Genomic DNA, 57671 nt, shown 5'->3' with positions numbered 1-57671 from the left:
GCCTTCTCGAGGCGGAAGGCGCCGCAGAGTGAGAAGACCGCTGATGCTCCGCAACACTCGTCTGACGGTGGTCGTCGTGCTGGGCGTGGGAGTTGTGATGCTGAGCGCTGCCGGCCTGGGAGAGATGCTGCCGGGACGGGACGGCGCGCTGGCCAGTGCCGTGATCAAGAACGCCGACGGCCAGGCGGTCGGTTCGCTTCAGCTGGAGGACGCCGGGAACGGCAAGTCCAAAATCACCGTGGGAGTGACGAACTTGCCGGTCGGGTATCACGGCTTTCACGTTCATGCCAAAGGCGTCTGTGATCCACACTCGACAGACCCGGCCACGGGCAGCCCGTTCTTCAGCGCCGGCGGACACTTCGACCTCGGCTCACACCCCCACGACCACCACACCGGAGACCTGCCCAGCCTGCTGGTCGGCGCGGATGGCACCGGCACCGCCTCGGTGGTCACCGATCGCTTCCGGGCGTCACAGCTTTTCGACGGCGACGGCAGCGCCGTCGTGATCCACGCACTGGCCGACAATCATGCGAATATCCCAGACCGCTATCGGAACGCGGAGGGCGCGGCAGGGCCCGACGCCGAAACCCTTACAGCCGGCGACTCCGGCAGACGCATCGCCTGTGGCGTGATCAGCGGAAGCTAGCGGCCCGCTCGGGCTCCGGCCGCGGGCGGGGAAGTCACGGCGTGGAGGATCAGCCGCGGACACCACCGCCGTCAGCGGCGCCTTCCGAGGACGCCTCCACACCGGAGCAGCTTCAGCCGCTGACCACCGCCCACTCGATCGTCGGACCGTCCGTACGGCCAGCACCCTCCCCGCCCCGCACATCGGCGCGGCAGGTCACGCGAGGCCCATGAACCTGGCTCGTCGCCCTCGACCCAGCGGCAAGAAGCCAGCAGGTGATCACCGTCTGATCTTGGCCAGGCGCCAGACGGTGATCGCGGCCAGCGCGATGCCCGCTCCGGCGACTACGAGCAGATCGGGCAGCTGCACGCCTGACGCGAACTCCTGCAGCCCGGCCTCCCAACTGTTCGGAATCGCCAGGCCACGGGTCCCGTCGAAGACGAGGAAGAGCACGCCGAGGCCGATGAAGGTCACCCCGGATGCCAGCGTGGTGGTGTGCAGGTGCAACCGGCCGAGCCGTAGCCCTCTGCCGCGTAGCCATCGCCGTCGGCCGAGGTTGAAACGCTGCCACAGGACGGCCATGACCAGCAGCGGAGCGGTCATGCCGGCCGCGTAGAGCGCCAGCAGGACGCCTCCTCGCAGCGTGTTGCCGGAAGCGGCTGCGATGGTGAGCACCGCGCCGAGCACCGGCCCGGCGCAGAATCCGGCCAGCCCGCAGACGGCGCCCAGCGCCAGCACAGCGCCCGGGGAGTCGCCGCGAACCCGGCCGCGCAGCCGTTCCAGCGGTCCGATCGTCCAGCCATGCCCGGTCAGCTGCAGCGCCCCGAGCAGGATCAGCAGCAACCCAGCCAGGGTGATCAGCAGATCCTGGTGGCCGTAGAAGAAGCCGGTGGCCAGCGCCGAGCCCATGCCCAGCGGCACCAGTACCGCGCACAGGCCCAGGTAGAACAGGATCGTGCGCCCGATGAGGGCGGGACGGCCGGGGAAGGCGTAGGCGAAGAAGGCGGGCAGCAGCAGCGCGCTGCATGGGCTGACCAGGGCGAAAAGCCCGCCCAGGAAGGCGGCGGCGTATCCGACCTCACTCATCGCGGGCCTTCTCGATCTGCTCGACAAACGCCGCCAGCGGCTGGGCGCCGAAGAAGAACTTGCCGTTGATCAGGAACGCCGGGGTGCCGGGCATGCCCAGCTGGGCGCCGAAGGCGAAATCCTGCTCCACGGCCTTGCGCAGGGCCGGGTCGCGGCGGTCGGCATCGAAGGCGGCCACATCGAGGCCCACCCGAGCGGCCACCGAGCGCAGCTTCTCCTCGCCGAGGCCCCCGGACTGGTCGGCGTACAGGGCGTCGTGGAAGGGCCAGAACTTCCCCTGCCGTGCCGCGGCGCGGCCGGCGATCGCGGCCCGCTTGGACTCCCGGCCCAGAGCGGGAAAGTCCCGCCAGAACAACCGCACCACGCCGGTGTCGATGTAGCGGCGGCGCAACTCGGGCTCGATCTCGCGGGCGAACCGGCCGCAGTTCGCACACTTGAAGTCGCCGAACTCGACGATCGTGACCGGCGCCGACGCCACCCCACGTGCCAGGGCGGTGTCGATCGGCGGGACCGTCGGGCCTTCCCAGGTCGGCACCGGCCGCGCCGTCTCCACCGGCGGCTCCGCCGCTTCGGTGGTGTCGGTGACAGTGGCCTGCGGCTCGGTGACCGCCACAGACCTGGCGCCGGAACCGGAGTCCGACGGCCGATCCAGCGCGGCGACCGCCAGTGCCCCCAACACCACCGCCGCCGCTCCCGCCATGACCACCACACGACCCCGCGGGCCGAGACGGCTCTGCTTGACAGGCTCTTCCCCCACGCGTCCCATCCTTCCTCAGGTCCGCAACAGGATCTCGCAAGTCGACGACGGGCGCGGAAAGAAGTGGCAGCAGGAGTACACCCTGGACGGCTACGCGGTCGCTCCGGCCGGCCGGTAGCGGCGCCCGTACGAGGGCACCGACAACGCCCGGACGGCCAAGGAGGCGTACCTCGGGTGGGAGTGCGGGCTGGGCGAGCAACTCGAGCGGGACGGCACCCACCACTTCCGGGTGGTCCACTGAGCCGTGCACCAGGGGCCCGCACGCGCGCTCGGCTGGCAGGGCAGGCGGGGCGCATTGATCTGCGAACTCTTGGGCGATCCGTCCAGAGCTTCCCGTGTGGACGGGCCCCGGCCGATACCCAGGAAGACGCGCCACCGGGCCTCTCGCAGGTTGAGCCGGCAGGCGCCGACGGGGGACGAACAACCTGCAACCTGCCGGACGCCTGGATGGTCGGCCGGCCGGTCGCGGGTGGCGTAGGTGTTGTGGCTGGATGAGCTGTCGGTGATGCGGTGGACTATCGGTCGGTCACCAGCAGCGTGTTGCCGTCGGGATCCTGGACGGCGAAGAAGCGGCAGACCTCCGGATCCCCTTCGATCGCGCCTGGTTCGCAGCCGTGCCCCTCCAGGCGTGATCGGGCCTGGTCGAGATCGGCCACGGTGAAGTTGCAGGTCGCCCAGGGCAGTCCGGGCTTGGCCTGGATGCCGCTGGCCGGTCCCAGCAGCGTCAGGGACGTCGCGCCGGCACCGCCTCCAGGGCGGAGAACGGCGCTCCACTCGTCCACGGAGTGGATCTGGAAGCCGAGAACGCGGTTGTACCAGCGGGCGGAGGCCGCCGGGTCCGCGACCGGGATGAACGCGGTGGTGATCTGTACGGGATCCATGTCCGCACCGTATCCGCACCCACCGACAAACGCGGGCCGGTGGCGATGACGTGGGGGAACATGCAACGCTCTACGCCCGCGGAGGCAGGAACGGCACTGCCGGGGCTGCCTGACATGCTCCTGCTCGGCGACCGGTAGATGCCGAGAACTCGCACCGTCAGGAAGCCCGGGTGCGTTCCGCGTCGTCGTCGCTGGAGGAGACGGCGGAACGGCGGCGGGTGTCGACGGCCGGGGCCAGGAAGATGGCGGAGACGACGAAGACGAGCACGACGATCATGGCGGTTCGCAGTCCCCAGTGGTCGCCCAGGAAGCCGAGCCCGGGCGGGCCGACGAGGAAGGCGACGTAGCCGAGGGTGGCCACCAGGCTGACGCGGGCGGTCGAGTCGGGTCCGGTCTCGCCGGCGGCCGACAGCGCGACCGGGAAGCCCAGCGAGGCGCCGAGCCCCCAGAACAGGACGGCGGCTCCGGCCAGCACGGCATTGTCCACGACGATCACCATGAGCAGGCCGATCGCCCCTGAGATGGCGCTGGCCCGCATGACGATGGTGCGGCCGAAACGGTCGAGGAAGTAGGCGCCGCCGAAACGGCCGATGGTCATGGCGGCGGCGAATCCGGTGTAGACGAGGGAGCCGGCGGTGGCGTTCACGCCGTGCCCGTCCACCATGATCAGCGGCAGCCAGTCGTTGGCAGCCCCCTCGGCCAGCGCCATCGCCAGGACGATCGCGCCGATCAGGACGAGCTGGGTGTCCTTCCAGAGGTTCGGCTGCCGACGGTCCGGTCCGGCCTGGACGGGGGCGTGCACGCCGGTGCCCGCGGGGATGGCGCGGATGGCGAACAGGAACAGCGCGGCGGCGACCAGGGTGATCGCTGCCAGATGCCAGTACGTCGGCAGGCGCGCGGCGGTGGCGGCGATGCCCGCGCAGGCGCCGAGCACGGTGCCCAGGCTGAAGCAGCCGTGCAGGATGGGCATGGTCGTCTTGCCGGTGCTCCGCTCGACGTCGGCGGCGTCGACGTTGATCGCGACCTCGCCGCCGCCCATGCCCACGCCGAACGCGAACAGGCCCACCATGACCAGCGGCACGGACGACAGGACAAGGCCAAGGCTGATGAGGGCCATGCTGGTGACGAGCATCCCGGTGGCGACGCCCATGACGGGCCTGGTGCCGAAGCGCGAGACGAGCCGCCCGGAGCACAGGATTCCGACCATGGAGCCGAGCGACAGGCCGAACAGGATCACGCCCATCTGAGCGGTGGACGCCCCGAGCTGATCGCGGATGTCCGGGGTGCGGGTCACCCACGACGAGATGGAGATGCCCGGCAAGAGGAAGAACAGGAGCAGCGCTTGCCGGCGCCGGCGCGTGGCGAGGTCCATGGACAAGGGGGTCTCCGTGGAAGTGCGATGTCTGGCTGGCCAGGCGTCGGCGCCCACCGCGCCCATCGAGCGCGCGCAGACGTACAGATGAACACTAAGGATGAGAAACATTCCTATGCGTGGCCAAAAGGGATCATATGTCCCAGATTGATGATCGGCTACGCGTGGGTGGGTGCGAAGACGCTCGCTCAAGCACCGGCTGTCCAGTCCCCCGAGATGCCTGACGTTTCCTTGCCCTGTCCAAGACACAGCGATACGCCATGGACGATAGTGTGTGCCACACAGTATCGTGTCGTACGTGAACGAGTCCGAACTGCTCGACGCGCACCGGCAGGAACTGCGCCGCGGCTCGGTGGTCCTGGCCAGCCTGCTGGCGTTGCGGACGCCGGGATACGGCTACGGCCTGCTGGAGGCGCTGGATCGCGCCGGGGTGCCGGTCGCCGCCAACACCCTCTACCCGCTGCTGCGCCGGCTGGAGAGCCAGGGCCTGCTGACCAGCGAATGGGACACCAGCGAGACCCGGCCGCGCAAGTTCTACCGCACCAGCCAGGACGGCATCCGCCTCGCCCGCGCGCTGCTGCGCGAGTGGCAGGCCATCGACAAGGCCCTGACGCGCCTGGACATGGAAGGACCACAACGGTGACCGCCTCACTGACCGACCGCTACGTCGCCGCGACCGTGCGGCACATCCCCGACAAGCAGCGCCGCGAGATCGAGCGCGAACTGCGCGCCGCGATCGCCGACGACATCGACGCACGCGCCGCCCACGGCCAGGCGCCGCCCGACGCCGAATACGCCGCGCTGCGCGACCTCGGCGATCCCGCGCTCCTGGCCGCCCGCTACACCCGCCGCGCCATGGCTCTCATCGGACCGGACACCTACCCCGCCTATGTCCATACGCTGCGGGTGTCGTGCTGGTCGGTGTTACCGATCGTCTACGTCGTTCTGGTCCTCGTCCTGCGGGCCCACGGCGAGGACGCGTGGACGTCCATCTTCCGCCCGGTCGGGACGACGCTGACCGTGGCCATGTACCTGGCCGTCGCCGTGACCGGCCTGTTCGCCATCGCCGACCGCCGGCGCGCCGACCATCCTGACACCGCCGGACTCGCCGAACCGTGGACACCGGACCGGCTGGCCATGGCCGACGATCCACCCCCGGCGCGCTGGAGCGACCTGATCGCCGAGATCGTTCTGGTCGCCCTCCTGATCGCCGCGCTGTTCGTGCAACGGGTACTCTCGCCGGTGACCACCGCAGACGGCACCGCCGTACCGATCATCAATCCCGCGCTCTGGGCCTTCTGGGTTCCCTACTTCATCGCCGTGATCGTGCTGGCCCTCGCCGTCAAGGTGGTGGCTCTCCGGCAGCCTGCGTGGAGCCTGGCCACGTCCGTGGCCGGCACGGCGCTCACGCTCGCCCTCGCCGTACCGCTCGCCTGGCTGTTCTGGCAGGCGCAGGTGCTCAACCACGCACTGTCCCACGGCACGGGCGCCCTGCCCGCGGCGGGAAGCTGGATCGCCTGGCTGGCTATTCTCGTCCTCGCCCTCATCACCATCGCCTCCCTCCTGGGGACCTGGCGGTCACGCAACCGGAACAGGGGCGGCGACATCGACGCGGGCTCCACCTATGCGAAGGCGGAGCGATGAACGCACCCGCGACGACGGTGAAGGAAGAAGGCAAACCAACGCACCCGCGACGCGAAGCCGTCGTCAACCTCCTCGTCAACGTGGTGGCGCCGCTCGTGGTCTTCTACGGCCTGCGTGCGGCGGGCGCCGGCCAGTGGCCGGCGTTGGTTCTGGGCGCGTTGCCGCCGGGGATCCGGGCGGTGTGGACGGTGGCCACACGCAGGCGGGTCGACGGGCTCGCGCTGTTCACGCTGAGCATCCTGGCGCTCGGCGTCGGTGCGTCGTTCCTGACCGGCAGCCCGCGGTTCCTGCTGGCCAAGGACGGCTGGATGACCGCGGTCGGCGGCCTGTGGATCCTCGCGACGCTGCCGCGGACGCCGTTCTACTTCCAGGTCATCCGCACCATCACCGCCGGAGCCGGCCGGGAGCGCGTGGAGACGGAGTGGCGCCGGTCCCCGGCCTTCCGGCACATGCTGCGGGTGGCGACCGCGATCTGGGGCGTCGGGCTGGTGCTCGACGCCGGAGTGCGGGTCGTGCTGGCGTACTCGCTCCCCGTGGACAGGGTGCCGCTGATCAGCGGCCTGCAGTACGTGGCGGCGTTCCTCATCCTCGAGGTCAGCAGCCAGATCTACCTGCGCCGCGCGGGCTCCCGCATCGACAGCGAGGAGTCGTCATGACGGCCGTGGTTCTGGTCACCGGCGGGGCCGGTGGCATCGGCGCCGCGGTGGCCAGGCGCTTCGCCCGCACCGGCGCCCAGGTGGTGATCGCGGACCTGGACGAGACAGCGGGCCAGGCCCTCGCCACCGAGATCGACGCCCTGTTCGTACCGGCGGACGTCACCCAGGAGCGGGACAACCAGACAGCCGTCGAAGCCGCCCTGACCGCCTTCGGAGGGCTCGACCTCGTACACCTCAACGCGGGGACGGGCGGCTCCGGCGACGGGCTCGACCTCGACTCCTACCGGCGCATCATCGCGGTCAACCTCGACGGCACCATGTACGGCATCCGCGCGGCGCTGCCCGCCCTGGCCTCGACCGGCGGCGGTGCGATCGTGGTCACCTCCAGCCTCGCCGGTGTCTCGCCCAACCCGTTCGACCCCATCTACTCGGCCAGCAAGCACGCCGTCATCGGCCTGGTCCGGTCACTCGCGCACACCCTGTCCGCGTCCGGCGTCACCATCAACGCGATCTGCCCGGGGTTCGTCGAGACGCCGATGCTCGAAGGGATCCGCGAGCACGTCCTCAGGCACGGCTTCGCCATCGCCGACCCGGACGAAGTCGCCGCGGCCGTCCAGACCATCGTCCAGAACGGCGCGACCGGCGAAGCCTGGATCGTCCAGGCGGGCCAATCCCCGGCACCGGTGATGTTCCCGGCGATCGAGCTCAGCCGCGGTGCGTGACAGAGAATGGGTGCTGGTCCTCGAAACCAGGTCACGGCACGTGCCCGGCACGTGATGGCCCTCCCGGGTCGCCTGGGTGCCACCGTGACGGTGTGTCGCTTGCCGGGGTCCTAGAGCCTGTGAGAGATCGCATGGATGCGTGCGGAAGCAGCTTCAGGAGACGCCGAAGCTCCACGGAACCCCGTGCGGCAGGGCCGCAGAGCGAGTTGGATGTCAGCGACACATTCGGACGGCCGTATTTCGGCAAGGAGCCTCCGCGCTGGTCGTATACGGAAAACGCCGAGCCCAACGCGGACATGTGGGCCACCGCGGAAGAGTCGCGTGACCAGATCGTGGAGCTGTACCAACAGGCATGGGAACACTCCAACACCACGATCGAGACGTTCGACTGGACGCGGTCGGCCATGGGGTGCTGATCGCCGAAACCCACCGGCACGCCGGCCATGCCGATATTGTTCGCGAGCTCATCGATGGTTCCGTTGGTGAGTCGAAAGGCCAGGACAACCTGCCGCCGGGCGATGAGGCATGGATGGATGAGCACCGGCGAAGGCTGGAGCGAGTAGCGCAGGAGGCCGGCAAGGACTGACCCCGCGTGCGAGGGCTTGCGTTCGGAATCGATCACATTGCGTCGGGCGTTGCCGGCCAGCTCAGCTTTCCTTCCGTGGTCAGAAGGGCCAGCTCGCCGTCCGCGGTGTAGGCGGCCGAGGCGGTGCCCGGGTATCTGGCCGTCGTACGGCCGGCCGGGTCGACCACCTCGGCCGCACCGCCATACGTGATCAGGAACTCCGCGCCGGACGGATGGGCGCGGATCTGGGCCTCGGCGGCGATCTCGCGTGACCACGTCTGCCTGCCGGCGGAGTCGACGCCCCGGATGCCGGTGAACCGCCTGCCGTCGCCGTCGCGCCAGTAGGTGTAGACGACGAGGCCCCGCGTCCCGGCGGCGCATCCGGCGAGAACCGGGAGGGTCGTGGTGATCGGTACCGGCTTGTCCGAGCCGGTCAGCACATAGGCGCGTTCCCCCGCGACCACCGCGGTACCGTCCGATGCGCACAGCGCCCTGACCGGTTCGGCGAGCGTGTCCCTGGCCACCTCGCGCCAACCCCGCCGGTCGTGCCGGAACCACAGCGCCTGCCTGCCTGACGTCGCGACCGCGGTCGTCCTGGAGGCGTCCTCCACCCAGGAAATGCCCCCTTTCAACCGAATGCGCGTGTCCTTGCCCCCGGGCCGGATCAGCCGCAGGCTGTCCTCTTCCGCGCCGTCGCTCTCAATGATCACGGCGTCCGAGGCGTTACGTGCGGTCGGCACCCGCCTGATCCGGGCGTCGGATCGCGCGAACACGCCCCAGAGCGAGCGCGGCTCGGGGTCCGCCCCCTCCGCCGAGCCGGAGAACACCGGGTCGGGACAGCGTGCCTGGCAGATCACGTCGGCGCCCCCGGCGTACGCGGCGGGATCGCGCCAGAGCTCCCTGCCCGACCGGTCCAGCCCGTAGAACGCCCGTGCCCGGTTGTCAGCCACCACGACACCCTCCGCGGACACCGCCACGATCTCCGGCGGGCGCTCGGTCACCGGCTCCGGCTCATCGGTCGCGGTGCCGCAGCCGGTCAGGAGCGCCAGCAGGGCGAGCACGGCTCGGGTGGTCACAGATTCGGCTCCTGGAAGAGGCTCGAGAAAAGAGGAAGGGGTGTGCCGCGGCGCGCGCGGCACACCCGTCAACTGCCGTCAGGCCTTGTTAGTGGTGGCGGTGCACGTCGGGTCGTAGCCGGAGGAGTCGAACACGAACTTGGCGTCGACGTGCCACTTCTTCTTGTACGCCACCTTCCGGTAAGGGTAGTGGGTGTGCCACTTGTCCGGCGTGACGTTGTCCCCGGATTCCCAGGTGTACAGCGTCTTGTCCGGCTTGCCGGAGATGGACTCGCGGATCCGCAGTCTCACGTTGCTCTTCTTGCCGGGGCTGCTCCCCTTCGTGGCAACCAGTTCGTACTGGATCTTTTTGATCACGTCGTACGAACCGTCCGGCTCGTAGTAGGCGTTGACCCTGCCGCGGAACCAGTCGTTGGTGTTCCCGGTGCAGCTGCCCTGGAGCACCCGCTGCGCCGAGGCGGAGGTCGCCGAGGCCGAGGCACCGGCCACGGGCGTGATCGACAAAGCCACGCCCACAGCCCCGAGGATCGCGGTCTTTCGCAGGATGCCTGTCACTCGCATATTGGCCCTCTCGTTTGAGTGTTTCGGTTACGGAGATGCCAACTTAGGGATGTGCGGTATATCGGCGGTATGTCGGGCCGTCCCTCGCCTCGACCCCGGCATCCAGGACGCCGAGACCGTAGCGATGATCACCTTTACCGGATGCCTGGCCTCACCAGCGCCCTTCGCTCGAACGGCCCTCCTTGCCGGCCGGCACGTACACGAGTTCGAGGACTCCCGACGGGAAGGCCGTGCTCTTCACCAAGCGCAGGTTCACGACCTGATCCAGCTCGGGGAACAGCGGCGCGCCCTTGCCGGTGACGGCGGGCAGCACCCACAGCCGGTACTCGTCGACCACGCCGAGCCTGATCAGGGAGTGCATGAACGCGGTGCCGCCGGCGGCGACGAGGTCCTTGCCGGGCTCGGCCTTGAGCTTGGCGATCTCCTCCGCCGTGTCCCCGCCGGCGATCCGGGTCTCGGGCCAGTCGCCGGCCATGATCTCGTGCCTTCCTCTGTCCCCGTCAGCGCTCTTACCGTCGAGCGGACGTAAAAGCCCCGAATCAACTTCCGCATCAGCTGCCTCCACGTGCTTCTTCCCGCGCCGGCCCCCGGGGGGACCTTGGTCACTCACGCGCTCAGACCACCGGGTCCCGCAGAACTCATCGCGCCGCCGCTGCGCCGCCTGTGCGGCACGACCGGCGTCACAAGCGCGGCAGGCCGATGACGACCAGGAGGGTGCCCGCGTCCGGCGTCGCTTGTTTGCCGGCCCCGCCCTCGGGGAGTTCGCAGGTGAAGCAGGCTGTCAGCGGAAATGTGCGGGGGGCGCGTCATGGGACAGCAGGTGGCCGACTATGTGCTCGAGCGGTTGAGGCAGTGGGGCGTCAAGCGGGTCTTCGGCTATCCGGGCGACGGCATCAACGGCATGCTGGGCGCGTTCGACCGCGCGAAGGGCAGCCCGGAGTTCATCCAGACGCGGCACGAGGAGATGGCCGCGTTCATGGCGTGCGGGCACGCGAAGTTCACCGGTGAGGTCGGCTGCTGTACCGCCACCTCCGGGCCGGGCGCGATCCACCTGCTGAACGGCCTGTACGACGCCAAGCTCGACCACCAGCCGGTCGTGGCGATCATCGGGCAGCAGAAGCGGCTCTCGCTCGGCACCCACTACCAGCAGGAGGTGGCGCTGGAGCAGCTGTTCTCCGACGTGTCGGAGTTCGTCCAGGTCTGCATGGCCCCCGCGCAGGTGCGGCATCTCATCGACCGCGCCTTCAAGACCGCGCTGACCACCCGAGGCGTGGCCACGATCATCATCCCGGAGGACGTCCAGGAGTCGGACGCGGTCCCGTCGCCGCCCAAGGAGCACGGCTCGGTCTACTCCAGCGTCGGCTGGAGCCGGCCGCGCATGCTGCCGGACCCGGAGGAGCTGCGCAGGGCGGCCGGCATCCTCAACGAGGGCACCAGGGTGGCGATGCTCATCGGGCAGGGCGCGGCCGACGCGCGGGCGGAGGTGATCGAAGTGGCCGAGCTGCTGGGCGCGGGGATCGCCAAGGCGCTGCTGGGCCGCGAGGTGGTGCCGGACGACCTGCCGTTCGTGACCGGCCCGATCGGGCTGCTCGGCTCCAAGGCCAGCGATGAGATGATCATGAACTGCGACGTGCTGTTCATGATCGGCTCCAGCTTCCCGTACGCCGAGTGGCTGCCGGACGAGGGCAGCTGCAAGGGCGTCGAGATCGACATCGACGGCCGCATGATCGGCATCAGGTACCCGATGGACGCCCATGTCGTCGGGGACGCCAAGGAGACCCTCAGGCAGCTGATCCCCCTGCTGAAGCAGAAGAAGGACCGCTCCTGGCGCAAGCAGATCGAGGAGAACGTCCGCGCCTGGGACAAGGTGATGGACAAGCGCGCTCACCAGACCTTCAGCGGGAAGATCAACCCGCAGGCCGTCGCGCACGAGCTGTCGCCGCTGCTGCCCGCCGACTGCATCCTCACCGCCGATTCCGGTTCGAGCACCAACTGGTGGGCGCGGCACATCAAGCTCCGCGACGGCATGAAGGCCTCGCTGTCCGGGACGCTCGCGACCATGGGGCCGGGCGTGCCATATGCGATCGCGGCGCGCTTCGCCTACCCCGACCGGCCGGTGATCGCGTTCGTCGGGGACGGCGCGTTCCAGATGAACGGCATGAACGAGATGCTGACGGTCAAGCGGTACGCCGACCGGCTGGCGGGCTCCCCTCCGCTGATCTTCTGCGTCTTCAACAACCAGGACCTCAACCAGGTCACCTGGGAGCAGCGCGCGATGGGCGGCGACCCGAAGTTCCCCGGCTCGCAGCACATCCCCGACTTCCCGTACGCCAGGTACGCCGAGCTCGCGGGCCTGAAGGGCATCTACTGCGACAGGCCCAAGAAGGTCACCGACGCCTGGCGGGAGGCGCTTTCCAGCGACCGGCCCGTCGTCCTGGAGTTCGTCGTCGACGACGAGATCGCCCCCATCCCGCCGCACATCATGGAGGCGCAGGCCAAGAAGGCCGTCAAGGCCGGCTTCAAGGACCCGCAGAAGATCGGCATCGCCACGCACGCCTTCCGGCAGAAACTCACCGAGATGTACGAGAACCTCCCGGGCCGCAGGCACTGACCGCGGCGCAACGGATCCCCCCATGACGAGCGGGGAGCCGGGTGAGCACGTCGACGCCGTGGGTGCTGCGCGACTACGCCTTCCTGGGGGACGGGGAGCGTGGCGCGGTGCTGAGCCCGCGTGGCGAGGTGGTGTGGCTGTGCGCGCCCCGATGGGACAGCGACCCGGTCTTCTCCGCCCTCGTCGGGGGGCCGGGCGAGTACGTGGTGTGCCCCGAGGACGGCTGGCACGTCTGGGGCGGCTACTACGAGGACGGCACCCTGGTCCGGCTCAACCGGTGGGTGACCGCCGAGACGGTGATCGAGTGCCGGGAGGCGCTCGCCGTCCCCTCGACGCCGGACCGCCTGGTGCTGCTGCGCCGCATCCGTGCCGTCCGCGGGGACGCGCGGGTGCGGGTGCTCCTGAGACCGTGTCCCGGCTTCGGCCGTCACACCGTGGACCTGCGCCGGGCCGATGAGGTCTGGTACGGCTCGGGAGGCGGCCTCCACCTGCGCTGGACGGGCGCCGCGAAGGCGGACCACGCGCCCGGAGGCGGCCTGCGCGTCCACATCGCCGTACGCGAGGGCGATCACCACGATCTGGTCCTGGAGATCGCCACGCGCGAGCGCGGCACGGACCCGGCGGAGCCGGACGCGGAACGGCGGTGGCGGGCGACCGAACGGTGGTGGCGGGAGCGGGTGCCCGGCTGCGCCGATCTGCCGGCCGGTCGCGACGCCCGCCACGCGTACGCGGTGCTGAACGGGCTGACCAGCTCGGGCGGCGGGATGGCGGCCGCCGCCACGACCTCGCTGCCCGAGCGCGCCGACACCGGCCGCAACTACGACTACCGCTACGCCTGGGTGCGCGACCAGGCGTACGCGGGCATGGCGGTCGCCGCGCACGGCCCGCACCCGCTGCTGGACAGCGCGGTGAGCTTCACCACCGCGCGCGTCCTGGAGCACGGCGGCGACCTGCGCCCCACCTACACCGTCAGCGGCGGCCCGGTGCCGGAGCAGCGCAGGCTGCCGCTGCCCGGCTATCCGGGCGGCAGCGACCGGGTCGGCAACCGGGCGGCCGGGCAGTTCCAGCTCGACACGTTCGGCGAGGCGCTGCAGCTGTTCGCCGCCGCCGCCCGCCACGACCGGCTCGACGGCGACGCGCGCCGCGCCGTCGCGGTCGCCGTGGCAGCCGTCGAGGACAACTGGCTGCGGCCCGACGCCGGGGTGTGGGAGCTGGAGCCGCGGTGGTGGACCCATTCGCGGCTCAGCGTGGTGGCCGGGCTGCGCGCGCTGGCCGCCGAGCTGCCGGGCTCCCCCGCGCGGCGCTGGTCGGAGCTGGCCGACGGCGTCCTGGCCGAGACGCGGCGCCGCTGCCTGCGCCCCGACGGGGCCTGGGCCCGCGCGGAGGACGACCGGGGGCCGGACGCGGCGCTGCTCATCCCGCTGCACCGCGGCTGCGTGCCCCGCGCCGACCCGAGTGTCGCCCGCACGCACCGGCTCATCGAACGCGAGCTGTCCGAACAGGGATACGTCTACCGCTTCCGGCACCACGAAGAGCCGCTGGGCGCGGCGGAGGGGGCGTTCCTGCTGTGCGGGTTCATGATGTCGGCGGCCACGCGCCTGCTGGGTGACCGGGTGGCCGCCTGCCGGTGGTTCGAGCGGACCAGGGCCGCGTGCGGGCCGCCCGGCCTGTTCGCCGAGGAGTACGACGTCGCCCAGCGGCAGCTGCGCGGCAACCTGCCGCAGGCGTTCGTGCACGCGGCCCTGCTGGAGTCGGCCGTCCTCCTATCCCGTGGCTGAGCCGGGAGGGCCGGATCGCCGCCGGGCCAGCAGCAGCGCGCCGCCGACCGCCGCGGCCGCCGCCGCCAGCACGCCGGGGCGGATCAGCCGGACCCGCGCCGGCGGCCGGGGACGGGCGTCCCGGTACGCCTCCTCCGGGTGTCTTCCCTGGTAGCCGCCGGGGCCGAAGTCGCGGGCCATCTTCAGGACCTGGGCGAGGTGCAGGGCGCGGCGGCCGGTCCTGGCGTGCTCGATCTGCGTCCTGCAGGAGAACCCGTCGGCCACGATCAGCGTGCCGCGATCGGCGTCCCGCACGGCGGGCAGGAGGCCCTGCTCGCCGCAGGCCAGCGAGATGCCGTACCGGCCCCGCTCGAACCCCCACGATCCGGCCAGGCCGCAGCAGCCGCCCTGCGCCTCCCGGGCCTCGACGCCCATGCGCTCCAGCAGGTCGCTCTCCGGCTGCATGCCGCCGGTCGCCTTGTGGTGGCAGTGCCCCCACACCAGCGCCTCGCGGCCGAGGCGCGGCGGGGTGATGCCGAACGTCTCGAAGAACTCCGCGAAGTGGTACGCGTTGCGGGTCAGCCGTTCGGCGTCGTCGTCGTGCGGCAGCATCTTGGGCAGCTCGTCCTTGAAGACGGCCAGGCAGCTCGGCTCCATTCCGACCACCGGCACGCCGTCGCGGACGTACTCGCGCAGGGTGTCGATGGTGCGGCGCAGGTAGCGCGCGGCGACGTCGAGGAAACCGTAGTCGTACAGCGGGCGCCCGCAGCACACGTGACCCTCCGGCATGATCACCCGCCAGCCGGCGGCCTCGATCGCCTCCACGCAGGCCACGCCCACGTCGGTGTGGAAGTGGTTGGTGAAGGTGTCGGGGAAGAGCACGACGGGCCGGCCCAGCGGGTTCGCGGTGCCGCCGCGCTCGCGGAACCACGCCTGCAGCGTCGTCGGCGCGAAGCGCGGCACGGGCCGGCGGCGGTCCACCCCGCCGGCGAGCTTGACCAGCCACGCCAGGCCGGGCGCATGGGTGGCGACGTTGGCCAGACCCGGCGCCAGGGCCGCGAGGCGGCAGACCTGGTCGATGAAGCCCATGGCGTAGGCCGCGCGCGGGCGCCGCCGGCCCGGCGAGGCGTAGTGGTGGTACAGGAACTCCGCCTTGTAGGTCGGCATGTCCACGTTGACGGGGCAGTCGTTCGTGCAGCCCTTGCACGCCAGGCAGAGATCGAGCGCGTCGTGGACCTCCTCGGAGCGCCAGCCGTCCTCGATCACCTCGCCGCGCAGCATCTCGAACAGCAGCCGCGCCCGGCCGCGGGTGCTGTGCTTCTCCTCCCGGGTGACCTGGTAGCTGGGGCACATCACCTGCCCGTCCGCCTGCGGCACGCGGCACTTGCCGACCCCGACGCAGCGCAGCGCGGCGTGGGCGAAGTCGCCGCCGTCGGCCTGGTAGGCGAATCTGGTGGCCGGCCTGAGCGGGTTGTAGCCGGGGCCCAGCTTGAGGTTCTCGTCCAGCTTGTACGCGTCGACGACCTTGCCGGGGTTCATCTTCCAGCCGGGATCCCAGATGAGCTTGAACTCCCGCATGGCGTCGATCAGCTCGGGGCCGTACTGCCTGTCCAGCAGCTCGGCGCGCTGCTGGCCGTCGCCGTGCTCCCCCGACAGCGAGCCGCCGAAGGACACCACCAGGTCGGCGGCGTCCTGGAGGAACGCCCGGTACGTCGTGACGCCCTCGGCGTGGAGCAGGTCGAAGCTGATCCGCGAGTGCAGGCAGCCCTGGCCGAAGTGGCCGTAGATCTGGCCGGTCAGGCCGTGCCTGGCCCACAGCTTGCGCAGCTCGCGGATGTAGTCGCCGAGCCGCTCCGGAGGCACGGCGGAGTCCTCCCAGCCAGGCCAGTGGTCCTTGCCGCCCGGCGGGAACGCCGTCGCCCCGAGACCGGCCTCCCGGATGGCCCAGACGCGCTCGCTGACGCCGCCTTCCTGCTCGCTCTTGAGCAGGTCGATGCGGTCGCCGGCGTACCCCTTGCCGGCGCGCAGCCACCGCGCGAACGCCTCTGCGGTGCCGACGGACTCCTCCGCGCTGTCGCAACCGAACTGCACCAGCAGCCAGCCGCCCGCGTCGCCCGCGTGCGGGAGCCGGCCGATGGCGGCGAGGTTGCGCCGCTCGTGCCGCTGGTCCTCGATCAGGGCCCGGTCGAGCCCTTCCAGCCCGATCGGCCGCCAGCGCTCGACGATCTCCTTCACGTGCTCGGCGGCGTCGGCGATGTCGTCGTAGGAGACGACGACGGTCGTGCGCTGCTGGAGCGCCGGGGTGAGCATCAGCGTCGCCCGCAGCACGGTGACGCAGGTGCCCTCCGTGCCGGTCAGGGCGCGGGCCACGTTGAAGCCCCGCTCCGGCAGCAGCTCGTCCAGGTTGTAGCCGGAGACGCGGCGCGGCAGCTCGTCGACGGGCCGGTAACCCGCCCGGATCGCGTCGGCGTAGCGGTCGCGCAGGTCCCGCAGCCGCGCGTAGATTTCGCCCTTGCGGCCGCCGGCCGCGATGATCCGCGGCAGCCGGTCCTCCTCGCCGTTGCCGACCCAGAACCGCTCCCCGTCGTACGTCACGACCTCGAGGGCGTGCAGGTTGTCGGAGGTACGCGGGCCGGGGCCGTACAGCTGCGACTGCAGCGAGTGGATGCCGCAGGAGTTGTTGCCGACGTTGCCGCCGATCGAGCACCGGGAGTGCGAGGAGGGATCGGGCCCGAACACCAGGTCGTGCTCGCCCGTCTTCATGTTGACCTGCTCGTTGATCGCACCCGGCTCGCAGGTCACCAGCCGCCGCTCGACGTCCACCTCGCCGATGGCGTTCAGGTACTTGGTGTGGTCGATGACGACCGCGTAGTTGACGGTCTCCCCCGACAGGCTGGTGCCGCCGCCGCGGTTCAGGATCGGGGCGCCGTACCGGGCGCAGACGCGGTGCGTGGCCACGACGTCGTCGAGCGTCCTCGGGATCACCACTCCGATCGGCACCTGGCGGAAGTTGGAGGCGTCGTTGGCGTACATCGCCTTCGACCCGGCGTCGAACCGGACCTCGCCCCGCACCCGCCTGCGCAGCGCGCGCTCAAGCCCGGAAACGTCGATGACCTGGGTCGACCGCGGCGGCGCCGGGATCTTCGGAGTCGTCTTGACCGGGACCTCGATGGTGGAGTGCCGTCTGGCCATCAGGTGGCTCCTTCGGATCGCTCTGTTCCGTCCGCCGCGAACTCCCCCGGTACCGTCCCCCTCCCCCACAGATCCGCGCAACGTCGCAGGTCACCTGACCGGTGCGTACGGGGATAAACACCATCCCCAGCCACCGGTGAGGCCGCCGAACTCCGGCTTCGACGCACGCCCCTAGGCACGGACGGGTGTGAAGAAGTTGACGAGGTTGCCGTCCGGGTCGCGGAACAGCAGCGACCGGTTGCCCCAGGGCATCGTCGTGGGCCCGGCGACGAAGTCGGTGACGACGCCGGTGAGGTCCCGGTGGACGCGGTCCACGTCGTCGACGCGGAACTCGATGATCACGCTGTGGTTGTCCGCCGGACGAGCGGAGCCCGGCGCGAAGAGCGGCACGGTGCGGGTGCCGGCGATCGCGAGGGTGGCGCCGGGTGTTCTGAGCTCGGCGAAGTCCTCGGTGGCCCATGTGGCCGCGAGCCCGGTGGCCCGTTCGTAGAAGTCGACCAGGCGTGCCACGTCGCTGGTGATGACCCGGATCGAGACGAAGTTCATGGAGGTCTCCCTGGTTGTGCTGACGTCGTGCACTGGGCAGACTAGAAGAGATACTGGACAGAATCGGTCCTGTATTCGCCGCTAGGCTGTATCCATGTCCCGACCGACCGGCCGCGTGCTGACGCTCCTGGAGCTGCTGCAGTCGGGCGGCACCCGCACCATGGCCGAACTCGCCGACCGGCTCGGCGTCGAAGGGCGCACCGTGCGCCGCTACGTCGACCAGTTGATCGACCTGGACGTCCCCGTGGAATCCGTGCGCGGCCGTTACGGCGGCTACCGGCTCGCCCCCGGGTACCGGCTGCCGCCGCTCATGCTCACCGACGACGAGGCGCTGGCCGTGCTGCTCGGCCTGGTCGCCGGCCGCCGTACGGGGGTGACGACGGACCACGCGGCGAGCGAGACGGCATCGGCGAAGATCCGCCGGGTGCTGCCCGAGCGCGTCGCCCGTCGGCTCGGCACGCTCCTGGAGGCGCTCGCCTTCACCGATCAGCCCGGCGGGTTCGACACCCCGGACGCCGGGGTCCTGCTCACCGTCGCCGACGCGGTACGCCACCGCCGGCCGGTCTCGATCCGCTACACCGACCGCGACGGACGGCGTTCAGAGCGCACGTTGCACGCGTACGGGATCGTCGCCCATGCGGGCCGGTGGTACGTCACCGGACAGGACCCCCGGATCGGCGAGGACCGGACCTTCCGCCTCGACCGCATCACCGACGCGCGAGCTCTGCCCGGCTCGTTCGCACCTCCCGTGGGCCCGGAGCCGGCGCAGCGCGTTCTGTCGGGGTTCGCCACGGCTGACTACCGGCATCGGGTGACGTTGCGGATCCACGGGACGGTTGAGCAGGTCCGTGGCCGCCTTCCCGCCGCTGTCGCCGTCCTGGAGGAGTGCGAGCCGGTGGCGGGCGAGCACCCGGCGGACGAGAGCCGGGCGGGCGAGCGTTGGCTGCGGGCCGAGCTTCGGGTGGAGCGGCTCGACTGGTTGCCTCCGGTGCTCGCCTCGCTCGACCGGCCGTTCGTCATCGAGCGCCCGGCCGAGCTGCGCGAGCTCGTCGTCGCGTTCGCCGACCGTTTCGCGTCCCGCGCCCGCCGGACCTGACGAAGACGCGACCCTGATCGGATCCCGTCGCCGCAGCGCCCCGCTCGGTTCCGCTGCCGCGTCCGCGCGCCCGCCGCATCCATGCGGGTCCGCGTCCGGCTCTGCGGTGGCCGGCCACCGCAGAGCCATGCTCACGATCGCTCCCGAGGTGACGGGATCAGGTGCGGGTCCAGCGCTGGTTGGCGCCGCCGTTGCACGACCAGATGGTCAGCTTGGTGCCGTTGGCGGTGGCGTTGTTCGGCACGTCCAGGCACTTGTTCGCCCCGACCGCGGTGATGGTGCCGTCGGCGTTGAAACGCCACTGCTGATTGCTCTGGCCGTTGCAGTCCCAGATGATGACGTTGGTGCCGTCGGCGGTTCCCCGGTCGTACACGTCCAGGCACTTGCCGCCGTACACGCGCAGTTCGCCGCTCGCGGTGGGCGTCCACTGCTGGTTGGGCTGCCCGTGGCAGTCCCAGATCTGCGCCTGCGCGCCGTTGGCCTGCGAGGCGCCGGTGACGTCGAGGCACCTGCCCGAGCCCACTCCCTTGATCGCGACCGTGGTGGGCTGGACGATGCCGCCTCCGGTGACGACGTACATGGCCGCCCCGTGCCCGGGGACCGCCGCGCTGATCGCCCCTGACGAGGAGGACGTCGTGTGCGCCCACAGGTCACGCACCGAGTACGAGGACGCCGAGCCCAGGCCCAGGGCCGCGGCGGTGGTGGAGACCGTCGCGGTCGAGGTGCCCCGGTTGAGCAGGACGACCGCGACCGAGCCGTTCGACATCGGCTTGCGCCAGACCTCCAGGTTGCCGTTGTCGCTGATCTTGTGGCCCTGCCGGCCGCCCCAGTCCTGGTTGACCGCGATGACCTCGGTGTTGGTGAGGATGGTGCGCGTGTCGGCGCTCATCGTACGGAGGTCGTTACCGGCGATGAGCGGCGCGTTCAGCAGCGACCACAGGCTGAAGTGCGCGCGCCCCTCGGTGCCCGTCACCGAGCCGACGCCGACCTCCAGCATGTCCGGGTCGTTCCAGCCGCCCGGCCCCGAGTACGACTCCAGCCCGACCTGCTGGTCCAGGATGCCCATGATGGAGTTCCAGTTGGCCGCGATGTCGCCCGTGTTCCGCCAGGAGTTGCCCACCGGCATCCCCCAGGTCCACACGTTCTCCTGGCCCCAGTTGCACAGGCTGTACACGATCGGGCGGCCGGTGGCGGCCAGCGCGTCCCGCATGGCCGTGTACCGTTGCTGCCCGTTCATGCCCCGGTGGTCGCCGCAGTTGTCATACTTGAGGTAGTCGATCCCCCACGACGCCCAGAGGGCCGCGTCCTGCCGCTCGTAGCCCAGGCTGGCCGGGTAGCCCGCGCACGTGGTGGTGCCGGCCGAGGAGTAGATGCCGAGCTTGAGCCCCTTGGAGTGGACGTAGTCGGCCAGGGCCTTGATGCCGTTGGGGAACTTCTGCGGATCCGGCACCAGGTCGCCGCTCGCGTTACGGCTCCTGGTGGACCAGCAGTCGTCGATGTTGACGTAGGTGTAGCCCGCCGCCGCCATGCCGCTGGAGACCATGGCGTCAGCCGTCTGGCGGATCAGGCCGTCGTTGACGTTGCAGCCGAAGCTGTTCCAGTCGTTCCAGCCCATCTGCGGGGTACGGGCGAGGCCGTTCTCCAGTGCGACGGCCGGGGACGTCGCACCGCCGATCGCGACGAGGGAACCGGCCGCCAGTAACGCGGCCGCGGTCAAGCCGAGGATTCTGCGCATTCGTCTCTCCACCTGCCGGAGGGTTGTCATGAGCGGGTCCACCGCTGGTTGGCGGCGCCGCTGCAGGACCAGATCTGGAGCTTGACGCCGTTGGCCGTGGAGTAGTTGGGCACGTCCAGGCACTTGTTCGCCCCGACGGCGGTGATGGAGCCGTCGGCGTTGAAACGCCACTGCTGGTTGGTCTGGCCGTTGCAGTCCCAGATGATCACGCCGGCGCCGTCGGCGGTGCTCCGGTTGGACACGTCCAGGCACTTTCCTCCGTAGACGCGCAGCTCACCGGCGCCGGTCGACGTCCAGAGCTGGTTGACCTGGCCGTTGCAGTCCCAGATCTGCGCCTGCGCGCCGTTCGCTTGTGACACGCCGGTGACGTCCAGGCACCGGCCCGAGCCCACGCCCCTGATGGCCGTCCCGCCGGAGGGCTCGCCCCCCGGCTGGCCGATGCTGCCGGACACCGACTGCAACGCCGCGTACCAGGCGGCGGCCATCTTGTCGTAGCCGCCGGCGGTCGGGTGGATGCCGTCGATCAGGTCGGAGGTGGTCAGCCTGCTGTGCAGGTCGACCAGGTGGACGTGCTTGCCGCTGTTCACCTTGCTCTGGACGATGCCGGGGATCGCCGCGTTGAACGTGCGGGCGGCGGACTCCTGGCCGGAGTTGGACAGCGGGATGATGGTGGCGACGAAGACGTCCGCGTCGGGCACGGCCGCGGTGATGTGGTCGATCAGCGTGGACAGCCGTTGCGGGGCGCCGGCCACGTTGTAGTTCTGCAGGATGTCGTTGGTGCCCAGGTGGAGCAGCACCGTGCGCGGCGTGTACGTACGCAGCCAGCCGGTGATGTTCGCGTCGATCTGGTCGATCCGCCAGCCTGGGTGGCCCTCGTGATCGTGATCGCCCAGGCTGCCGGGCCCGTTGAACTGCGAACCGACGAAGTCGACCGTGTAGCGGCCCCCGATCAGGCGCTGCCACAAGCCGATCCGGTACCCGCCCGGGACCTGCGTGCCCTCGGTGATCGAGTCGCCGAGGGGCATGACCCGTACGCCGCCGTTGGACTCGGCTTCGGCGACCCCCGTCCCCGTCGCCGTGCCGACCGCCAGTAACGCCACCACCGTGAGCACGGCGGCCCGCCATCGCCTCCAGGTACGCATGCTCAACCCTTCATGACGGACGGCGCGGGATGCGGGCGGCGCATCCGTCCCTTTTCCGGTGTGGACACCAGGACCTCCCTGTGATCGCGTTCGCTGTCGCTGACATCGCCTCGGGCGGCGGCGCCACCAGGCTCAGGTTCGGGTCCGGCGTCGGCCGGCGCCGCCGTCGCAGGGCCGGATCCGGAGCTTGACGCCGTTGGGCGTGGAGGAGTCGGAGACGTCCAGGCGCTTGTTCGCACCGGCGGCGGTGATGGAGCCGTCGCCATGGCATGCGGTTCGCCTCGTCGCAATTCTTCCGCCTCTCCGTTGTTAGCGCTAACAAAGGCTCGCCCGGTCGGGCTCCTCGGAGCCGGAGGTGATGGTGAGACGGAGCAAATACGAGCCAGAAAGGTACTGTCAAGAGCGCCTTAGCTTGCGGCGCCCAGGGGCGGTGGCGACCGAGTGCGCTCACCTCGAATGATCGAGCCGGGCCACCGCCGAGCAGCGAGAGCGTCGCCATGAAAGTTTCATCCACGCCCTCATGGGCGTCAGGTCCGGCCGTAAGTTTCCGGAGGCACGGCACGCACGTTGCACGGACCTGGTCGGGAAGGCCACGAACAGGAGGCTCCGAAAGTTTTCATCACGTCGTTGACAATTTTCGGCGGCCTTCCCACACTGGTTGCCCGACGTGATCTCACCTACCGACCCGGCGGTCGTCGCCGATCCACAAGGAAGAGAAGATGACGCACAGCGACAGAGGGACGGACCCGCTGGACCCCGCATACGCCGAGGCTTCGGTCACGAGGATCAATCCTCACATTCCTCATCCAGCTCGGATATATGACTACTTGCTGGGCGGCAAGGACAACTTCGCCTCCGACCGCAAGGCCGCCGAGGCGCTCATCGAGGTGTCGCCGGGCACGCGTGAGGGCGTGCGCGCCCATCGTGCCTTCCTGGGCCGGGCCGTCCGGTATCTGGCGGCCGAGGCGGGCATCACCCAGTTCCTGGACATCGGCACCGGGATCCCCACCCAGGACCACACCCATACGATCGCCCAGGAGTCCGTGCCCGAGGCCCGCGTGGCCTACGTGGACAACGACCCGATCGTTCTGGTGCACGGTCGCGCCCTGTTGACCGGTGACCCGGCGGGCATGACCGACATGATCGAGGCGGATCTGCGGCAGCCGGAGAAGATCCTGTCCGATCCCGCGGTCCGGGCCGTAATCGACTTCACCCGGCCCGTGGCTGTCATCCTGGCCGGGGTCCTGCATTTCATCACCGACGAGGAGGACCCGTACGGGGTGGTCGAGCAGCTCAAGGCCGCGGTGCCCAGCGGCAGCCACCTGCTGCTGTCGCACATCACGCTCGACTTCGCCGACCACCTCAGCCGCGAGGAGTTCACCAAGCCCTACGACGACAGCCCCGCTCCCATGGTGCCGCGCACCCACGACGAGACGCTGCGCTTCTTCGAGGGCTGGGACCTGGTGGATCCGGGCCTCGTCGAGGTGGTGACGTGGCGGCCGGACCCGGTCGAATACCAGGAACAGATTCCCGGCGGCCACGCCTGGGCCTACGGGGGCCTCGCGATCAAGCCCTGAGTGCCGTGCGTGGGCCGGCCACGCGGCCCGGCATGTTCCGCCTCGTCCGTGAGGTCACCGCAGTATCAGGCGCAGCAGCAGGTCCTTGACCTCCGTCGCCTCGAATCGCTTCCTGCCGGCGGACGGGTCCGAGCAGAGCAGCACCGGCGCGTCCGCCGGCTCGGCGGGAAGCAGTCCATGTGAGCCGCGTACAGCGCGAGCGCCCTGGTCGAGGCCGACGACGTTCATGAGGTAGCGCAGGCCGAGCTTCTTGCGCAGCAGTGCCACGCCGGCTCTGCGCTTGGCCGCGCCGGGATGCTCCGGGTCGAAGAAGAGCTCGGCCGGGTCGTAGCCGGGCTTGCGATGGATGTCGACGAGGCGGGCGAAGTCGGGGGCGCGGGCGTCGTCGAGCCAGTAGTAATAGGTGAACCACGCCTCGCGCTCGGCGAGCAGGACCAGGTCGCCGGAGCGGGGGTGGTCCAGGCCGTGCGCCTTCTTCCCGCTTTCGCCGAGCACCTCGGCCACCCCTGGCAGGGACGCGCAGAGCTCGGCGACGGCCGCCACGTCGGCGGGGTCGGACACGTAGACGTGCGCCACCTGGTGGTCGGCGACGGCGAACGCGCGCGAGGTCCACGGGTCGAGGTACTCCATGCCGTCCTGGGTGTGGACCCGCAGGAGCCCTTCCGCGCGGAGCGTCCGGTTGACGTCGACGGGACGGTGGACATCGGTGATGCCGTACTCCGACAGGCAGACGACCGTCCTTCCCTGCGCCGCGGCGGCGTCGAGGAGCGGCGTCAGCACGGTGTCGAGCTCGGCGGCCGCCGCGGCGGCGCGCGGGTCGGACGGGCCGTACCGCTGCAGGTCGTAGTCGAGGTGGGGGACGTAGGCCAGGGTCAGGTCAGGGTTGTACGCGTCCATGACGTGCCGGGTGGCACGGCAGATCCAGGCCGACGAGGCGATGCCCGCCCCCGGCCCCCAGTAGCTGAACAGGGGGAAGGTGCCCAGCTCCGCGGTGAGCTCGTCGTGCAGCTCCGGCGGGTGGGTGTAGCAGTCGGCCTCCTTGCGCCCGTCGGCGTAGTAGATCGGCCGAGGGGTGACCGTCCAGTCGACGTCGGCGCCCATCGCGTACCACCAGCACACGTTCGCCACCGTGAGGCCGGGCCGCTCGCGCCGGGCGGCCTGCCACACCTTCTCCCCGCCGACGAGCGCGTTGTGCTGGCGCCACAGCAGGACCTCGCCGAGGTCGCGGAAGTACCAGCCGTTGCCGACGATGCCATGGCCGGCCGGCGGGACACCGGTGAGGAACGTGGACTGCACCGAGCAGGTGACGGCGGGCAGGACGGTGCCGAGTTCCGCCTGGAAGCCGCCGGCGGCGACGGCCCGGAGCCGCGGCATGTGCGCCAGCAGTCGCGGGGTCAGCCCCACCACGTTCAGGACCAGCAACGACGTCATGCCCTCACTCCCAGGTCACGCAGCTCGGTACGGGCGAACTCCAGCTCCGCGGCGATGCCCGCGGCGAGCTGTCCGGGGGTCCGCGGACGCAGGGCCGGCGGCAGCACCCCCCAGGTGTAGGTCTCCACCTCGAAGTGGTCGCAGAGCGGTCGCGGCCCGCCGACGAGCTCCGCGAGCGCCGCCCGCATCACGGGGATGGTCGTGGCCAGCGGCGCGGCCGGGGAGACGTGCAGCGGAACGTGGTAGTGGACCCGCCACGGCCCGGGCAGCGACCGCTCGAACGCCTCGTCGAGGTCGTCGGCGGCGTCGCCCTCGGGGTTGCGCGTCTGGTGCAGGAAGCGCGGCTCGGCGTACTCGCGCAGGGCGTCCGGGTCAGCGCTCTCCAGGGCGGCGGAGAGCTGGACCTTGACGACCGGCAGGCCGATCCGGCCCAGCTCCTTCAGCGCGTCGGCCGGCTCCTCCCAGGCGCAGGCCAGGTGGGCGAGATCCAGGCAGATGCCTAGCCGGTCGCGGTCGACATCGGCGAGCCGGACCACCGCCTGGGCCGTCGTCTCCACGACGCAGCCGGGTTCGGGTTCGAAACCCACCCGTACCACCCGCCCGGTGGACGACTCGACGGCGGCAAGACCGGCGGCCAGCCGATCGAGCCGTCGTGCGGCGAGGTCGGCCATCCCGATGTCCCAGGGGTCGCGCCACGCGAGCGGCAGCGTCGAGACCGATCCGCGGGCCACGTCGTCGGGGAGCAGGTCCGCGAGGACGAGCGCCAGGTCCAGGGTGTACGACAGGCGCTCGTGGGTGGTCCAGTCAGGATGGTAGACGGCGTGCTTCACGACCGGGTCCTGGAAGGAACGGTAGGGGAAGCCGTTGAGCGTGACCACCTCCAGACCCCGTGCGGACAGCTCGCGGCGGAGCCTGGCACGCAGGGCGGGGTCGGCGGCCAGGGCGGCGGCGACGGGCGCGGCCAGCCAGAGCCCGACACCCAGGACGTCCGAGCCGAGGCGCTCCCGGATCGGGACCGCGTAGACGTCGAACTGGGCGATGACACCGTCGAGATCCTCGGCCGCGTGCACGTTGGTGCAGTAGCCGAGATGCAGCGGGGTTCCTCCCCGGTGGCGCAGCCGCATCAGCTGCCGCCGCGCTTGATGGAGCTGCCGGCGAAGGTCGGCTGGTCCCCGTCCGCGCCGGCGCCGGTCAGGTCGAGGCGTCCGGACTGCCTGTAGAACTCCACGGGGTTGCGCCACAGCACCCGGTCGACGTCGTCCTCCGTGAATCCTGCGGCCAGCATGGCCCTCCCGGTCTCCAGCGTGAGCAGCGGGTCCGAGACGCCCCAGTCGGCGGCGGAGTTGACCAGCATCCGCTCCAGGCCGTACCGCCGCAGGATCTCCACCATGCGCGGCGGCGACATCTTCGTCTCGGGGTAGATGGAGAAGCCCGTCCAGCATCCGGAGTCGCGCACCATGCCGACGGTGACCTCGTTGAGGTGGTCGACGGCGACCCGCTCGGGCGCGATGCCGGAGGCGGCGACCACCTCCAGCGTGCGCCGGGTGCCGCCGGCCTTGTCGCGGTGAGGGGTGTGGACGAGCGCCGGCAGGTCGTGCTCGACGGCGAGGTCGAGCTGCCGTTCGAAGGCGTCGTCCTCCTCCGGCGTCATCGAGTCGTAGCCGATCTCGCCGACCGCGACGACCCGGTCCTTGTCCAGGTAACGCGGCAGCAGATCGAGTACGGGGCGGCAGCGCGGGTCGTTCGCCTCCTTGGGGTTGAGCGCGATCGTCGCGTGGTGGACGACGCCGAACTGCGCGGCCCGGTACGGCTCCCAGCCGATCAGCGAGTCGAAGTAGTCGGTGAAGGAGCCGGGGCCGGTGCGCGGCTGCCCCAGCCAGAAGGCCGGCTCCACGACGGCCAGGACGCCGGCGGCGGCCATCCGCGCGTAGTCGTCGGTGGTGCGGGACGTCATGTGGATGTGCGGGTCGAAGATGCGCATCAGGACTCCTCGCGGGTCAGACGGTCGAGCAGCGCGGCGGCGTCGGCGGGCATGGGGCGTCCCGCGGCCGCGCGCTCGTCGGCGAAGCCGGCCAGCATGGCCGCCAGCTCACGGTCGGCCCGCTCCTCCAGCCCGTCGACCGCGGTCAGCGGCACCCCCATGAACACGCACTTGAGCACCGCCTGCCGCCAGGCGGCCTGGTCGAGGTGGCGGGCGTACGGGCCGAGTGCGGCGGCCAGCAGGCGGGCGTCGTTCGTGCGGATCGCGTCGTGCAGCAGGGGCAGCCCGGCCGCGCTGCTCAAGGCGCCGCCGGCGGCGAGCGCCGGCAGCGCCTTGAGCACGGCCCGCTTCTCGTCGGCGTCGCCATGGCGGTAGAGGTCGCCGATCTCGGCCTCGGCCCGGTCCGCCGGCAGTGCGGCCAGCAGCAGTGCCCGGGCGGCCTCGTCCGCCGTCCAGCCGGGCACACCGGGCAGCGGCGTGCGCCCGGCCCGCCGTCCGGCCTGCGTGAAGGAGCGGCCGATGGTCTCGGGGCGTTCGGCCGCCGCGGTGAGCGCGGCGTCCACCCATTCCGCTCGCGGTGTCCCTCGCAGCGCGGCTCGTAGCCGCTCCGGTCGCGTCATGCCGTCCCTCCTTCACCATGAGAGGCCCGCTCGGCGGCACGCAGGAACTCGATCGAACGTGCCGCCACGGCGGGGGCGGCATGGCTGTGGCGGGGAAGCTCGACCGCGACCAGCCCTCGGTAGCCGGCGTCGGTGAGCGCGCGCAGCACCGGCGGGAAGTCGATCTCCCCCTCGCCGAACTCCAGATGTTCGTGCACGCCGCGTCTCATGTCGTCGATCTGCACGTTGACCAGGTGCCCGGCGACGGCCGCGACGCAGTCGGGCACCAGGCCGGGCTCGTTGCAGCGGCAGTGCCCGATGTCCAGGGTGATGCCGAAGCCGTCCGGGGACCCGAGCGCCTCGTGCAGCCTCCGCCAGCCGGCGATCGTGTCGACGAGCATCCCCGGCTCGGGCTCGAATCCCAGCGGCACGCCGGCGCGCAGCGCGGCGTCGAGAACCCGCCCGCAGCCGTCGGTCAGCCGGTCCCAGGCGGTGGCCCGGTCGGTCCCGGCGGGGCGTACGCCGGACCAGAACGACACCGCCTCGGCCCCGAGGTCGGCGCCGATGGCGACGGCGCGGCACAGGAGGTCCAGCCGCCGGTCCCGGTCGTCGTCGAGCAACGTCGGGGCGTGCTTGCGTCGCGGATCGAGCAGGTAACGCGCACCGGTCTCGACGACCACCGCCAGACCGAGGTCGCGCAGCCTGTCGGCGACCCGCGCCACGCGCCGTCCCAGCCCGTCGGCGTACGGGTCGAGACGGTGGTGGTCGAGCGTCAGGGCCACTCCCTCGTACCCGAGGCCGGCGATGACGTCGAGGGCGTCCGGCAGCCGGTGATCGGCGAAGCCGTTGGTGCCGTAGCCGAACCTCATGTCGCGGAGACCTTTCTGACCAGGCGCCGGGCCAGCGGGACCGCCGCCGCGAGGGCGAGGCCGAGGCGGGGCGCGCCGCCGCGCGCGGCGAGGGCTCCCTGGAGGGCCGGCAGGCTGACGATGCCCGCGCCGACCGCGTCACGGACGCGCCATGCGGAAGGGTCGGCGACGGCGCGCGCCTGCGGAAGACCGAACTGCGCGGCGTACCAGCCGGCGAGAGCCGGCCGCACCGGTCCCGCGCCGCCACGGGCGGTGACGGCGGCGAGGGCGGCGGTGCCCGCCAGGGTCGCCGCGGGCAGGCGCGGGTCCGCCCCTGACACCTCTTTGCGCGAGAGCGCGGTGAGCAGGTACGTGTGAGCGGCGACGGTGAGCGCGGCGGGCATGGCGGCGGAGGGTCGGGAGCCGCAGGTGGCGCCCAGCAGCACGTCGAGGCCACGGCAGAGCGCCATCGTGACGGGACCGGCGGGCGTGCCCTTGGCCGCCATGTCGTACGCCCAGACGGCGGCGGCCAAGGGGACGCCGACCGCCAGGGCGCGCCGGCCACCCGCCGATCCGGCCACGGCGAGCCCGGCCGCGGTGAGCGCCACCGCCGTGCCGAGGGCCGCGCCGGCCGGCACGCGTCCCGAGGGAATGGGGCGCTCCGGGCGCTCGACGGCGTCGAGGTGCCGGTCGGCCCAGTCGTTGGCCGCCATTCCCGCCCAGTACAGCAGGACCGAGGAGCAGGCCAGGCCGACGGTACGGCGGCCGAGCGCCCCACCGGCGGCCGCCCCGGCGACCACGTCGCCGGGTACCGACAGCGCGGCCGGTGCCCGGATCAGCTCGATCAGATCGCGGAGCGCCGTCATCGCGTCGTCACCGCCCCTCCCCCGGCGAGCCGAGCGCGTCCACGGCGGCCCGCAACGCCTGCCACTGCTCCGCCAGCCCGTGCGGCACCTTTCCGAGGGGGTCCTTGAAGAAGAAGGCCAGTTCGGTGAGCGGGCCCGTGCGTCCGGCCCGGTGAGCGGCCGCGGTCAGCCGTGCCAGATCCAGGATCAGCGGCGCGGCCAGCGCCGAGTCGCAGCCGTGCCAGGTGAACTCCATGCGCATGCGGGTTCCGAGGAAGCCCTCGAAGGAGATCAGGTCCCAGGCGGTCTTGAAGTCGTCGAGGTCCTCGACGAAGTCGATCCGGGTGTCGCCCTGCGGGACGTAGCCGAGCGTCTCACCGAGCACCCGCTGCTTGCTGGCGGACTTGGCCGCGTTGGCCGCCGGATCGGCCAGGTTCGCGCCGTCGCCGCCGCCCAGCAGGTTGGTCCCGGACCAGGTGCGCACCTTCAGGTTGCGCAGGGCGAACATCGGGGCGAGCACCGACTTGACGAGGGTCTCACCGGTCTTGCCGTCGTGCCCGCCGTACGGGAGCCCCTCCCTTTCGGCCAGGGTTTCGAGGGCGGGCAGGCGGGCGCCGGTGGAAGGCGTGAAGTCGACGTACGGGCAGCCGGCGCTCAGGGCGGCGTAGGCCGCCAGGGCGCTGGGCGGCAGGACGGGCTCCGGGCCGTCCAGAGCGGCCCGCAGCGCGTCGAGATCGGCGTGGGCGGGATGCGGTGGCGGCGCCGGTTCGGTGCTCGACACGTTGATCACGACCACGCGCTCCAGCCGGTGCCGCCGGCGGAAGCGGTGCAGGTCGGCGCCGATGGCGTCCGCGACCTCGGCCTGGGTGTCGCCGGCCGGCAGGGGCCGTACGTCCCGCTCGACCTCGGACAGCGCGTCCCGGACGGCCGCGGCCAGCGGGGCGGGCACGATTCCCGCCTCGGCCAGCGCGGCGGCCTTCTTCTCCAGGGGGATCGAGGAGATGTCGTGGCCGCCGAAGACCAGCTCCCCTATGCCGGGGAGGGCGTCGCTGCGCAGTCCGGGCGTCTCCAGCACGCATCCGGTCGGCTCGGCCAGGCCCGCCCGCACGGCCAGCGCCCCGAGCACGCTGGTGACCGCGACCGAGCCTCGTGCGCCGAGCAGCCATACTCCGGTTCTCATCTGTCTCCTCTCGTGGGGGTCGGTTCTGCCGGTGCGGCGGCCAGGTGCGGCCGCCGCACGGGCGTGATGGGTCACTCCGAGGAAAAGGCGGCGTCGAAGGCGGCGGCCGGTGGGGTGATGGCGTTGAGCGAGCGGATGTAGGCGAGGGATTCCGGCGCGCCGTGCAGCCGGTCCATGCCCGCGTCCTCCCACTCGATGGAGATCGGGCCGTCGTAGCCGATGTGGTTGAGCGCGCGGAAGCACGCCTCCCACGGCACGTCGCCCCGGCCGGTGGACACGAAGTCCCAGCCGCGCCGGGGGTCGGCCCAGGCCAGGTGGGAGGAGAGGCGGCCGCGCCGCCCGTCGCGGCCGGCCACCCGGGCGTCCTTGCAGTCCACGTGGTAGATCCGGTCGGCGAAGTCGAGGATGAAGTTCGCCGGGTCCAGGTCCTGCCACACCATGTGCGAGGGGTCCCAGTTCAGGCCGAAGGCCGGCCGGTGCCCGACGGCCTCCAGCGTCCGCACCGTGGTGTGGTAGTCGTAGGCGATCTCGCTGGGGTGCACCTCGTGGGCGAAGCGCACCCCCACCTCGTCGAAGACGTCCAGGATCGGGTTCCACCGGTCGGCGAAGTCGGCGTACCCCGCCTCGATCATCGACGGGGGCACCGGCGGGAACATCGCCACCGTGTGCCAGATCGACGAGCCGGTGAAGCCGACGACGGTCGTGACGCCGAGCGCGGCGGCGGCGCGGGCGGTGTTCTCGATCTCTTCGGCGGCGCGCCGCCGTACGCCTTCGGGTTCGCCGTCGCCCCAGATGCGGGCGGGCAGGATGCCTTTGTGGCGCTCGTCGATGGGGTGGTCGCAGACCGCCTGGCCGACCAGGTGGTTGGAGATCGTCCACACACCGAGGCCGTACCTGGCCAGGGTCTCCTTCTTGCGTTCGATGTAGGACCCGTCCGCGAGGGCCTTGTCGACCTCGAAGTGGTCGCCCCAGCAGGCGATCTCCAGGCCGTCGTAGCCCCACTCCGACGCCAGCCGGCAGACCTCCTCGAACGGCAGGTCCGCCCACTGCCCGGTGAACAACGTGACCGGCCTTGTCATGAATCCTCCACAGTGGTGAAGCGGCTGCCCTCAGCCGCGCTCTGCTCGACGGGCACGCCGGCCCCGATGACGGGCCTCACGACTCGAACCCGAGAGGCAGGTACTGGGCGGCGTTGTCCTTGGTGATGGTCTCCGAGGCCAGGGTGATCGACTGCGGCACCTGCTGCTCCAGCAGGTCGCTCATGCCCTTGCCCTGGGCGATCAGCCGGGCGATCTTGATCGCCGAGGCGGCCATGGTCGGGGGATAGGTGACGGTGGCCTTCAGCACGCCGCTGTCGGCCTGGATGTCACGCATCGCGTTGGCCGAGCCCGCGCCGCCGACCATGAAGAACTCGTCGCGACCGGCCTCCTTGATCGCTGCCAGCACGCCGATGCCCTGGTCGTCGTCGTGGTTCCAGATCGCGTCGATCTTCTTGTGCGCCTGGAGCAGGTTGGTGGCCACCTGCGTGCCGGACTCCACCGTGAACTTGGCGTCCTGCTGCGCGGTCACCGTGAACCCGTACGTCTTCAGGGCGTCGGCGAAGCCCCTGCTGCGGTCCTGGGTGAGTGGCAGCGTGGCGATGCCCTGGATCTCCAGGATGACCGGGTTGGAGACGCCCTTGTCCTTCAGCGTCTTGCCGATCTGGTGCCCGGCGGCCACGCCCATGCCGTAGTTGTCCCCGCCGATCCAGGCCCGGTACGACAGCTTGTCCGGGAAGACCCGGTCCACGTTGACCACCGGGATGCCCGCGTCCATGGCCTGCCGGGAGACCTGGTTGAGCTGCTGGCCGTCGTTCGGCAGGATCACCAGCACGTTGACCTTCGCCTGGATCAGCGACTCCACCGCCGAGATCTGCTGGTTGATGTCGTTGGTCGGCTCGACCGGCCTGAACTCGACGTCGGTGTACTGCTTGGCCGCGTCCGCCGCGTTCTTGCTGATGGCGGCGATCCAGCCGTGGTCGGCGGCCGGGGCCGAGAAGCCGATGACGACCTTCTCGCCGGGCGCGTCGTTGCCCTCCTTGGCCACCGGGGCGGCGGCGGGCGCGCTCGCCTGCTGGGTGGCGGCCGGCTCGTTGCTGGTGCAGGCGCTGATGAGGGCGCCCGCGCCGAGGGCGGCGCCGCTGACGAGGAAGCCGCGCCGGGCGACGTTGTCATCCATATGTCTTTCTCTCCTTGCTGGCGGGAAGGCTGGGGATCCGGCCCTGGTGTCAGGTGGGTGTCTTGAGGGTGCGCCGCTGCAGCAGCACGGCGGCGACGATGATCGCGCCCTTGGCGATGAGCTGGTCGGCGGTGTTCAGGCCGTTCAGGATGAACAGGTTGGTGATCACCGTGAAGATCAGCAGGCCGAGGATCGCCCCGATGATCGTGCCCCGTCCGCCGCTCAGCAGCGTCCCGCCGATGATCACCGCGGCGATCGCGTCCAGCTCGTACAGGTCGCCGTGAGTGGACGACCCGGTCGTGGTCCTGGCCATGATCAGCACCGCGGCGATCCCGCAGCACAGCCCCGACAGGGCGTACAGCATCAGGGTGTGCCTGCGTACGTCGATGCCGGCCAGGCGGGCGGCCTCGGGGTTGCCGCCCACGGCGTAGGTGCGCCGGCCGAACGTCGTGCGGTTGAGCAGCAGCCAGCCGAGCAGCACCACCAGCGCGAACACGTACACCAGCAGCGGCAGCCCGAGCACCCGCGTGGTCGACAGGCTCACGATCATCGAGTTGTCCTGCTGCACGAGCTGCGTGCGCTGGTCGGACATCCGCTGTGCCAGGCCGCGCCCGGCCACCATCATCGCCAGCGTCGCGATGAACGGCACCATCCGGCCGTAGGCGATCAGGATCCCGTTCAGCAGACCGGCGCCGGTGCCCACCAGCACCGCGCACACGATTATCACGACCGGCCCGTAGGACTGGGTCGCCAGCGTGGTCGCCCACACCGACGCCAACGCCATCAGCGCGCCCACCGACAAATCGATGCCACCACCGATGATCACGAACGTCATGCCGACGGTGATCACCCCGATGGTCGAGGCCAGCGCCAGGATGCTCACCAGGTTGGAGGCGGTGGCGAAGTTCTCCGGCCGCGTCACCAGACCCACGATCGCCAGCAGCACCAGAGCCGCGACCAGCCCCAGGTGCCGGACCTCACCCAGCCGGCCCAGCCACCCGCCAGGCCCCGCCGCCTTCACGCGCGGACGGGCGGGCGCGGCCTGATCAACCTCAGTCATGCCTTGCTCCTTCGAGGGAGGGGTTCTCCGCGGTGGAGACCATCACCAGGTCGAGCACCCGGTGCTCGTCCAGATCCCCGGCCGGCGCCTCGTGGACGATCCGGCCCTCGCGGATGACCAGGACGCGGTCGGCCAGGCCCAGCACCTCGGGCACCTCGCTGGACACCAGCAGCACCCCGATGCCGTCGTCGGCCAGCCTGCGCACCAGCGCGTACAGCTCGGTCCTGGCGCCGACGTCCACCCCGCGTGTGGGCTCGTCCAGCAGCAGCAGCTTGCGGTCCTCGGCCAGCCAGCGTCCCAGCACCGCCTTCTGCTGGTTGCCGCCCGACAGGGTCCTGATCGGGCGGCGTGGATCGGGCGGACGGATGTCCAGCGCCCGCGACAGCCGTTCGGCCTCGGCGGACTCGGCCCGGCGGTCGAGCCGGCCCAGCCACCGCGGCCTGGTGTAGCGGCTCAGGCTCGCCAGCGTGATGTTGTGCGCCACGGAGTGGTCCAGCAGCAACGCCTGCGTCTTTCGCTCCTCGGGGGCCAGGCCCATGCCCATCCGCACCGCGCGGGTCGTGCTGCCCGGCCGCACCGTCCGCCCGTCGAGCACGACCCGGCCGCCGGGCCGCCGCGCGCCGTAGATCGCCTCGATGATCTCGCTGCGGCCGGAGCCGACCAGGCCCGCCAGGCCCACGATCTCCCCGGCCCTGATGGTGAACGACACGTCCGCGAACCGGCCGGGCAGCGTCAGGTTCTCCACCCGCAGCACCTCGGGCCGCCCCTCGTGGGCGCCCCTGGCCGGCCGGGGCGGGAAGGCGTACTCGACGTCGCGGCCGGTCATCAGCGCGACGATCCGCGAGGTCGGGGTGTCCTTGGCCGCCAGCCCCACCGCGACCGTGCGCCCGTCCTTCAGCACGGTGACCCGGTCGCCGATCTCGCGGATCTCCTCCAGCCGGTGGGAGATGTAGATCACCGCCACACCTTGGGAGGTGAGGTCGCGGATCACCCGGAACAGGTTGCCGACCTCGTCGTGGTCCAGCGCGGCGGACGGCTCGTCCATGATGATCAGCCTGGCCGAGTGCGACAGCGCCCTGGCCATGCTGACGATCTGCTTGTGCGCCGGCGACAGCGAGCCCACCTCGGCGCGGGGGCGGATCTCGCCGTGCCCCAGCCGCTTGAGGAGTGCGGCCGTCGCCCGGTCGGCCTCGGCCCGGCGGGAGAACCCGAAGGTCGCCGGCTCGTGGCCGAGGAAGATGTTCTCCGTCACGCTCAACCCGTCCACCAGGTCGAGTTCCTGGTAGATGGTGGCGATCCCGTGGCCCATCGCCGCGGTCGGCGGCGCCAGCCGTACGGGGGCGCCACCGAGCAGCACCTCGCCCTCGTCGGGCTCGTGGGCGCCGGAAAGGATCTTGATGAGCGTGGACTTCCCGGCGCCGTTCTGGCCGAGCAGGCAGTGCACCTCCCCGGCTCTGACCTCAAGGTCCACGCCGTCCAGAGCGCGCACGCCGGGGAACTGCTTGACGATGTGTCGCATCACCAGCAGGGATGACGAGTCGGATGGTGGGCGCGGCACGGGGCCTCCCTCGGGTTGCGGTGTGGCCGTGCCGCCCGGGTGCCCGCCCGCCTGACGGCACCGGTTTGGCACCGCCGCGACGGCACCGAGGTCGGCGTCAACGGTGCCGGTGCGGCTCCGGATGACCGATCAGGCGGGCGGGACGTTCTGGGTGAAAGGGCACGGGGGTTTCCCGTCCGCCTGACCGCATGCCCCATGGCCGCGGGCACGCGAGAGGGGTGGGGAGGTGCCGAGGCGGTGCGGAACAGGACGTCAGGCGGACGGGAGGGTCAGGCGGGCGGGAGGGTCGGGGGGGTAGGCAACGGGTCGGACCGCGTGGCGGGACACGCCGGTCAGGGCGGGAATGGCGATCAGGCCATCGGGGTGCCCTCGATGACCCCGATGGTGGGAGACAGTCGGATCGAGATGCTTGTGGGGTCGGACAGTGCTCGTTCGATGACGGATCCGGCGGCTCCGCGTGAGGCGGCGCCGAAGCCGAGGTCGGAGGCGACGAAGCGGCTGCGCTCGGCGGCGTCGTTCATGCCGAGGCGTGTCAGTGCCTGTTGCGCCGCGGGGATGAGCAGGTCGGCGAGTCGTGCGAAGTATCCTCCCAGTACGATCACCCGCGGGTTGAGGAGGTTGATCAGCATGGCGGCCCCGATGCCGATCCATCGGCCCACCTCCGCGACGGCGGCGTCGACGCGGGGATCTCCCTCGGCTCGTCGCCGCTCGATCTCGGCCAGCCGCTCCTCCGGGTCGCGGACGACCTGCGGGCCGGTGCCGTACGCGCGGTCAGGCGTGGCCATGCGGACCAGCGCGGCCAGCCCCACCTTGGTCTCCCAGCAGCCGACCCGGCCGCAGCGGCACGACTCGCCGGACGGATCGACCATGACGTGGCCGACCTCCCCCGCGAATCCGTCCGCTCCGCTCAGCAGCCTGCCGCCGGAGATGACGCCGCCGCCGACGCCCACCTCGCCTGTGAGGCAGACCAGGTCGGAGGTGCCCGCCGCGACGCCCGAGGTGTACTCGGCCAGGGCGGCGAGGTTGGCGTCGTTGTCCACCCCGACGGGGATGTCCCCGGCGATGTTCGCGTGGGACAGCCGCTCCGCCACCGCCACCCCGCGCCAGCCGAGGTTCGGGGCGACGACGACGGTGCCGGTGGTGGTGTCGATCAGGCCGGGGACGGCCACGGTGATCCCGGCCGGTGTGATGCCGAGCCGGTCGAGGTCGGCGACGGTCCTCTCGGCCATGCGGACCAGCTCGTCCAGTGAGCGTTCCGGGCCGGAGCCCATGGCGTCGAAACCGATGCGCCGGTCGATGATCACCCGGCCGGCCAGATCGGTGGCGATCGCGGCGATGTAGTCGACGTTGACCTCCATGCCGAGGGCTCCGGTCAGGGAGCCGTCCAGGGCGAGCGCGACGCCCGGGCGGCCGACGGAACCGGCGTGCTGCGGCCCCATCTCCTTGATCAGCCCGCGCGCCTGCAGCTCGCTCACCAGGCTGGTGACGGTGGCCTTGTTCAGCCCGGTCGCGGCGGCGACGGCCGATCGGGTGCACGGGCCGCACGCGCTGACGAGTCGCAGCACGAGGGCGAGGTTGGAACGGCGCACGGTGGCCTGGTCCGCAGGAGCCCCCGCGGACCCGCCACGACTCATCGAGTCGGCAGCGTGGCCGTCGGCCCGGTTGTGGTCCACGCTCCTCCTCGATTAGCTCGGGTGGCTAGCCGAATTAAAGGCACGACTTCCTCCGGAGACAAGTATTAAATCGTTCGAACCTTGCATAACGTTTCGATAACTGGATCGGTAAACGTGGCTGACGTGCAGGGAAGGCAGCGATGCCAACTCGTTACAGACTTGAGGGGTGCGTGGTCCGACATCGCCGTGTTACAACCCTGATTAATTGATCTCGGAGACAAACAAAGGGGTGGGGGTGACGTACCGATCGTCCCGCTCCCGCGCCCCGGGTGGCGCAGCGCCGACAGGGTCCGCCGCGCTGCGCCGGGCGAACCTGTCGCTGGTGCTGCGCGAACTGCGCGACCACACTTCCCTGTCCCGTGCCCACATCGCCGAGGCGACCGGGCTGCACCGGGCCACCGTCTCCAACCTCATGGCCGAGCTCCTGGAACGGCGACTGGTGCGAGAGGTCGGCGTCGAGCACGTGGGGGCGATCGGGCGCCCCAGACGGGCGGTGGCGTTGCACGGGGCGCACGTCGGCGCCCTGGGCATGGAGATCAACGTCGACTACATCGCGGTCCACGGCACCGACCTCAGCGGCCGTGTCCTGGTCGAGCGCCGGGTGGTCTACGACGCCATGGGCAATGGCCCGGACAGCGCCGTGCGCCGGCTCGGGCTCGTGGCCAAGGAGGCCGTGGAGGCGATGCGGCGGGCCGGAGCGACCCCCGCCGGCATCGCGCTGGCCGTCCCCGGACTGGTGGACGTGGCACGCGGCGTCGTGACACTCGCACCGAACCTCTACTGGCACGACCTGCCCGTGGCCGACCGGCTGAGCTCCATCCTGGGCCCGCTGCGCGTGCCGGTGTGGGTGGACAACGACGCCAACCTCGCCGCGCTGGCCGAGTACACCTCGGGCGTCGCCGCGGGCACATCCCACCTGATCTATCTCACCGGCGAGGTCGGCGTCGGCGGCGGCATCATCCTGGGCGGCGAACTCCTGCGCGGAGCGGACGGATTCTCCGGTGAGGTCGGACACCTGCAGGTCGACCCGAACGGCGACCAGTGCGGCTGTGGCCGCATCGGGTGCTGGGAGACCAAGGTCGGCCTGGCCGCGCTTGTCCGTGCGGCCATGCCCGAGCAGGCGTACGGGTCGCCCGGCATGCCGGTGCCCGACCCCGGCGAGCGGGTGGCCGACATCGCCAGGGGCCTGGCCTCGGGCGACCGGCGGATGATGACGGCGGTGGCGCAGGTCGGCGAGTGGCTCGGGCTCGGCGGCTCGATCCTGGCCAACCTGCTCAATCCGCGAGTGATCGTCATCGGCGGCTACTTCGCCTCACTGGCCCAGTGGCTCCTTCCGCACGCGCAGGACCAGCTGCAACGGCTCGTGGTGGCCGCTCCCGCCGCCCAGTGCCGTTTCGTCGCCTCCACGCTCGGCTTCGGCGCCGCCTCCCGCGGCGCCGCGAGCATGGTGGTCAATCACATCATCGACGACCCGACAACGATCATGGACTCACTCCCCCGGCCGGCACCTTACTGACGGCCCCCACAGACCTGGAGACGGCACCCTCCAGCAACCGCACCATCCGCTACCACCAAGTGGCAACAGCGCGGCGGCGCGCGCCTTGCCTGACGTCCCCCCGGTCAGGAAGGGTTTTCCATGTCACCACGTCATCGAACGTGGGCCAGGCCGCTCAACGCGGTCCTGCCAGAAAGCGGACGGCGCCCGAGGCGTCGGACCGCGGCCATGATGGCCTTATCCCTCATCGTCCCTTTCATCACACTCCTCGCGGCGCCGGTGAGCGCCGCCGCCGCCACGGCGGCGGCGGAGCCCGCGTTCAAGGTGCTCGTCTTCTCGAAGACGACCGGCTTCCGGCACGACTCGATCCCCGAGGGCATCGCGGCCGTGCAGCAACTCGGCCAGGACAACAACTTCGCGGTCGACACCACCGAGGACAGCGCGCTGTTCACCGACGAGAACCTGGCGCAGTACCAGGCCGTGGTCTTCATGTCCACGACCGGTGACCCGCTGGGCACGCAGGAACAGAAGGACGCCTTCCAGCGCTACATCCAGGCCGGCGGCGGCTTCGTGGGCGTCCACGCCGCCGCCGACAGCGGCTACAACTGGGAGTGGTACGGCAAGCTGGTCGGGGCGTACTTCAAGCAGCACCCCGCGATCCAGCAGGCCACGGTCAAGGTCGAGGACCCGGCCCACCCGGCCACCAAGGACCTGCCGACGACCTGGACCCGTACCGACGAGTGGTACGACTACCAGACGAACCCGCGCGGCACGGTCCACGTCCTGACGTCGATGGACGAGAAGTCCTACACCGGCGCCACCATGGGCGCCGACCACCCGAACACGTGGTGCCAGGACTTCGACGGCGGCCGTTCGTGGTACACCGGGCTCGGCCACCTCAAGGAGAACTACAGCGAGCCCAACTTCCTGAAGCTGCTCCTCGGCGGCATCCAGACCGCCGCCGGCGCCGTCAAGGCCGACTGCTCGGCCTCCCAGAGCGGCAGCTTCGAGAAGGTCACCCTCGACGACAACACCTCGAACCCGATGATGGTGGACGTCGCCAAGGACGGTCGGGTCTTCTACATCGACCGGCTCGGCGAGGTAAAGATCATCAAGCCGGCCGGCGGCACGGTGACGGCGGCGACGCTGGACGTCTTCACCGCCAACGAGAGCGGCCTGCTCGGCATGGCGCTCGACCCCGGCTTCGACTCCAACCACTGGGTGTACCTCTACTACTCGCCCACCGGGACCGACGTCGACCGGCTGAGCAGGTTCACCGTCACCGGTGACACCGTGGACCTGTCGAGCGAGAAGAAACTCCTCGACGTCCCGGTGCAGCGGGCCGAGTGCTGCCATCACGGCGGCGGCATGGTGATCGACCCCAAGACCGGCGATCTGTGGCTGGGCACGGGCGACAACACCAACCCGTTCGCCTCCGACGGCTACGCGCCGCTCGACGAGCAGTCCGGCCGCGCCAGCTGGGACTCCCAGCGCACCGCGGCCAACACCAACAGCCTGAGCGGCAAGCTGCTGCGGATCCACCCCGAGACCGACGGCACCTACACCGTCCCTGAGGGCAACCTGTTCGCGCCGGGCACGGAGAAGACCAGGCCGGAGATCTACGGCATGGGCTTCCGCAACCCGTTCCGCATCGGTCTCGACCCCAAGACGGGCCACATCATGCTCGGTGAGTACGGGCCCGACGCCAACGCGGCGAGCTCCACGCGCGGCCCGCAGAACACGGTCGAGTGGAACCTCGTCTCGCAGCCGGGCAACTTCGGCTGGCCGTACTGCATCGGCAACAACACCCCGTACGTCGACTACGACTTCGCCACGAAGCAGTCGGGGTCGCCGTTCAACTGCGCCGCGCCGGTCAACGACTCACCCAACAACGACGGGCTGACCAGCCTGCCGCCGGTGACCCCGGCGACGATCTGGTACCACTACGCGGCCGACCCGCAGAACTTCCCGGAGCTGACCGGTGGCGCGCCGATGGGCGGCCCGGTCTACCGCTCCGACCCGGACCTGCAGTCGGACGTGAAGTGGCCGGCCTACTGGGACGGCAAGGCGATCTTCGGTGAGTGGAACAACAACCAGGTGTGGTCGTTGCAGCTCAACGAGACCGGCGACGAGCTCGTCGAGATGAACCGGATTCTCGGCTCCCTGTCGTTCAAGAAGCCGATGGACATGAAGTTCGGCCCCGACGGCGCGCTCTACATGATCGAGTGGGGCTCCGGCTTCGGCGGCGACAACGCCGACTCCGGCGTCTACCGCATCGTCTACACCAAGGGCACACGCCCGCCGATCGCCCGCGCCACGGCCGACAAGACGGACGGGCCGCTGCCGCTGGCCGTGACGTTCTCCAGCGAGGGCAGCCGGGACCCGGACGGCAAGCCGATCACCTACGCCTGGGACCTCGACGGCGACGGTGACACCGACTCCACCGACCCCAGCCCTTCGTTCACCTATGAGGAGGGCGGCGACTACAACGCCATCCTGACCGTCACGACCTCCGACGACAGGACCGCCACCGCCAGCGTGGCGATCAGCGCGGGCAACACCCGGCCCACGGTCTCGGTGGACGTCCCGCCGAACGGCGCCTTCTTCGAGTTCGGCGACCAGGTGAAGTTCGAGGTCACCGTCACCGACCCGGAGGACGGCACGATCGACTGCGACAAGGTGAAGATCCAGGCGATCCTCGGCCACGACAGCCACGGCCACCCGCTCGACCAGCTCAAGGGCTGTGAGGGCGTGCTGCAGACCCAGCAGGCGGGCCACGGCGAGTACGACAACCTCTTCTACGTCATCGAGGCCAGCTACACCGACGGGGGCGCCGACGGCGCAGGCCCGCTGACCGGGCGGGGCCAGGTCATCCTGGAGCCCAAGCGCAAGCAGGCCGAGCACTTCACGCAGACCGGCCGGGTGGCCGACGGCACGGGCACCGACGCCGCGGGCGTCGAGGCGGAGACCACGGGTGACGCCCAGGGCGGCAACGAGCACATCGCGTTCGTCCAGGACGGCGACTGGTGGTCGTTCGACCCGGTGAACCTGTCGAACGTCACCGCGATCCGGCTCCGGGCCTCCTCGGGCGGCGCCGGCGGCACCGTGCAGGTCCGGGCGGGCGACCCCGAGACCGGCACGCTCGTCGGCTCGGTCGACGTGGCGCCGACCGGCGGCTGGGATACGTTCACCGACGTCACCCTCGACCTGACCAGCCCCCCCACGGAGAGCGGACCGCTGTACTTCGTCGTGCGCAAGCCGGCGAGCGCGGCCGACGACGCCTACCTGCTCAACGTCAACTGGGTCGACTTCGTCGGCAAGGGCGCCACGGAGAACCAGCGTCCGGTCGTGACCGCGACGGCGACCCCGGCGACGGGCGTCGCCCCGCTGAAGGTCGACTTCGAGGCGTCGGCCACCGATCCCGAAGGCGACCCCATCACCTACGAGTGGAACTTCGGGGTGAACGGCGCGCCGGAGCCCACCACGGCCGAGGCCAGCTACACCTACACCGCGCCGGGCAACTACACCGCCGTGGTGACCGTGTCCGACGACAAGGGCGCGTCGGCCACCACACAGGTCCCGGTCAAGGTGGACGCGGAGCCCACGGTGTGCTTCACCGGCCGTTCGGACGACTTCCTGGGAGACCAGCTCGACCGTGACCGCTGGTCGGTCATCCGGGAGAACCAGGACCTCAAGGTCGCGGACGGCAACCTCGTGATCCCGACCTCGACCACCGACATCTACAGCACGGGCGGCAACACGCCGAACATCGTCGTGCAGCCGGCGCCGTCGGGTGCCTGGACCGCCACCGCCAAGCTCACGCTGGACGCGCGCGACGCGTACCAGCAGGCCGGTCTGATCATCTACGGTGACGACGACAACTACGCGAAGATGGTGCTCCAGGCGCGGTCGACCTCGGGTTCCGACCACGCCAGCCGTATCTTCCAGTTCATCCGGGAGGAGAACGGCGCCCCGAACGAGGTGTCGCAGAGCAACACGGCCAACCTCGGGGACTCCTACCCCGACACGGTGTACGTGCGGTTCATGAGCGACGGCACCAACATCACCGCCCACTATTCACCGGACGGCACCACGTACACCGCGATGCCGGAGACCAAGGCGCTCGCCGGGATCACCGACCCGAAGATCGGCCTGCTCTCGCTGGCCGGGGCCAACCACCCGGTGGTGGACGCGTCCTTCGACTGGTTCCACATCACGCCGGACGACCAGGCGACCACGCCTGACCCGGACGACGAGTTCGACGGCACCGCGCTCGACGCCTGCCGCTGGAGCGCGATCGTGCGCCCCGACGCCACGGCGGCGCGCGTCGGCGACGGCAAGCTGGAGCTCGACACCACCACGGGCGACATCTACGGGAGCGACAACAGCGGCCCGAAGAACCTCATCCTCCAGCCGGCGCCGAGCGGCGACTGGACGGTGGAGACCAAGGTGGACGCCTCCGCCCTCAACGAGCAGTACCAGCAGGGCGGCCTGATGGTCTACGCCGGGGACGACGACTACGTGAAGCTCGACTTCCTCGCCACCAACGCCGCGGGGTCGACGGTGGCGCGGGCCATCGAACTGCGCAGCGAGGTCGGCGGAACCGTGCAGAACCCGCAACCCCAGGCGAACAACCTCACCACCGGCGTGTGGTGGCTGCGCCTGAAGAAGGAGGGCGACACCTTCACCGGCTCCTACTCCCCCGACGGCGAGACCTGGACGGACCTGTCCGCCCCGGTGGAGAACAGCGCGGTGGCCTCCGGCGCGAAGGCCGGCGTGTTCACCATCGGCACCAACCAGTCGGCGTCCAAGACGGTCACGTTCGACTACTTCCACCTGACCGAGGGAGCGTCGGGCGAGGACACGACGGCGCCGGTGACGACGGCGACGACCGATCCCGAGCAGCCCGAGGGCGGCCCGTTCACCGGTCCGGTCTCGGTCACGCTGCAGGCCGCCGACGAGGACGGCGGCAGCGGGGTCGACAAGACCGAGTACCAGCTCGACGGCGGTGACTGGACCGCCTACACCGAACCGGTGAACGTCACCGGCGACGGGGAGCACGAGCTGCGTTACCGCTCGACCGACAAGGCGGGCAACGTCGAGGAGGCCAAGACGCTCACGCTGACCATCTCGTCCTCCTCGTCGCAGGTCGAGCTGGCGGTCTCCGCCTCGTCCCGCTGCATCGGCACCTCGGCGTACGTGGCGGTCACGGCCGTCAACGGCTCCGACGTGCCGGCGACGGTGACGCTGACCACCCCGTTCGGTTCGAAGACCGTGGCCGACGTGGCCCCGGGCAAGCGGGCGTACCAATCCTTCAACAGCCGGGCCGGGCAGATCGACGCGGGCACGGCGACCGTGAAGGGGACCGCGACGATCGGCGGCGAGCAGGTCACCTCGTCGTACGACGCCGCCTACCCGGCGCTCAGCTGCCGCTGAGCGCCCAGCACAACCGGGGCCGGCCGGTCGATCCGCCGGCCGGCCCCGCCCCCCATGGATGGAGCGATCACATGAGAATCAACAGGACCGCGCAGCTGCTCGCCGCGGCGGTGCTCGGTGTCGCGCTGGCCGGCGCCGGCGCCGGCGTGGCCGGTGCCGCGGTGGCGGAGGACGACCCGGACAACGGCATCGACGTGTCGGTGACGATCGAGCCCAACAGCACTCCGGGCGAGGTCTCCATGACCATCGCCGACAACGGCGGAGTGGCCCTGCAGGAGGACGGCTCCAACGCCGCCGCCCGGCAGTTCGTCGGCACCCTGCCGACGGTCACGGTGACCGACAGCCGCCGCCCCGAGGACATCCCCGACGGTGACTTCTGGGCGGTCGTCGGCCAGGCCGGCGAGTTCACCGTGACCGACGGTTCCGCGCCACCCATCGGCCCGGAGTACCTGGGCTGGAAGCCACGCCTGCTGAGCGACTCCACCACCGGGGCGGTGGCGGCCGGCGAGCCCGTCTCCAGCGTCATCTCCGACGGTTCCGGAGCGCCCACCGTCGGTCTGCAGGGCCAGGAGCTGCTGGTGTCGACGGCCGACTCCGCCGACGAGATCGGCACCTGGCAGGTCAACGCCGACCTCGCGCTGCGCACCCCCGTGGACGTCGCCGCCGGCGAGTACCACTCGACCGTGACGCTTTCGCTGTTCAACCAGTCCTGAACCGGAGGCCAGGACGCCATCGCCCGCTGTGGGCGTCCGGGACCCGTGCCGGCACGGGTCCCGGACGGCCATGATGAGACTGGAGACACCTCTGTTGACGACAAGCCGTTCGCGAGGCGCACTCGCCCGCCTCGCCGTCGCACCCGCCGCCTGCGCGGCCCTGCTGGTCGCCCTGCTGGCCGCCCTGGTGGCGTTCGCGGCCCCGTCCCACGCCGACACCACCTGGTCGGTCGTGCCGGCCAACGCCGACGGCCCCGACGGCCGCAGCGTCATCGACCTCGAAATCGCCGGTGGGCAGCAGGTGGTCGAGCACGTGGCGGTCATCAACCGCTCCACCGAGCCGGTCGACTTCGCGATCGACGCCAACGACGGCTACCTGACCTCCAAGGGCTACTTCGACATGAAGCCCTCGAACGCCGAACCGGTCGACGGCGGCGCCTGGATAGCGGTTCCCGAGCACGTGACCATCGCCGCCGGGGCCACGTCCGTCGTGCCGGTGACGGTGTCGATCCCCCCGAACGCGACGCCGGGAGATCATCCCGCGGGTGTGACCGCGTCCCTGGAGACGGTCTCCGGCCAGGTACGGGTCCAGAACCGGGTGGGCGTCCGCCTGAACATCCGCGTCACCGGCGACTACGTGGCCAAGGTCGCGGTAACCGACGTGCGGGCCGAGTACACGGCGTCGTGGAACCCCTTCGCCGCGGGCTCCGTCGCGGTGACCTACACCGTGACCAACGCCGGCAATGTCCGGCTGGTCACCGAGAACCAGGTGCTGACCTCCACGTTCGCAGGTGAGAGCAGCTGGAGCGACCCGTCCGCGGCCAGGGCCAGGGAGCTCATGCCGGGCGGCAGCCGCACGTTCGTCGCGCGGGTGCCCGGCGCCTGGCCGCTGGGGCCCATCGGCGCGACGGTCACGGCGATCCCCTCGCCCGCGGGCCAGGCGATCCCGGGCGTCACCGCGCAGCGGATGGCGATCGGCACCACGGTCTGGGCCCTGCCGTGGCCGCAGCTCGCCCTCATCGTCCTCCTCGTCCTCGCCTTCTTCGCCGTCCGGCTGCTCGCCGCCTGGCGCCGTAGGCGCATCCAGAAGCTGATCATGCTTCACAGCCGGGAAACACCCCAGGGAGCGTGAGCACCATCGGCATCCGCCCCAAGGAGGTGGCCACCATCAACCGCTCCAGGCGACCGGCCCCGGTACGGGGTGCGGCGTGGGCACGCGTGCTCCCCCTCGCGGTCGCCTTCGCCCTCGGCGCGATCGTCGCCGGCGGCGTGGTGTTCGGGCTGACCCGGCCGGACCCGATCGAGCGGACGGCCGACCGCCTCCGCGCCGAGTCCGCCCTCCGCGACAAGACGCAGATCAAGACCCTGACGGAGTTGGCCCGCGGCACGCGCACCCGGCTCGTCCCCGTGCTCGACGGGCTGAACCGGGCCATGCCGCCGGCGGACGGCGCCGCGGGGCCCGTCGCGGTGACCGACGCCGACGTCGAGACCTGGCGCCAGGCGGCCGCCGCGGCCGTCCAGGACTTCGCCGACCCACCGTCCGGCGAGACCGCCACCAACGTGGCGCGGTCGAGTCTCGCCTCCGCCGTACGGCAGATCGCCACGACCGTCGACACCTACGCGGCCGCGCGGGACCTCACGGGACCGGCCCGCGCCGCCGCTATGGACCTGGCCGTACGCCAGCGCGCCGACGCGCTCTTCACCTGGTCGGTCGGAGCCACCGCGCTCGACGCCCTGAGCGTCGACGCGGGCCACGGTCACCAGCACGTGTTCCTGCCGACATCACCCGGCCAGGGGGCGCTCACCCCCGACGCCGAACCCGAGGGGAGTCACGACTCGTGAACAAGGCACCGGCATACCTCCTTACCGTCCTGCTGGCCGGACTCGTCCTGGTGCTCGGCGCACCGGCGGCCTCCGCCCACGGCGGACCGATCAAGCTGGAGGTGACGGGAGACGGCGCCGACAACGTCAACGTGCTGGTGACGTACAAGAAGGACGGCCATCCCGTCACGGAGATCGTCGAGGCGACGCTGACCGCGACCTCGGCCGACGGCCGTTCCTTCGGCCCGGTGCCGCTCAGGTCGGCGCCCGAGGGCCAGAACCTCTACCACGCCGCCGAGCCGCTGCCGAGCGGTGAGTGGAAGGTCACCGTGAAGGCGACCGAGCCGTCCAAGGCGAAAGCGACGGTGAAGGTGAAGGCGGGCGTGGTCGCCGCCGCGCCCGTGGCGACGACCGCGCCCGGGCCGGTCCAGGCGACGGCGCCGGCACAGGCGCATGCGCACGACAAGGCCGCGGCCACGGCGACCGTGGCGGACGAGGACGGCGCCATGGGGATGCCCTTCAAGATCGGCATCATCGTGCTGGCGGCGCTCGCCGCCCTCGCCGCCTGGATCGGCCTCGCCCGGCGGCACAGGCACGCGGGCGTCCGGCGCTGACGGCGTGAAGCGGATCCCCGACACGGCGGCCGGCCGGCGTCGCCGTGTCCGGGGCCGTCACCCGCGCGGCGGCTCGATGTTCAGGGCGCCGGAGCGGAAGGGCGCCACGCCCACCTGGGCGTCGTGGAAGCCCGCGTCGCGTACGGCCGGCACCAGGCCGGGCAGGTCGGCGGCCCGGGCCACCAGGGCGGGGTCCAGCTCCACCCGTACGCGGTCTCCGAGATCGCGTACCCGCAGGTCGGTGACCGGCAGGCCGGCCCCGGCCAGCAGGCGGCGCACCGCCCGCTCCGCCGCCTCGATCCGGTGCAGCCGGCGCGGCGTCACCTCCACTCCGTAGGCCACCCGGCTGGCCAGGCACGGCGCGGCCGGCTTGTCCCAGGTGACCAGGCCCCACGCCTGACTGGCCCGCCGCACCTCGGCCTTGGTGAGACCGGCGTCCCGCAGCGGCGCGAGGACCCCGCGCTCGTCGGCGGCCCTGATCCCCGGCCGGAACGGGTCCACGGCGTCGTCGGCGTTGGTGCCGGTGGCGGTGTGCGGGAAGCCGTGGCGGGCCGCCACCCGGCCGATCACGTCCAGCACCTCCGACTTGCAGAAGTAACAGCGGTCACGCCCGTTCGCGCGGTAGCCGGGAACGGCCGTCTCGGCCGTGCGGGGCAGCAGGTGCCGTACGCCGAGGGAGGCCGCGAAGTCCCGGGCCACGTCGAGCTCCTCGTCCGCGAGGCTGTCGGAGACGGCCGTCACGGCCAGCACCCGGCCGGTCCCGAGCGCGCGGACCGCCGCCGCCAGCACCAGCGCCGAGTCGGCGCCGCCGGAGAAGGCGACGGCCAGCGAGGGCAGGCCCGACAGCCGGTCGAGCAGCGTTGTGATCTTGTCGTCGGTGGTCACCCTTGTTCCTCCTCCGCCCGTGGGCGCTCCTGTGCCAGCCGCAGCGCCCTGGCCGCCGTCTCGCGCAGGGACAGGCCGAGGGCGGCCGCGGCGGCGGCCACGTCGTCGTGCTCGGGCTTGGCTCCGTGGGGTCCGTGCTTGACGCGCACGCGCCGGCCGTCCAGGTGGACCTCGGTGGTGTGCCGGCGCAGGGCCGTGCGCCCGGCGGCGACCTCGCGCACGCCGAGGGTCCCGGTCTCGGCGAAGACCAGCTCGCGCAGGACGGGCACGGAGGAAGGGCGGCACAGCACGTGCAGCACGTACGCCGGCCGGCCCTTCTTCATGGTCGCCGGGCTCGCCCACGCGTCCAGGGCGCCCGCGTCCAGGGCACGGGCGATGGTGTGGCCGAGCAGCTCGCCGGTGACGTCGTCCAGGTTCGTCTCCAGCACGACGACTGGTTCGAGCCCGTCGTCATGGGAGGGCTCGGCCAGGGTGGCCACGACGACGTTCGGGCGGTCGGGCAGCTTCCGGGTGCCGGCGCCGTACCCGGTCGCCAGGGGGATCATCGGTGGCGGCGGCCCGTACCGTGCCCGCATGGCCCGCAGCAGCGCCGCCCCCGTGGGCGTCACGGTCTCGCCGCGCAGCTCGCTCCCGGTGACCAGGGCTCCCTCGAGCAGGGCGAGGGTCGCGGGAGCCGGTACGGGCAGCACGCCGTGCCGGGTGCTCACCGTGCCGGTACCGAGCGGGACGGCGGCGCAGTACACCTCCGTGACGCCGAGCAGGTGCAGCGCGGCGGCCACGCCGACGATGTCCACGAGCGCGTCGTGGCCGCCCAGCTCGTGCAGGTGCACCTGGGAGGGGTCGGCGCCGTGGATCCGGCCTTCGGCCTCGGCGACCGCCCGCAGCGCGACGGTGGCGAGGGCGGCGACCGGTTCCGGGCGGGCGGACCCGGCCATGGAGATCAGCTCGGCCGCGCGGCGCTCGGTGGCCGGGTCGGTGACCAGGACGCGTACGCGGGTCGCCGCGAGCCCGTGGGTGCGCACCCGCTCGGCCGTCAGCTCCCACCCGGTGAGCCCGGTCGACGCCACGGCCGACCTGATCCCGTCCAGGGGCGCGCCCGCGTCGATCAACGCCGCCAGCAGCATGTCCCCCGCCAGTCCCGTGAACGGGTCGAGCCGGCAGATCACCTCCGTCCCCCAGGCTCGGGGGCGGACGGGGAGGCGTGGCGCGCGGCGGCATGGGCGAGGCGGTGGGCGGCCATGGCGGCCCCGAAGCCGGAGTCGATGTTGACCACGGTGAGCCCGGCCGCGCACGAGGACAGCATCGCCAGCAGGGCGGTGACGCCCTCCAGGGCCGCGCCGTATCCGACGGAGGTGGGCACGGCGATCACCGGCGCCGCCACGAGCCCGCCGACGGCGCTGGCCAGCGCGCCCTCCATACCCGCCACCACGATCACCGCGTCGGCCGCGCGCAGCCGGCCGGTCTCCGCGAGCAGCCGGTGGATGCCCGCCACCCCCACGTCGCGGACGACGGTGACCGCCAGCCCCAACGCCCCGGCCACGGCCGCCGCCTCGGCCGCCACCGGCCCGTCGGACGTTCCCGCCGTGACCACCGCGACCGCGAACGACCCGGTGGGAGCGGGCCGCCACACCAGCAGGCGCGCAGCGGGTTCGTAGGCTCCTCCCGGCACGGCCGCCAGGACGGCCTCGGCGACGGCGCTCTCGATCCGCGTGGCCAGCACCGGGCCGGAGTTGCGGGCGAGCAGGGCGGAGACGACGGCGGCGATCTCCCCCGCGGTCTTGCCCGGCCCGTAGACGACCTCCGGCGCGCCCTGGCGGGCCTCCCGGTCCACGTCGACCCGGGCGAACCCGAGGTCGACGACGCGTTCGCTCATGCCTGACCGCCGGCCAGATACGGGATGGTCTGCGGGCCCTCCGGCAGCACGCACACGCGGGCGCCCGGGCCGGCGGCGGCCAGCGCCTCGGTCACCGTGGCGGTGATGTCGCCGGTCCATTCGAGGTGCGCGGCCGCCAGGTCGGCCTCGCTGAGGTACGACGAGTGCACGACCACCCGCGCGCCCGCCTGGATGCGTGCCTGGATCTGCACCTGCCACTGGTCGGGGACGGTCACCGGCCGGGCGGCGATCGCGTCGAGCAGCGCCTGGGGCGAGGGCTCCGAGGCCAGCACCTCGCGGTAGGAGCCGTGGTCGGGGAACCCGTCGCGGCACTCGGCCGCGGCGACGATCACGCCGCCGGGACGCACCACCTGGAAGGCCGCCGACATGCCCTTCACCGACTGGTAGAGGTTCTGGTCGAGGGGGTAGCCGGAGTTCGTGGTGACCACCACGTCGAACGGCGCCTCGACCCGCCGCATGGCGAGCCGGCGGGCGGCGGCGGTGGCCGCGGCGTGCATGGGCGACAGGTCGCCGCCGAAGGCCGCCACGATGTCCTTGTCCCGGTTGAGTATCACGTCGAGGGCGAAGGTGACCCCGGTGCCCTCGGCGATGGCCCGCACGTCGTCGTGCACGGGATTGCCGTGGATCACCCCCCAGGTGGCCCGGGGGTCGCCGATCCGGGCGGCGTCGTGCAGGGTGAGCACGGTCTCCAGCGCGGCCAGCCCGGGGGCGACCAGCTTGGGGCCGCCGGAGAAGCCGGCGAAGAAGTGCGGCTCCACGAAACCGGTGGTGATCCGCACGTCCGCCTCGACCCAGGCGGTGTTCAGCCACACCGGCACGTCCTTCCCGAACTGGCCGAGGTAGGTGAGCGAGCCGGAGTCGCGGGCGTCGTGGTTGACGATCCGTACGGAGTCCACGACCGCGTCGCCGAACATCGCCCGCAGCTCGGCCTCCGAGTTGCCGCGGTGGGTGCCGGTCGCGACGAGGATGGTCACGTCGTCGAGGTCCACGATGCCGTCGAGCTCGTCGAGGATCGCCGGGATCATCAGGTGGCGGGGCTGGGGGCGGGTGCCGTCGCAGGCCGAGATGGCGACGGTCTGGCCGGGCCTGACCCGCGCGCGGAGCGGAGGCCCGGACACCGGTTCGCGCAGGGCGGCCCGCAGCGTGGCCCGCTGGTCCGGGGCGGACGCGTGGTGGACGGGCGCCACCACCGTGGTGGCATCGTCGGGCAGCTCGACCGTCAGGCCGCTCTCCCCGTACGCCAGGCGGACCTTCATCGGTTCTCCTCCTCGCCGGCCTGGTCGCGGGAGTGCTCGACGTCTCCCAGCACCGAGCGCAGCCAGGTCTCGGTCGTGCCGATGTGCATGAGCGCCGCGGCCTGGGCCATCGTCGCGTCGCCGGCGGCCAGGGCGTTGTAGATCGCCTCGTGCTCGGCGACCGTCTTGTGTGAGCTGCCGGCCTCCACCGTGCCGCGCCAGACCCGCATCCGCAGCGTCCGGCCGGAGATCCCGTCGAGCAGGGTGGACAGCGTCTCGTTGCCGGTCGCCCGCACGACGGCGCGGTGGAAGGCGGCGTCGTGGTGGTTCAGCTTCTCCACGTCGTCGCAGGCGGCGCGCATCGCGCCCAGGTGCTCGCCGATCTCGTCGAGTTGCTCGGTGGAGATCCGGGACGCGGCGAGGGCGGTCGCCTGGGGTTCCAGCAGCCGCCGTACCTGGACGATCTCCAGCAGGGTGTCGTCGCGCAGCAGCTCGACGGCCAGGCCCAGCCCTTCCAGCAGCAGCCGCGGCTCCAGGCTGGTCACGAAGGTGCCGTCGCCCCGCCGGATGTCGAGCACCCGGGCCACGACCAGCGCCTTGACCGCCTCGCGCAGCGGGTTGCGGGAGACGCCGAGCTGGGCGGCGAGCTGGTGCTCCGGTGGCAGCCGCGCTCCCGGCGGCAGCTCTCCCGACTGGATGAGTGCGCGGATGCGGGAGATCGCCTCGTCGGTCAGGGACATGCGGGCGCCCTCCAAGCGCGGAGTCGCTCGATCGGGACATGTGTCACGTCGAGAAACATAACAGACATCCTATGTTCGCGGATGATCCGGACAGAAGAGCACACAGACATGGGTTGTCTCCTTATCGGGCAGGACGATCCGATCACCGTTTTTCCCAGTTTTTCGGGGAGCTATGGACACATCGCCCTAAGAGGGTTAAGAAAGACATCCCATGTCCATGCGGTGAGACCTACTTCACTTCCCGGAAACATCCCATGGAGGACATCTTCGTGCGCAACCATCACCGAGGCGGTCCGGCGTGACCGAGCTGATCACAGCCGTCGAGGCCCACGACATCAGGTTCCCCACGTCACGGCAGCTCGACGGCTCCGATGCCATGAATCCCGAGCCCGACTACTCGGCCGCGTACGTGATCGTGCGGACCGGCGGCGGACAGGAAGGGCACGGCCTCGCCTTCACCGTCGGGCGCGGCAACGAGATCGCCGTCGCCGCCGTGGAGTCGCTGGCGCCGCTGGTCACCGGGCGTCCGGTGGCCGAGGTGCTCGGCGACCTGGGCGGAGTGTCGCGCCGGCTCACCGCCGACAGCCAGCTGCGCTGGCTCGGCCCGGAGAAGGGCGTCATCCACATGGCCGCCGGGGCCGTGCTCAACGCTCTGTGGGATCTGCGCGCGCGCAGGGCGGGCAAGCCGCTGTGGCTGCTGCTGTCCGAGCTGACGCCCGAGGAGATCGTCGACGTCGTCGACTTCCGTTACCTGGAGGACGCACTCACCAGAGAGGACGCGCTGGCCATCCTGCGCGCGGCGGAGCCGGGCCGTGCCGAGCGCCGGGCCCGCCTGCTGGCCGAGGGCTACCCCGCCTACACCACCACTCCGGGCTGGCTCGGCTACACCGACGACAAGCTGGCCCGGCTGGCCGAGGAGGCGGTCGCCGACGGGTTCCGCCAGATCAAGCTGAAGGTCGGCGCCGACCTGTCCGAGGACGTCCGGCGCGTCCGGCTGGCCCGCGAGGTGGTCGGCCCCGACGTGCGCATCGCCGTGGACGCCAACCAGGCCTGGAACGTCGGCCAGGCGATCACGTGGCTGGCCCCGCTCGCCGAGTTCGACCTGTACTGGATCGAGGAGCCCACCTCCCCCGACGACGTGCTCGGCCACGCCGCCATCCGCCACCGGGTGGCCCCCATCAAGGTCGCCACCGGCGAGCACGCCCACAACCGGGTGATGTTCAAGCAGTTCCTGCAGGCCGGCGCGATCGACATCCTGCAGCTCGACGCCGCCAGGGTCGGCGGTGTGAACGAGAACATCGCCATCCTGCTGCTCGCCGCCAAGTTCGGGACACCGGTGTGCCCGCACGCGGGCGGGGTCGGCCTGTGCGAGATGGTCCAGCACCTGGCGATGTTCGACTACGTGGCCGTCAGCGGAACCGCCGAGGACCGCGTCATCGAGTACATCGACCACCTGCACGAGCACTTCACCGACCCGGTCGTGATCCGGGACGGCCGATACGTCGCCCCCGCGCGTCCGGGCGGAGGCGCCGAGATGCGTCCGGCCTCCCGCGCCGAGTACGCCTACCCGAACGGCCCGCAGTGGGCCGCCAACACGGTCGCCGGCGCGGCGGGTGCGGTGTGACGCGCTCCCGCGGCTGTCTCCGGTCTCGACCCAGCACAGGAAAGGAACAGCCATGAGACGAGGACTCGCCTTAGGAACGGCTGTCGCCCTGTCGGCCGGCCTGGCCACCGCCTGCGGGGGCGGCGGAGGCGGCGGCCCGGCCTCCCCCGCGGGCGGCAAGCCGGTCGTCGGGGTGGACTACCCCCGCTCCGACACCGACTTCTGGAACTCCTTCATCAAGTACGTCCCCCAGTTCGGCGCCGAGAACGGCCTGGAGCTGAAGACCACCAACTCCCAGAACGACATCTCCAAGCTCACCGCCAACGTGCAGAGCCTCATCAGCCAGGGCGTCAAGGGAGTCGTGCTGGCGCCGCAGGACACCGCCGCCGTGGCTCCCACCCTCCAGCAGCTCAACACCAAGAAGATCCCCGTGGTCATGGTCGACACCCGCCCCGAGCAGGGCGACGCCTTCATGGTGGTACGCGCCGACAACCGCGCGTACGGCGAGAAGGCGTGCAAGTTCCTCGGCGAGAAGCTGGGCGGCAAGGGCAAGGTCGTGATGCTCCAGGGCGACCTGGCCTCCATCAACGGCCGTGACCGGACCGAGGCGTTCAACGCCTGCATGAAGGCCGGCTACCCCGGCATCACGGTGTTCGGCGAGGCCACCAACTGGGACGGCGCGCTCGCCTCGCAGAAGCTCCAGACGCAGCTGACCGCCAACCCCGACATCAAGGGCGTCTACATGCAGTCCAGCTTCGCCCTGTCGGGCACCCTCCAGGTGCTCCAGCAGCGCGGCCTGCTGGTCCCGCCGGACGATCCCAAGCACGTCTTCGTCATCTCCAACGACGGCATCCCCCAGGAGCTGAAGGAGATCGCCGCCGGCAACATCGACGCCACCGTCTCCCAGCCCGCCGACCAGTACGCCAAGTACGCGCTGCAGTACACCAAGGCCGCCATCGACGGCAAGACGTTCAAGCCGGGCCCGACCGACCACGACAGCACCATCATCCAGGTACGCCCCGGCCTGCTGGAGGACCAGCTGTCCGCGCCCCTCGTCACCGCCGACGGCGGCACCTACGCGGGCGTGGCCAGCATCAAGCCGGACGACTCCTCTCTGTGGGGCAACAACCTTGGCGGATGACCAGGCGGCCACCCCTCTCGTCGAGGCGGTGGGCGTCACCAAGAGATACGGGGAGACCGTCGCGCTGGACCGCGCCGGAATCCGCGTCATGCCCGGCCAGACCCACGCGCTCGTCGGCCGTAACGGCGCCGGCAAGTCCACCCTGGTCTCGATCCTCACCGGGCTCCAGGCTCCCGACGAGGGCGAGGTGCGCTTCGGCGGCGAGCCCGCCCCACGCCTGGCCGACCGTGACGCCTGGCGGCAACGCGTGGCCTGCGTCTATCAGAAGTCCACGATCATCCCCGAGCTGACCGTCGCGGAGAACCTCTACCTGCACCGCCACGACCTGAACCGGCTCGGGCTGGTCCGCTGGGGCGCGCTGCGGCGCAAGGCGACCGAGTTGCTCGCCGGCTGGTCGGTGGACGTCGACGTGCGCCTGCCGGCCGGCGAGCTGGACGTCGAGCAGCGCCAGTTCGTGGAGATCACCCGTGCGCTGTCGTTCGGCGCCCGGTTCATCATCCTCGACGAGCCGACCGCCCAGCTCGACGCCGCCGCCATCGCCCGGCTGTTCACCCGGATCCGCGCCCTGCAGGAACAGGGGGTGACCTTCCTGTTCATCAGCCACCACCTGCAGGAGATCTACGAGATCTGCGACACGGTCACGGTCTTCCGCGACGCCCGGCACATCCTGACCACCACGGTGGCCGACCTGCCGCACGCGGAGCTGGTGGCGGCGATGGCGGGCGAGGCGGCCGGCCTGGCGGAGGGGCCCTCCCGGACGGCCGTGACCCGCGGGCCCGGCGTGGTCCTCGACGTGCGCGGCCTGTCGTACGGCGACGCCTACCGGGAGATCGGCTTCCGGATCCAGACCGGCGAGATCGTCGGACTGGCGGGCGCGGCCGGCAGCGGCAGGACCGAGCTGGCCGAGACCGTCGCCGGGTTGCGGGCGGCCGACTCGGGCACGGTCGAGGTCGCCGGGCGCGTTCCCCGTCCCGGCAGCGTGCCGGACGCGCTCGCCGCGGGCGTCGGGTTCGTCCCCCGCGACCGGCACCACCAGGGCTTCGTCCCGATGATGTCGATCGCCGACAACGCCACCATGACCGTCCCCGACCGGCTCGGCGAGGCCGGACTGATCAGCGGCCGGCGGCGCGACCGGCTGGCCAGGGCCCTGATCGACAACCTGGCCATCAAGACCCCCGGTCCCGGCCTGCCCGTGATGGGCCTGTCCGGCGGCAACCAGCAGAAGGTCGTCATGGCCAGGGCGCTGGCCTCCGATCCCCGGCTGCTCGTGCTGATCACCCCCACCGCCGGGGTGGACGTCAAGTCCAAGGAATTCCTGCTCGGCAAGGTCGAGGAGACGGCCGCCGGAGGGACCGGCGTGCTGATCGCCTCCGACGAACTCGACGACCTGCGGCTGTGCGACCGGCTGCTGGTGATGTTCCAGGGCCGTGTCGTCGCCGAACTGGCCGCCGGATGGCACGACCACGACGTGGTGGCGGCCATGGAAGGAGTCCGGCTCGATGCCTGAGCAAACCCTCACGCCCGCCACCGAGACCGCCACCTCCGGGCGGGAACGGCCACGCGTGCGGCTGGCCCGGCTGCGCGACTTCGCCCTGATCCCCGCGATCATCGCGATCGCCGTCGTCGGCCAGATCGTCAACCCGATCTTCCTGCAGGGCGACAACCTCATCAACATCCTGCAGACCATGTCGGAGATCTCCCTGCTGGTCCTGGCCCAGACCATCGTGCTGGTCGCCGGCAAGATGGACCTGTCGCTGGAGTCCACGTTCGGTCTCGCGCCGGGCGTGGCGGCCTGGCTCACCGTCGCCGCCGGCTCGGGCGCCGGGCTCGGCCTGCTGCCGGGGGCCTGGTCCATCCCCATCACCCTGGCCGTCGGCGTGCTCATCGGCGCGATCAACGCGCTGCTCATCGTCCGGTTCGGGCTCAACGGCTTCATCGTCACCCTCGGCATGCTCATCGTGCTGCGCGGCCTGCTCACCGGCATCTCCGGCGGCCAGACCTTCTTCAACCTGCCGGCCTCGATGCTCTACCTCGGCTCGGCCCTGTGGCTCGGCGTGCCCGCCTCGATCTGGCTGTGCCTGCTGCTGTTCGCCGGCGGCGTCGTGCTGCTGGGCTTCACCAAGTACGGCCGCGCCCTGTACGCCATCGGCGGCAACGTGGACGCGGCCAAGGCGGCCGGCATCCGTACCGACCGGGTGCTGTGGACCGCGCTGGTGGGCGCCGGCGTGCTGGCCGCGCTCGGCGGGCTGATGATGTCGGGACACCTCGCCTCGGTGGCGGCCGCGCAGGGCGACGGCGCCATCTTCACCGTGTTCGCCGCCGCCGTGATCGGCGGCGTCGGCCTCAACGGCGGCAAGGGCACGGTGTTCGGCGCGTTCACCGGCATCCTGCTCCTCTACATGATCCAGAACGTCCTCACCCTGGCCGGCGTGCCCGCCCAGTGGATCCAGGCCCTCAACGGCACCATCATCATCGTCGCCCTCGTCCTGTCCCGCCTCACCGGCGGCAAGGTCCAGGACTAGCCCCCGCGCCCGCACCCCTCACGATGGGAGCACCATGCCCGAGAACCCCCTGACGCGAAGGCAGCTGATGAAGCTCGGCACGGCCGGAGCCGGTGCGCTCCTGCTGCCGACGCAGTGGACGGCCGTCGCCCGCGCCGCCTCGGTACCGCCGCCGGAGGTACGCGCCGCCAACGACCTGGCGCTCTGGTACGACGAGGCGGCCGGCACGGACTGGCTGCGCGCGCTGCCCATCGGCAACGGCCGCCTGGGCGCCATGGTGTTCGGCAACGTCGACACCGAGCGGCTGCAGCTCAACGAGGACACCGTCTGGGCCGGCGGGCCGTACGACCAGAGCAACCCGAAGGGCGCGCAGTCGCTGCCGGAGATCCGGCGGCTGGTCTTCGAGAACCAGTGGATCCAGGCCCAGGACCTGATCAACCAGACGATGCTCGGCAAGCCCGCGGGCCAGCTGGCCTACCAGCCCGTCGGCGACCTGCGGCTCGCCTTCGGCGACGCCACCGAGGCGTCGGAGTACAACCGCCAGCTCGACCTGACCACGGCCACGACCACCGTGACCTACGTCCTGAACGGCGTGCGCCA

The 57671-nt window shown here is 71.4% G+C and carries 49 protein-coding genes (1 of these 49 only partly in view); 21 read left to right on the top strand and 28 right to left on the bottom strand.

Annotated features, from left to right (window positions below):
* The first annotated feature begins 43 nt into the window (after positions 1-43).
* Positions 44-646 (top strand): superoxide dismutase family protein, encoded by a 603-nt coding sequence (locus tag FH608_RS28060; RefSeq protein WP_139633612.1) that lies wholly within the window; start codon positions 44-46, stop codon positions 644-646.
* Positions 647-904: 258 nt separating this feature from the next.
* On the opposite strand, the gene FH608_RS28055 is transcribed toward FH608_RS28060, so the two are convergent.
* The 4 genes from FH608_RS28055 to FH608_RS28040 all read right to left on the bottom strand — a co-directional run bounded on the left by FH608_RS28055 (position 905) and on the right by FH608_RS28040 (position 4721).
* Positions 905-1711 carry a cytochrome c biogenesis CcdA family protein gene (locus tag FH608_RS28055; protein ID WP_139633611.1) on the bottom strand — a complete coding sequence of 269 codons (807 nt, stop codon included), beginning with the start codon at positions 1709-1711 and terminating at the stop codon, positions 905-907.
* Complete coding sequence (locus FH608_RS28050; RefSeq protein WP_193318657.1) at positions 1704-2468, bottom strand: DsbA family protein; 765 nt, start codon at positions 2466-2468, stop codon at positions 1704-1706. Before FH608_RS28050 ends, FH608_RS28055 begins: the two co-directional genes overlap by 8 nt.
* A 515-nt stretch (positions 2469-2983) precedes the next feature.
* The gene (locus FH608_RS28045) at positions 2984-3349 is read right to left on the bottom strand and encodes a VOC family protein (protein ID WP_139633609.1); all 366 of its coding nucleotides are present in this window, start codon (positions 3347-3349) and stop codon (positions 2984-2986) included.
* 157 nt (positions 3350-3506) lie between these two features.
* Positions 3507-4721 (bottom strand): MFS transporter, encoded by a 1215-nt coding sequence (locus FH608_RS28040; RefSeq protein ID WP_139633858.1) that lies wholly within the window; start codon positions 4719-4721, stop codon positions 3507-3509.
* Positions 4722-5019: 298 nt separating this feature from the next.
* Between FH608_RS28040 and FH608_RS28035 the strand changes: the two genes are divergently transcribed.
* The 5 genes from FH608_RS28035 (at position 5020) to FH608_RS52995 (ending at position 8329) form a co-directional block, all read left to right on the top strand.
* Complete coding sequence (locus FH608_RS28035; RefSeq protein WP_139633608.1) at positions 5020-5364, top strand: PadR family transcriptional regulator; 345 nt, start codon at positions 5020-5022, stop codon at positions 5362-5364.
* Positions 5361-6365 (top strand): permease prefix domain 1-containing protein, encoded by a 1005-nt coding sequence (locus FH608_RS28030; protein ID WP_139633607.1) that lies wholly within the window; start codon positions 5361-5363, stop codon positions 6363-6365. The genes FH608_RS28035 and FH608_RS28030 overlap by 4 nt, the downstream gene beginning before the upstream one ends.
* Entirely contained in the window at positions 6362-7021 is a 660-nt protein-coding gene (locus tag FH608_RS28025) for a VC0807 family protein (protein WP_139633606.1), read from the top strand. Before FH608_RS28030 ends, FH608_RS28025 begins: the two co-directional genes overlap by 4 nt.
* A complete protein-coding gene (locus FH608_RS28020) occupies positions 7018-7743 on the top strand; it encodes an SDR family NAD(P)-dependent oxidoreductase (RefSeq protein WP_139633605.1) in 726 nt (241 codons plus the stop codon). Before FH608_RS28025 ends, FH608_RS28020 begins: the two co-directional genes overlap by 4 nt.
* 352 nt (positions 7744-8095) lie before the next feature.
* Positions 8096-8329: a mycothiol transferase gene (locus FH608_RS52995; RefSeq protein ID WP_226899980.1), complete on the top strand. Its 234-nt coding sequence runs from the start codon at positions 8096-8098 to the stop codon at positions 8327-8329.
* A gap of 32 nt (positions 8330-8361) precedes the next feature.
* Here the strand turns inward: FH608_RS52995 and FH608_RS28010 are convergent, their stop codons facing one another.
* The 3 genes from FH608_RS28010 to FH608_RS28000 all read right to left on the bottom strand — a co-directional run bounded on the left by FH608_RS28010 (position 8362) and on the right by FH608_RS28000 (position 10420).
* A complete protein-coding gene (locus FH608_RS28010) occupies positions 8362-9384 on the bottom strand; it encodes a hypothetical protein (RefSeq protein ID WP_139633604.1) in 1023 nt (340 codons plus the stop codon).
* Positions 9385-9462: 78 nt separating this feature from the next.
* Complete coding sequence (locus FH608_RS28005) at positions 9463-9900, bottom strand: hypothetical protein (protein ID WP_139633603.1); 438 nt, start codon at positions 9898-9900, stop codon at positions 9463-9465.
* A gap of 196 nt (positions 9901-10096) precedes the next feature.
* Positions 10097-10420 carry a dihydrofolate reductase family protein gene (locus tag FH608_RS28000; RefSeq protein ID WP_226899979.1) on the bottom strand — a complete coding sequence of 108 codons (324 nt, stop codon included), beginning with the start codon at positions 10418-10420 and terminating at the stop codon, positions 10097-10099.
* A gap of 333 nt (positions 10421-10753) precedes the next feature.
* Between FH608_RS28000 and FH608_RS27995 the strand changes: the two genes are divergently transcribed.
* Together FH608_RS27995 and FH608_RS27990 are read left to right on the top strand one after the other, a co-directional pair.
* Entirely contained in the window at positions 10754-12556 is a 1803-nt protein-coding gene (locus FH608_RS27995; RefSeq protein ID WP_139633602.1) for a thiamine pyrophosphate-requiring protein, read from the top strand.
* 41 nt (positions 12557-12597) lie between these two features.
* Positions 12598-14334 (top strand): glycoside hydrolase family 15 protein, encoded by a 1737-nt coding sequence (locus tag FH608_RS27990; protein ID WP_139633601.1) that lies wholly within the window; start codon positions 12598-12600, stop codon positions 14332-14334.
* Here the strand turns inward: FH608_RS27990 and FH608_RS27985 are convergent.
* Both FH608_RS27985 and FH608_RS27980 read right to left on the bottom strand, forming a co-directional pair.
* Entirely contained in the window at positions 14320-17505 is a 3186-nt protein-coding gene (locus FH608_RS27985) for an FAD-binding and (Fe-S)-binding domain-containing protein (RefSeq protein WP_139633600.1), read from the bottom strand. The two genes, FH608_RS27990 and FH608_RS27985, sit on opposite strands and share 15 nt — an antisense overlap.
* A 171-nt stretch (positions 17506-17676) precedes the next feature.
* The gene (locus FH608_RS27980) at positions 17677-18051 is read right to left on the bottom strand and encodes a VOC family protein (RefSeq protein WP_139633599.1); all 375 of its coding nucleotides are present in this window, start codon (positions 18049-18051) and stop codon (positions 17677-17679) included.
* Positions 18052-18145: 94 nt separating this feature from the next.
* On the opposite strand from FH608_RS27980, the gene FH608_RS27975 reads away from it, so the two are divergent.
* A complete protein-coding gene (locus FH608_RS27975) occupies positions 18146-19147 on the top strand; it encodes a helix-turn-helix transcriptional regulator (protein WP_139633598.1) in 1002 nt (333 codons plus the stop codon).
* A gap of 157 nt (positions 19148-19304) precedes the next feature.
* Here the strand turns inward: FH608_RS27975 and FH608_RS27970 are convergent, their stop codons facing one another.
* Together FH608_RS27970 and FH608_RS27965 are read right to left on the bottom strand one after the other, a co-directional pair.
* Positions 19305-20882, bottom strand: a complete 1578-nt coding sequence (locus FH608_RS27970) for a glycoside hydrolase family 27 protein (RefSeq protein WP_139633597.1) — start codon at positions 20880-20882, stop codon at positions 19305-19307.
* Positions 20883-20908: 26 nt separating this feature from the next.
* On the bottom strand, positions 20909-22024 hold the full coding sequence (locus FH608_RS27965) for an SGNH/GDSL hydrolase family protein (protein ID WP_139633596.1): 1116 nt from the start codon (positions 22022-22024) through the stop codon (positions 20909-20911).
* A gap of 719 nt (positions 22025-22743) precedes the next feature.
* On the opposite strand from FH608_RS27965, the gene FH608_RS27960 reads away from it, so the two are divergent.
* Positions 22744-23601: an SAM-dependent methyltransferase gene (locus tag FH608_RS27960; protein ID WP_139633595.1), complete on the top strand. Its 858-nt coding sequence runs from the start codon at positions 22744-22746 to the stop codon at positions 23599-23601.
* Positions 23602-23655: 54 nt separating this feature from the next.
* Here FH608_RS27960 and FH608_RS27955 read toward each other — a convergent pair whose 3' ends face one another.
* The 12 genes from FH608_RS27955 to FH608_RS27900 form a co-directional block, all read right to left on the bottom strand.
* Positions 23656-25032 carry a nucleotide pyrophosphatase/phosphodiesterase family protein gene (locus tag FH608_RS27955; RefSeq protein ID WP_139633594.1) on the bottom strand — a complete coding sequence of 459 codons (1377 nt, stop codon included), beginning with the start codon at positions 25030-25032 and terminating at the stop codon, positions 23656-23658.
* A complete protein-coding gene (gene eboE / locus FH608_RS27950) occupies positions 25029-26156 on the bottom strand; it encodes a metabolite traffic protein EboE (RefSeq protein WP_139633593.1) in 1128 nt (375 codons plus the stop codon). The genes FH608_RS27955 and eboE overlap by 4 nt, the downstream gene beginning before the upstream one ends.
* Positions 26156-27013, bottom strand: coding sequence for a TatD family hydrolase (locus FH608_RS27945; protein ID WP_139633592.1), 858 nt, complete (start codon positions 27011-27013; stop codon positions 26156-26158). Before FH608_RS27945 ends, eboE begins: the two co-directional genes overlap by 1 nt.
* Positions 27013-27633, bottom strand: a complete 621-nt coding sequence (locus tag FH608_RS27940; RefSeq protein ID WP_139633591.1) for an EboA domain-containing protein — start codon at positions 27631-27633, stop codon at positions 27013-27015. Before FH608_RS27940 ends, FH608_RS27945 begins: the two co-directional genes overlap by 1 nt.
* Complete coding sequence (locus FH608_RS27935) at positions 27630-28481, bottom strand: sugar phosphate isomerase/epimerase family protein (RefSeq protein ID WP_139633590.1); 852 nt, start codon at positions 28479-28481, stop codon at positions 27630-27632. Before FH608_RS27935 ends, FH608_RS27940 begins: the two co-directional genes overlap by 4 nt.
* The gene (locus FH608_RS27930; RefSeq protein WP_139633589.1) at positions 28478-29326 is read right to left on the bottom strand and encodes an SCO3242 family prenyltransferase; all 849 of its coding nucleotides are present in this window, start codon (positions 29324-29326) and stop codon (positions 28478-28480) included. The genes FH608_RS27935 and FH608_RS27930 overlap by 4 nt, the downstream gene beginning before the upstream one ends.
* A gap of 7 nt (positions 29327-29333) precedes the next feature.
* Positions 29334-30485, bottom strand: a complete 1152-nt coding sequence (locus tag FH608_RS27925) for an inositol-3-phosphate synthase (RefSeq protein WP_139633588.1) — start codon at positions 30483-30485, stop codon at positions 29334-29336.
* Positions 30486-30556: 71 nt separating this feature from the next.
* Complete coding sequence (locus tag FH608_RS27920) at positions 30557-31564, bottom strand: sugar phosphate isomerase/epimerase family protein (protein ID WP_139633587.1); 1008 nt, start codon at positions 31562-31564, stop codon at positions 30557-30559.
* A 76-nt stretch (positions 31565-31640) separates the two neighbouring features.
* The gene (locus tag FH608_RS27915; protein ID WP_139633586.1) at positions 31641-32702 is read right to left on the bottom strand and encodes an ABC transporter substrate-binding protein; all 1062 of its coding nucleotides are present in this window, start codon (positions 32700-32702) and stop codon (positions 31641-31643) included.
* Between the two features lie 49 nt (positions 32703-32751).
* Entirely contained in the window at positions 32752-33762 is a 1011-nt protein-coding gene (locus FH608_RS27910) for an ABC transporter permease (RefSeq protein ID WP_139633585.1), read from the bottom strand.
* Positions 33755-35320 carry a sugar ABC transporter ATP-binding protein gene (locus FH608_RS27905; protein ID WP_226899978.1) on the bottom strand — a complete coding sequence of 522 codons (1566 nt, stop codon included), beginning with the start codon at positions 35318-35320 and terminating at the stop codon, positions 33755-33757. The genes FH608_RS27910 and FH608_RS27905 overlap by 8 nt, the downstream gene beginning before the upstream one ends.
* A 350-nt stretch (positions 35321-35670) precedes the next feature.
* A complete protein-coding gene (locus FH608_RS27900) occupies positions 35671-36993 on the bottom strand; it encodes an ROK family transcriptional regulator (RefSeq protein WP_226899977.1) in 1323 nt (440 codons plus the stop codon).
* A 235-nt stretch (positions 36994-37228) separates the two neighbouring features.
* On the opposite strand from FH608_RS27900, the gene FH608_RS27895 reads away from it, so the two are divergent.
* The 6 genes from FH608_RS27895 (at position 37229) to FH608_RS27870 (ending at position 47072) form a co-directional block, all read left to right on the top strand.
* Positions 37229-38509 carry an ROK family transcriptional regulator gene (locus FH608_RS27895; protein WP_139633584.1) on the top strand — a complete coding sequence of 427 codons (1281 nt, stop codon included), beginning with the start codon at positions 37229-37231 and terminating at the stop codon, positions 38507-38509.
* A 207-nt stretch (positions 38510-38716) separates the two neighbouring features.
* On the top strand, positions 38717-43924 hold the full coding sequence (locus FH608_RS27890; protein ID WP_226899976.1) for a ThuA domain-containing protein: 5208 nt from the start codon (positions 38717-38719) through the stop codon (positions 43922-43924).
* Between the two features lie 71 nt (positions 43925-43995).
* Positions 43996-44637 carry a hypothetical protein gene (locus FH608_RS27885; RefSeq protein WP_139633583.1) on the top strand — a complete coding sequence of 214 codons (642 nt, stop codon included), beginning with the start codon at positions 43996-43998 and terminating at the stop codon, positions 44635-44637.
* Positions 44638-44731: 94 nt separating this feature from the next.
* Positions 44732-45769 (top strand): COG1470 family protein, encoded by a 1038-nt coding sequence (locus FH608_RS27880; RefSeq protein WP_193318656.1) that lies wholly within the window; start codon positions 44732-44734, stop codon positions 45767-45769.
* Positions 45766-46479 (top strand): hypothetical protein, encoded by a 714-nt coding sequence (locus tag FH608_RS27875; RefSeq protein WP_139633581.1) that lies wholly within the window; start codon positions 45766-45768, stop codon positions 46477-46479. Before FH608_RS27880 ends, FH608_RS27875 begins: the two co-directional genes overlap by 4 nt.
* A complete protein-coding gene (locus FH608_RS27870) occupies positions 46476-47072 on the top strand; it encodes a hypothetical protein (protein WP_139633580.1) in 597 nt (198 codons plus the stop codon). Before FH608_RS27875 ends, FH608_RS27870 begins: the two co-directional genes overlap by 4 nt.
* 57 nt (positions 47073-47129) lie before the next feature.
* On the opposite strand, the gene FH608_RS27865 is transcribed toward FH608_RS27870, so the two are convergent.
* From FH608_RS27865 to FH608_RS27845, 5 genes are read right to left on the bottom strand one after another with little or no spacing between them, the layout of a single operon-like run.
* Positions 47130-47957 (bottom strand): ATP-dependent sacrificial sulfur transferase LarE, encoded by an 828-nt coding sequence (locus FH608_RS27865; RefSeq protein WP_139633579.1) that lies wholly within the window; start codon positions 47955-47957, stop codon positions 47130-47132.
* Positions 47954-49123 carry a nickel pincer cofactor biosynthesis protein LarC gene (gene larC, locus FH608_RS27860; protein WP_139633578.1) on the bottom strand — a complete coding sequence of 390 codons (1170 nt, stop codon included), beginning with the start codon at positions 49121-49123 and terminating at the stop codon, positions 47954-47956. The genes FH608_RS27865 and larC overlap by 4 nt, the downstream gene beginning before the upstream one ends.
* Positions 49120-49830 carry a nickel pincer cofactor biosynthesis protein LarB gene (gene larB, locus FH608_RS27855; RefSeq protein WP_139633577.1) on the bottom strand — a complete coding sequence of 237 codons (711 nt, stop codon included), beginning with the start codon at positions 49828-49830 and terminating at the stop codon, positions 49120-49122. The genes larC and larB overlap by 4 nt, the downstream gene beginning before the upstream one ends.
* Complete coding sequence (larA, locus tag FH608_RS27850) at positions 49827-51107, bottom strand: nickel-dependent lactate racemase (protein WP_139633576.1); 1281 nt, start codon at positions 51105-51107, stop codon at positions 49827-49829. The genes larB and larA overlap by 4 nt, the downstream gene beginning before the upstream one ends.
* Positions 51104-51826, bottom strand: coding sequence for a FadR/GntR family transcriptional regulator (locus tag FH608_RS27845; protein ID WP_139633575.1), 723 nt, complete (start codon positions 51824-51826; stop codon positions 51104-51106). The genes larA and FH608_RS27845 overlap by 4 nt, the downstream gene beginning before the upstream one ends.
* Before the next feature lie 298 nt (positions 51827-52124).
* On the opposite strand from FH608_RS27845, the gene FH608_RS27840 reads away from it, so the two are divergent.
* The 5 genes in view from FH608_RS27840 to FH608_RS27820 are tightly spaced (at most 52 nt apart) and all read left to right on the top strand, a layout consistent with a single transcriptional unit that may run on beyond the window.
* A complete protein-coding gene (locus tag FH608_RS27840) occupies positions 52125-53450 on the top strand; it encodes an enolase C-terminal domain-like protein (RefSeq protein ID WP_226899975.1) in 1326 nt (441 codons plus the stop codon).
* 52 nt (positions 53451-53502) lie between these two features.
* Positions 53503-54570, top strand: a complete 1068-nt coding sequence (locus FH608_RS27835) for a sugar ABC transporter substrate-binding protein (RefSeq protein ID WP_139633574.1) — start codon at positions 53503-53505, stop codon at positions 54568-54570.
* Positions 54560-56077: a sugar ABC transporter ATP-binding protein gene (locus tag FH608_RS27830; RefSeq protein ID WP_139633573.1), complete on the top strand. Its 1518-nt coding sequence runs from the start codon at positions 54560-54562 to the stop codon at positions 56075-56077. The genes FH608_RS27835 and FH608_RS27830 overlap by 11 nt, the downstream gene beginning before the upstream one ends.
* Positions 56070-57092, top strand: coding sequence for an ABC transporter permease (locus tag FH608_RS27825; protein WP_139633572.1), 1023 nt, complete (start codon positions 56070-56072; stop codon positions 57090-57092). Before FH608_RS27830 ends, FH608_RS27825 begins: the two co-directional genes overlap by 8 nt.
* A gap of 34 nt (positions 57093-57126) precedes the next feature.
* Positions 57127-57671, top strand: partial view of a glycosyl hydrolase family 95 catalytic domain-containing protein gene (locus FH608_RS27820; protein WP_139633571.1) — the 5' end (the start) only. 1900 nt of this gene lie beyond the right edge of the window; the window shows 545 of its 2445 coding nt (coding positions 1-545); the start codon lies at positions 57127-57129; the stop codon falls past the right edge of the window.

It is taken from the genome of Nonomuraea phyllanthi (genome assembly GCF_006334985.2).
Taxonomy (GTDB): Bacteria; Actinomycetota; Actinomycetes; order Streptosporangiales; family Streptosporangiaceae; genus Nonomuraea; species Nonomuraea phyllanthi.
Note: the sequence above shows the minus strand (reverse complement) of the source record. Positions and strands in the feature narration are given on the sequence as shown.

Excerpts from the sequence above, each read along its gene's own strand:
- FH608_RS28060 (WP_139633612.1), top strand. The coding sequence starts at position 44 with ATGCTCCGCAACACTCGTCTGACGGTGGTCGTCGTGCTGGGCGTGGGA.
- FH608_RS28055 (WP_139633611.1), bottom strand. The coding sequence starts at position 1,711 with ATGAGTGAGGTCGGATACGCCGCCGCCTTCCTGGGCGGGCTTTTCGCC.
- FH608_RS28045 (WP_139633609.1), bottom strand. The coding sequence starts at position 3,349 with ATGGATCCCGTACAGATCACCACCGCGTTCATCCCGGTCGCGGACCCG.
- FH608_RS28040 (WP_139633858.1), bottom strand. The coding sequence starts at position 4,721 with ATGGACCTCGCCACGCGCCGGCGCCGGCAAGCGCTGCTCCTGTTCTTC.
- FH608_RS28025 (WP_139633606.1), top strand. The coding sequence starts at position 6,362 with ATGAACGCACCCGCGACGACGGTGAAGGAAGAAGGCAAACCAACGCAC.
- FH608_RS28020 (WP_139633605.1), top strand. The coding sequence starts at position 7,018 with ATGACGGCCGTGGTTCTGGTCACCGGCGGGGCCGGTGGCATCGGCGCC.
- FH608_RS52995 (WP_226899980.1), top strand. The coding sequence starts at position 8,096 with ATGGGAACACTCCAACACCACGATCGAGACGTTCGACTGGACGCGGTC.
- FH608_RS28000 (WP_226899979.1), bottom strand. The coding sequence starts at position 10,420 with ATGGCCGGCGACTGGCCCGAGACCCGGATCGCCGGCGGGGACACGGCG.
- FH608_RS27995 (WP_139633602.1), top strand. The coding sequence starts at position 10,754 with ATGGGACAGCAGGTGGCCGACTATGTGCTCGAGCGGTTGAGGCAGTGG.
- FH608_RS27985 (WP_139633600.1), bottom strand. The coding sequence starts at position 17,505 with ATGGCCAGACGGCACTCCACCATCGAGGTCCCGGTCAAGACGACTCCG.
- FH608_RS27980 (WP_139633599.1), bottom strand. The coding sequence starts at position 18,051 with ATGAACTTCGTCTCGATCCGGGTCATCACCAGCGACGTGGCACGCCTG.
- FH608_RS27975 (WP_139633598.1), top strand. The coding sequence starts at position 18,146 with ATGTCCCGACCGACCGGCCGCGTGCTGACGCTCCTGGAGCTGCTGCAG.
- FH608_RS27970 (WP_139633597.1), bottom strand. The coding sequence starts at position 20,882 with ATGCGCAGAATCCTCGGCTTGACCGCGGCCGCGTTACTGGCGGCCGGT.
- FH608_RS27965 (WP_139633596.1), bottom strand. The coding sequence starts at position 22,024 with ATGCGTACCTGGAGGCGATGGCGGGCCGCCGTGCTCACGGTGGTGGCG.
- FH608_RS27960 (WP_139633595.1), top strand. The coding sequence starts at position 22,744 with ATGACGCACAGCGACAGAGGGACGGACCCGCTGGACCCCGCATACGCC.
- FH608_RS27955 (WP_139633594.1), bottom strand. The coding sequence starts at position 25,032 with ATGACGTCGTTGCTGGTCCTGAACGTGGTGGGGCTGACCCCGCGACTG.
- eboE (WP_139633593.1), bottom strand. The coding sequence starts at position 26,156 with ATGCGGCTGCGCCACCGGGGAGGAACCCCGCTGCATCTCGGCTACTGC.
- FH608_RS27945 (WP_139633592.1), bottom strand. The coding sequence starts at position 27,013 with ATGCGCATCTTCGACCCGCACATCCACATGACGTCCCGCACCACCGAC.
- FH608_RS27940 (WP_139633591.1), bottom strand. The coding sequence starts at position 27,633 with ATGACGCGACCGGAGCGGCTACGAGCCGCGCTGCGAGGGACACCGCGA.
- FH608_RS27935 (WP_139633590.1), bottom strand. The coding sequence starts at position 28,481 with ATGAGGTTCGGCTACGGCACCAACGGCTTCGCCGATCACCGGCTGCCG.
- FH608_RS27930 (WP_139633589.1), bottom strand. The coding sequence starts at position 29,326 with ATGACGGCGCTCCGCGATCTGATCGAGCTGATCCGGGCACCGGCCGCG.
- FH608_RS27925 (WP_139633588.1), bottom strand. The coding sequence starts at position 30,485 with ATGAGAACCGGAGTATGGCTGCTCGGCGCACGAGGCTCGGTCGCGGTC.
- FH608_RS27920 (WP_139633587.1), bottom strand. The coding sequence starts at position 31,564 with ATGACAAGGCCGGTCACGTTGTTCACCGGGCAGTGGGCGGACCTGCCG.
- FH608_RS27915 (WP_139633586.1), bottom strand. The coding sequence starts at position 32,702 with ATGGATGACAACGTCGCCCGGCGCGGCTTCCTCGTCAGCGGCGCCGCC.
- FH608_RS27910 (WP_139633585.1), bottom strand. The coding sequence starts at position 33,762 with ATGACTGAGGTTGATCAGGCCGCGCCCGCCCGTCCGCGCGTGAAGGCG.
- FH608_RS27890 (WP_226899976.1), top strand. The coding sequence starts at position 38,717 with ATGATGGCCTTATCCCTCATCGTCCCTTTCATCACACTCCTCGCGGCG.
- FH608_RS27885 (WP_139633583.1), top strand. The coding sequence starts at position 43,996 with ATGAGAATCAACAGGACCGCGCAGCTGCTCGCCGCGGCGGTGCTCGGT.
- larB (WP_139633577.1), bottom strand. The coding sequence starts at position 49,830 with ATGAGCGAACGCGTCGTCGACCTCGGGTTCGCCCGGGTCGACGTGGAC.
- larA (WP_139633576.1), bottom strand. The coding sequence starts at position 51,107 with ATGAAGGTCCGCCTGGCGTACGGGGAGAGCGGCCTGACGGTCGAGCTG.
- FH608_RS27845 (WP_139633575.1), bottom strand. The coding sequence starts at position 51,826 with ATGTCCCTGACCGACGAGGCGATCTCCCGCATCCGCGCACTCATCCAG.
- FH608_RS27835 (WP_139633574.1), top strand. The coding sequence starts at position 53,503 with ATGAGACGAGGACTCGCCTTAGGAACGGCTGTCGCCCTGTCGGCCGGC.
- FH608_RS27825 (WP_139633572.1), top strand. The coding sequence starts at position 56,070 with ATGCCTGAGCAAACCCTCACGCCCGCCACCGAGACCGCCACCTCCGGG.